Below are 45,825 nucleotides of genomic sequence, written 5' to 3'. Positions count from 1 at the left end.
TCCCCGCAGGCCTCCTCGACCTCCGTGCCGGGACGATCCAGCCGCTCGCCTATGTGCGCGGCCTCGCTGGCGCAGCGATTGCCGCCGGCGCGACCGTCTTCACGGCGAGCCCGGTCGAGCACATCGCGCGCGAGGGCGGCGTCTGGCGGCTCGTCACGCAAAGAGGAAGCGTCCGGGCCAAGTGGGCGGTTCTTTCGACCGACACCTACACCTCGCGCATCCTTCCTGAGCTGCGTGGCGAGCAAGTGGTGCTGCCCTTCTTCCATGTCGCGACTGCGCCGCTGAGCCACAGACTTCGCCACACGATCCTGCCCGAGGGGCACGGCGCGTGGGACACCCGCACCGTGCTGACCGCTTTTCGCACAGACAATGCCGGCCGCCTCATCGTCGGCAGCGGCGGCGCGCTCCGCGGCACCGGAACCGTGATCCATCGCCACTGGGCGCGGCGGCGTATCCGGGCGCTCTTCCCGCAGATCGGTGAGGTCGAGCTGGAGCATGAGTGGTACGGTCGGATCGGCATGACGACCGACCATCTGCCCCGCCTTCATATCCCAGCGGAAAACATGATCGCGCTGACGGGCTTCAACGGACGAGGTATCGCGCCGGGTACGGTGTTCGGCCGCGAGCTCGCCCGCCATATCAGCGGCGAGCTGCCGCTCGATGGGATGTTCCTGCCAGTGTCTCCAGCGCAGAACGCCCCCTTCCGGGCCATCAGAGAGGGATACTATGAGCTCGGCGCGCAGATCGCGCATCTGCCGCCGGCGCGCTGATCCCGTCGCGGGCGCCACTGCCGGATGTTTAGGTAGGTAACGGTGTCATTGTAATTCTAGCCGTCGCCCCCGATCCCGCGCGCGTGCTCCATCGCAGTAGACATTTCGTAATCCTATGCAGATCCTGCGGCTTGGGAGTAGTCGGCACATTCGGCTGGGTGAAGAGTTCGACCATCGCGCCGGTCCTACGGGGCCCTTAATGTCTCTCGGCATTTGCTCGCAGCCGCGCGTTAAGTTTGGCCAAGGCGTTCTCAACCGGATTAGAAGTGGGGACGTAGGGCGGCAGGTACAGCAGGCTCGCGCCTGCGGCCTGAATCGCGTCGCGCACGCCCGCGGCCTTTGAACGGGCAGGGTTGTCCAGACGACTACGTCCACCTCCGACCAAGTCGGGACCAGCACCTGCTCGACATAGCCTATTTGGCCAAAGAAAGTTGGGATCTTTTCGGAGATGCACGAAGCAGCGGGCCACAGCGCGTTCCTGCGAAAGGCTCCACAAGATTGCCGCTTTTCTGCCCTTATCACGCCCGCTTGCAGCCCTCCGCAACAAAATCGTGCTAATTTGCGGGCGCAAGATGGGAGGAATCGTTGCTTTTTGACTATATTATTATAGGTGGCGGCTCATCCGGGTGCGTCATGGCGAACAGGTTGTCGGCCGGTGGCAGTCACGTCCTGCTCATTGAAGCTGGGTCTGACTTTCCCCCCAACGAAATTCCTGATGATATTCTCGATGGGAACCCCACGCGCGCTTACTACAATCAACGATATCAGTGGCCCTCACTTACTGCAGCCGTTGTACGAAATAGCAACAGACGTGTGCACTATGAGCAAGCTCGAGTGATAGGTGGAGGCTCCAGTATCAACGCTCAAGTCGCCAATCGGGGAGCCCCCGCCGATTATGATGAGTGGGCGTCCACCGGGGCAACGGGTTGGGATTGGGAAGGCGTCCTGCCATATTTCCGCCGACTCGAATGCGATCTGGACTTTCGCGATCACTTTCACGGCATTAGCGGGCCGCTGCCGATTAGCCGTGCCGACAAAGGAGAGTGGTCAGGATTCGTGAACGCGGTGTCGACGGCTTTTGAAGATGAAAATATACCCTTCTGGCCAGACTTCAACGGTGAGTTCCGCGATGGCCACTCAGTTGTTCCACTCACAAACCTCAACCGTCGCCGCGTGTCAGCTGCGATGGCTTATTTGCCAGAGAGTGTCCGCGCTCGACCAAATCTTACAATTTTGTCAGAGACTACGGTCGTACAACTGACTCTCTCAGGTCGCCAGATAACCGGCGTCGATACTGAGAGTAAGGCCGGTCGCCAACCCTATAGCGCACCAGCGGTGGTCCTGTGTGCTGGCGCTATTCATTCGCCCGCGATACTGATGCGATCCGGTATTGGCCCGGGCAAAGTCTTATCAGAACTTGGCATTCAAGTCGCCGCCGATGTTGAAGGGGTCGGAAAAAACCTGCAGGAGCACGCTGGGGTCGCCATCTCGGCGTATTTGAGACCAGAGGATCGGATGTTGCCGAACGCGACCGGATATATCCAGATGCATGCTCGATATTCATCCGGTCACGACGGTTGCCCCCCTACCGATATGGCCATCTCAGTTCTGGCGAAATCTGCTTGGCATCCCGTTGGCAAACGCTTAGGGACGCTCAATTTCTGGGTTAATCGGGTCTACTCGACAGGAACTGTTTCGCTCACAAGTTCATCGCATCTCGCTGAGCCAGAAGTGAATTTCGACATGTTGAGCGACCAACGCGATGCTGAGCGATTGAAAAACGCGTTTCGATTCGTTGCAAAACTGATTAATCATAAGGCGTTGGCGAATACGGCGCTCGACCCTTTTCCTTCTACCTGGACTGGACGAGCAAAGCGAATCGGCAAGTACAACCGCTTGAACTACGGTCTAACATCCTTTCTCGCAGCCCTTATGGATAGTTCCTCGTCGCTTCGTCGAAGCCTAATCAGGTTCGCAATCACTGATGGTCGCAGCATCTCAGATCTTCTAAATAATGACGAGCGTCTTGATTGCTTTGTAAGACAAAACGTTTTTGGGAACTTTCATCCCACTTCGACTTGCAGGATGGGATCTGCTCATGATCCGAACAGTGTGACGGATCCGACAGGCCGTGTTCATGGACTATCGGGTTTGAGAGTCGCCGATGCGTCGGTGATGCCATTCTGCCCGCGAGCAAATACGAACATCCCAACGATTATGGTTGCCGAGAAAATCTCAGACGCCATACTTCGTGAACGCGGGCAGCAATGAAGGTGGCGCAAGTAATTCTGCAAGTTCATCCGGCCGCAAGGCACATCGGTCACTTCATCTCACTATACGCTGGTCCGGAACCTTGCGGCATGCATCCAAGAACACGAGCCGACCTTCGATCATCTAGAGGTCCATCACCCATGTGAAACGCGAGGAGTTTGCCTCATCTCGAAGCGAGATGGGGTCAATACACACAATGCATTTGACTGTAGAGGTTCAACCTTGGAAGCTTTCCGGCGGTAGAACACGCGACGCGGGACCGCGCATCTAGGATGCCCCGAGCGCGGCTGCGCAGATATGGTTCAAGCTGGCAGACCCAAGGCGCGGGTTTGCTCATTTTGGTGCAGGAGGCAAGAATGCGCAGCGTCGATGATTTCCGGTATATTCACGATGAGGCTATCGCTTGGCGCCGTCACCTCCACCAGAATCCGGAACTCGGATACAACGTGCACAACACCGCCCGCTTCGTCGCCGAAAAGCTTGCTTCCTTTGGGATTAACCATATCGAGACGGGCATAGCCGAGACTGGTGTCGTCGCGGTGATCCAAGGCGCCGGCGGGGACGGATCAACGATTGGCCTGCGCGCGGATATGGACGCCCTGCCGATCGTCGAGGCTACCGGCAAGCCCTGGACTTCCCAGATCGAAGGGAAGATGCATGCCTGTGGTCATGACGGCCACACCGCCATGCTGCTGGGTGCCGCTAAGCATCTCTCCGCCACTCGGAACTTCAAGGGTTCGGTGGCGCTCATTTTCCAGCCCGCCGAGGAAGACGGGCAGGGCGCCGGACGAATGGTGCAAGAAGGGTTGATGGACAGGTTCAATATCTCCCAAGTCTTCGGAATGCACAACATGCCAGGCATTGAGGTTGGCAAGTTCGGTATTCGTGACGGATCGATTATGGCGGCCCTCGATGAGTTTGACATCACTGTCACCGGCCGCGGCGGACACGCTGCAACGCCTCATTTTACCATAGATCCGGTGGTGGTCGGAGCACAGATCATCACGGCGCTCCAGACCTTGGTTTCACGAAACCTCGATCCGACGGAAGCGCTGGTTGTGTCAGTGCCGAAATTCACCGGAAGTGAATCCTACCACATCATACCTGACTCCGTGACGCTGGGCGGAACGGTTAGGAGCCTATCGCCAGCATTGCGCGATTTTGCGGAAAAACAAATCAAGGTCTGCGCTGAAAATATCGCGGCAGCTTTCGGGGCTAAGGTGGAATATCGGCACCGGCGTCTCGAGCCGCTGACGTTCAACCATTCAGAAGCGACCGAATTGGCCGCCGCAGCCGCGCGGGGTCTTGTCGGGCGAGAGGCAGTCAACGAACAGGTCAAGCCGGTGATGGTCTCGGAGGACTTTTCTTATATGTTGCAGGCGCGACCTGGCGCGTTCCTATTCCTTGGCAACGGACCTACCGCGGGCCTGCATAATCCGACCTACGACTTCGACGACAATGCAATCCCTTATGGGATCGGCTACTGGGTCAACTTGGTGGAAGGCGGCTTGGCCTGCTAGCGCAGGTGAGGATATGCTTTTTCTCCAGCTTGCGCACGAACCGCTCCACGCCGCCGGCGTCGCCTCGATCTCGCCGAAATAGCGGCCTCGCCATTGCGGTCGTGCTCGGCAATCGCAATCGCGTGCTTGGGCTTTCGAAACATCGACACCGACGTAAAAAACATTATCTTCTGTTTTGGCCCGTCCTTCGTTTGCCTGGGGATAGGCTCGGCACTCCCCGAGCAACGCCCGTTTACTTCTAAGGCTGCAAAGAATAGGGCGGACCGCCGCTCAGACCACGGTCATAACGTCTAGGCTGTTCCCTCCATCCACGTACTTGGCCGAGCACGGCCGGCGTGCGACCCGAAACCGGATCATGGCAAGCGTACGGCGTATACTCTGGGACACCGAGCGTCGCACAAGCCTGGATGGGCTTGGCGGCCTTTACTGCGCTAAAATCCAATACGGTTGCACGAAATGCCGATGCGATTGCGAAACAAGCCCATGAGCTGCCGTTCGCCCACGTTATGCCAGCCAGAGCACAAATACCGTTGCCCTCATAGCTGAGGGCATTGACTACTTTTGGCGAGAACGTGCGCCGTGTCTATTTCGGACTGTTGGGATCCGATGCCAACGAGGCCAGCATTAAGCTGCCCTGTAGCAACAACGTCATAGCGGGGCGCGTATGTGGGCATCTTATCCCACAATCGATCCGCGACCTGATGCAGCGCGTGCCGGAACCAGAGGCGCAGCTCGTCGTCCAAGATCGCGCAGTCTAGTTTTCAGGCCTTGAGGAGTTCTTTCGCCACCAACTCCTCCACAGCACGCCACTCGCCCTTCACGCGGCTGCGTCCGGCGTCATAGAATGGCCGCAGAGAAGCTATGGCGGAATAGCGCTCCCCAGCGATCTCGATTTCAAATGACCCTCCGGACAGCCAATCAGCCGTCACCCCGGCTTCTGCCCTGAGGTATCCCATGCCGATGCCACAGCCGACAGTGTGGCCAAATCCAGCCGATCGCAGGTATCCGACAAGGCTGCCGTTACGCCAGACAGGCTCGGTCCCGAACATCAACGATTTGGCATCTGGGGCAGCGAGCTGGACCAGCCGCCGGCGCAAGGGTTTGCCGCGCTGGGCCTCGAGTGCAGCGCGTCCGATGAAATCCTCGCGCTTATCCCAGGCAACCGTGAACCCCAGTCCCGATTCCAACGGGGTGTCCTCATCACCCACATCTGCACCCCAGTCACGGTAGCCCGCTTCCAGGCGCAGCGTGTTAAGAGCGACATATCCGGCGTGGCCTAGGCCGAGATCGGCACCGGCGGCCACCAGGGCGTCGTAGACCCCTAGTGTTTGTTCGGTCGGGATGTGAAGTTCCCAGCCCAACTCGCCGACAAAGGTCATCCGGAATGCGAGCGCGAGGCTATACCCGACTTCGATTTCACGAGCCGTTGCGAAGGGAAATGCCTCGTTAGAAAAATCCGCAGGACTGACGCGCTCCAGTAACTCACGCGATCGCGGACCCATCACGGAGAGGGTCGTATATCCGGATGAAACGTCGGCAACCGAGACGTGGCCGGCTCCCTTGGCATGCAAGCGCAGCCAAGCGAGATCACGGGTGCGTTGGACGGCCGCTGTCACGACAAGAAATTCCTCGTCACTGATGCGCGCTATGGTAACGTCGGACTCCATACCGCCTCGCTCGTTCAGCCACGGCGTATAGACAACACGGCCGACGGCTACGTTCACGTCGTTCGTGGACAAGCACTGTAGCAGCGCAAGGGCATCCGAACCCTGCACCAGAAGGTGCGCGAAGGAGGTTTGGTCGAACAGAGTGACGCCGGAGCGGGTGGCCGTATGCTCCGCGCCACTTCTCTCGAACCATTCGTCCTGGCCGAACGTTGCATGGCTTTCTTTCGGCGATCCAGGCGCACCAAACCATTGAACGCGTTCCCACCCTGCGCTTTCACCGAAATTCGCGCCGACGGCGGATAGGCGGTCGTGCAGGGGGGACACGCGGACGTTGCGTGCCGTCCTCGGCGACTTATGCGGCAAATGAAGCGACCAGAGGTTGCCGACCGTCTCCACCGTGCGGTCGTACAGATACCGCCTATTCCGCTGGAAGGGCATTGACCGCCGGACGTCCATCTCCCAGCAGTCTCCCGCTGGCAAGCCTGTCGACATCCACTCTGCCATGACCTTGCCTGCACCACCCGAGGACTCGATGCCGCAGGAATTGAATCCAGAGGCGACATACAGACCTTGAATTTCAGGTGATGGCCCGAGGTGGAACCGGTTATCAGGCGTGAAGCTCTCAGGGCCATTGAAATTCAGCTGAAGGCCGACATTTGCCAGGACAGGCATGCGCTCGATGGCCGCAGAGAGATACGGTTCGATGTGGTCGAAGTCTTCGGGCAACGAATCGAAGCTGAAATCCTGGGGGATGCCGTTCATGCCCCAAGGTTTGCCATTGGCCTCGAAGAAACCTACGAGCAATTTCCCGGCGTCTGCCTTTGCATAGACGCGCGCGTCCATATCGCGGATCGTCGGTAGGTCATGGGGTAGGTCGGGAATTGCCTCGGTGACAACATAGAAATGCTCGGCAGCCTGCAATGGCACCGACCAGTTGAGTTCAGCAGCTATATTCCGCGTCCATAGGCCGGTGCAGATGACCGCCCGTTCAGCTCGGACGGTTCCTTGACTGGTTTCCACGCCGACGAAGCGGCCCTTCTCGACGAGGATGCGTGTGACTGGGGTCCGCTCAAGGATCGTTGCTCCACCCTGGCGCGCCCCAACTGCGAAGGCACGGGCCGTATCGATAGCGTTGGTCATCCCGTCGGAAGCGATCCATGCAGCCCCAAGGACATCGCTGACATCGAGCAATGGGACGCGGCGCTGAGCTTCCGCAGCGCTTATCATCTCCACGTCCAAGCCAAACGAGCGGCCCATCGAAGACCCGCGCTTAAGCTCTTCAAGCCGGTCCTGGGTCGCGGCAACAGTGATGGAGCCGGTTTGCCGAAAACCAGTTGCCTGACCGGTCAGATTTTCGAGGTCCGTGAACAGATCCGCAGAGTATTGAGCGAGCTTGGCCATGGTTTCATTGGCGCGGAGTTGTGTCACGAGGCCTGCAGCATGCCAGGTCGTGCCACATGTCAGTTGGTCACGCTCCAGAAGCAGAACGTCGCGGTGGCCGAGACGTGTTAGGTGATAGGCTATCGAGAGGCCGATAATGCCGCCTCCGATGACAACGTATTCGACATGCGATGGTACTTTGCTGGCCATTTGAAACCTGTTGTAGCTTGGAGCGAAAGCGCCGGCTAAGGCGGGTTGGTTGTGGCCAATAAATTATTATCAGAGATGCCCTGATTTCCGCCGATCTGAATGCCAGGACAGCAGTATTTCTGCGCCATCAGGTCGCCCAATGCAGCATTACTCCAGCAGAAGGGACTACGGTGAATGTGGCGATACTGCAAAGGCCGCCGGCCGACGCAGCCAGATGATCGTAACGGTGACCCTGGAGCGGGAACGCGCCGAGATCGGCACCCGACATTGCGACCGGGTTACACAAGGGCCGAGGCGAAGGTTGTGCTCTACATCACCGGGCGGAGCCTGGAGAATCACAAACAATTCACGCGCAAGTTCTATTTAGAACGCGGAGAAAAGAGCCTGAAGACTATGGTGGTCGTCGATCGTATCCAAGGGAATGTTCGGTGTAACTGTTAACCACCCGGAAAAATCTTTATTGGACATACACGTCAAAGTGCAGCACCGGACGATACCGCTGGATTGGCTTTGAGCTGAGCCTGGAACCCTAAGTCATTGCCGATTTCGTGTGCAGCCTGGCGAATCCGTGCGCAGATTTTGTCGTGAACATTGGATCTCCGGGCGACTTCGATTTCCGACACCGAATTCTGCCTTCAGTGGATCAGGCCGTGCGAAAGGAGATCGAGAGCCTGCAGGATCATCTTGTCTGCATTGATCTCGCGCGCATCTCCGCTTTGCGCATAGATCGGGACAGCCCGCGACGGCAGGCGAGTTTGAAAAGAATAGTAGGCGACCTCGGCCATTTTCTTTCGCGCGGAATGCGCGGCGGCTGGACGCCCAAGCCCAAGACGAATTCCTATCAGCACCATCGTGATTCAGATGGGTCCAGTAGGTCAGGCGTTATCGTCCCCCTTACACCGGATCCAGCAGCATTTTTCAACGCGCAATTTCTTGATGCAGGCGCCGGCATCTCGAAGCGAGATGGTGCCAATATAAACACTGCATTTGACTGTGAATGCCTCGGGACAAATGCTCGCTGAGCTCCCGCAACACAAGCAAAACCACGGACGTGCGGATGCCATAGTGAGAATGGGCATCAAGATTTCCGGGCGTCGGCCCACCAGCGGTTGCCCCGGGGGCTGCACGAGAATGGGCGAACTCAAGAGCGCACATGCTCAATTTCCAGAAGGATCATATGCATGAGCTACCAAAGACCTTTTCTGCGCGAGGAGTTCGACCGACGCGTCCAGGATACGAAGAAGCGGATGGAAAAGGCTGGTCTTGATCTCCTCGTCTGCCAGGATCCAGCCAATATGTACTGGCTTACCGGCTACGACAGTTGGTCCTTCTACACGCCGCAGGCAGTGCTAGTCCATGTCAACGAGGATATACCTTTCTGGTTCGGGCGCCCGATCGACGCAAAGTCAGCTACTGTTACAACAAACCTGCCGGCCGAGAACATCGTCGGATTCTCGGAGGCTTTGGTTCACCATCCGGAAAATCATCCTTTCGATGATTTGTGCGGGCTCATCAATTCCAAGGGCTGGGGTTCCGACCGCATCGGCGTCGAGCTCGACACTCACTACTACACCGCGCGGGCCCATCAGCACCTCGTTAGAGGCCTGCCCAATGCGAAGATCTCGGACAGTCGGGAGCTTGTAAACTGGGCGAGGCTCGTCAAGTCAGAAGCCGAGCTTGTCTATATGCGAGAAGCGGGCCGCATCATCAGCAGAACAATGCGGGAGGCGATTGCGAAGCTCAAGCCGGGGGTACGCGACTATGAGGTCGTAGGGGACATCTACCGCAATCAGATTTTGGGTGAGGGCAAGTTCGGCGACTACACTGGTCTGTGTCCCCTAATCCAGATTGGTGAGGGGACGAGCACTTGCCACCTCACATGGACGGGCCAGGCGATCCCCGAGTCAGCCCTAGTGGTGATGGAGCTTGGCGCGGCACGCCGCCACTACAACGCGCCGCTCACCCGCACGATTCACGTCGGGCAGCCGCCACAAGAGATTTCGCGTCTGGCATCCGTGATCGTTGAAGGCGGCGATCTCGCACTCGAAGCGGCCAAGCCGGGCGTGGCCGTCGAAGAGGTGGCCGCCGTGTTCCAACGTATACTGAAACGGAATGGCTACAGCAAAGACAGCCGCGTCGGCTACTCAATCGGTGTTGGTTACCCGCCGGACTGGGGCGAACGCACAATCAGCATCCGCGCGGGTGAAACAACGCTATTGCAGGAAGGAATGTGCTTCCACTTCCAGTCCGGAGTGTGGCTCGACGATTTCGGCGCAGCGATCTCAGAACCGTTCGTGGTCACAGCGAAAGGTGGCCAGCGCTTCTGCGATGTAGAGCGCCGCTTGGTCGTCATCGACTGATGATTTGCGCCCATCGACCTTGCGTAAAAACGCCTTGGCGGCCCAGAGCGTGCCGCAATCGCCCAACACCGGTTTGTATACTCAACCAAATAGGAGATCAGCTTCTGCAAAAAAACGCTTCTACAAAGCTGGAATGCCCATCCCGGGCGTTGCTAGATAATTCAAAGAAACAAGAAGGGAACGAAAAATGAAGATTAGACTTTTATACATTGCGGCCAGCTTGGGCCTTGCCGTCGCGGCTGCCACGGTACAGGTCAACGCAGGAGAATTGACCGACCGTATCGCCAACGGCAAGTCGATCCGCATCGGGTTCGCAAACGAAGAGCCGTTCGCCTTTCCGGACAGCAATGGTCGCCCAGTAGGATTCGTAAACGCGATTACTCTCGGCGTGCTTAAGCAGATGGGCTACGAAAATGTAGAGACCGTCGTGACAGATTGGGGCGGACTTATACCGGGACTGCAGTCTGGACGGTTTGATATGGCTACGGGGGGGCTCTACATCCTTAAATCAAGGTGCCAAAGCGTTACATTCTCCGAGCCTTTGGCGAAAGTAACGGACGCGCTTATCGTCAAAGCTGGCAATCCTAAAGGGCTGCACAATTATGGAGATATTGCGGCCAAGGGCGCGACTATGGTGACTGGCATAGGATATAGCAATATAGAGCAAGCTAAAAAGGCAGGAGTTCCGGAATCTCAGATCATGCAAGTGCCGGGACAGACAGAAATCCTTGCAGCGGTCGAGGCGGGACGAGCAGATGCCGGGGCATCAGGATACCTCTTGTCTCGGTCTGTGGCTGGTAAATCGGGTGGAAAACTTGAGGTGACAGACCCGGATGCAATGCCGGAATCAACTCAAAACTGGGTGAGCATAGCCTTCCGGGAGTCGGACAAGGACTTTGTGGAGAAGTTCAACGAGGCTCAGAAAAAATACATTGGCACTCCCGAGATGATGAAGGCTGTCGAGCCTTATGGCTACGACGCAAAGCTGCTACCAAATGACAAGAGTGCGGAGTGGGTTTGCGCCAACCGCTGACCGCGCACGCATGGCCGGGAAGCTTGCCTCCCGGCCATGTCTGACGCAGGATGGCGAATGTCGATCTTCGAGTTTCTTCAAAGCTATGGCCAGGCGCTCTTACAGGGGACCTTGGTCACATGCGCGCAATTCTTGCTTGCTACGCTGGTCGCTGTAGCTGCCGCTGGGGCTGCAGGCATCGGCAAACTGTCGAGCAACTGGCTTATCCGGAGTATAAGCGTTGTTTATATAGAGATCTTCCGCGGAACGTCGCTGCTGGTGCAGCTATATTGGATTTTCTTCGTGTTGCCGTTGTTTGGTATAACGCTTCCGAACTTCACCGCCGGCTACATATCCGTCGGCCTCAATATCGGTGCCTATGGCGCCGAGATTGTGCGCGGCGCCATAGAGTCAGTTCCGCGCGGACAATGGGAAGCGGGAACCGCGCTGTCGATGCCGCAGGGCGTGAGGATGCGCAGGATCATATTGCCGCAAGCGCTGGCGATCATGCTTCCGCCTTGGGGTAATCTCCTGATCGAGCTTCTCAAGGCAACCGCCCTGGTGTCCCTCATCTCGGTCGCCGATCTCATGTTCCAGACACGGCAGATCAACGCCTCGACCTATCTGTCGGCACAGGCGTTTGGAACAGCTTTGATTATCTACTACGTCCTCGCCAGGTTCCTCATAACCCCGACGATGCGCTGGGCGGAACGCTTGGTTGCCCGGAGGCTTGGAAGGGCATGACATTCAACTGGCGCTGGGACTTTACGTGGGAGATCCTGCCACAGTTGCTGTGGGCTACCCTCAACACGTTGATTGCGGCCGGGGTCGGGTATGCAATTGCTCTGGTCGGCGGCCTGCTGCTCGCGCTTGCGCAACGCACAAAGTGGCCCGCACTGACATTTGTCGTCAGGGAGCTGATTGAATTCATCCGGTCCACGCCCTTGGTCCTGCAGATTTTCTTTGTTTTCTATGTCGGACCCCAGTTCGGGGTATTCCTGTCGCCCTGGACATCCGGCATCATTGCGATCGGTCTGCACTATTCGGCCTATCTCTCAGAGGTTTACCGCGCAGGCCTCAATTCCGTGGCTCCCGGCCAATGGGAAGTGTGCCGTGCGCTGAACATGTCCCCCCGCGCGACCTATGTACGCATCATCATCCCGCAGGCGCTTGCGCCTGCGGTGCCTGGCCTCGGCAACTACCTGGTGGGCATCCTCAAGGATACGCCCATGCTGTCGGTAATTGGTGTCATGGAGCTAATGCACACGGCCAACGCGTTAGGGTCCGAGAACTACAGGTATCTGGAACCTTTTACATTAGTTGGCCTGATTTTCCTCTTGATCTCGCTTCCGACGGCCGGACTCGTCAGGATGTTCGAACGACGGCTGCGGCTGAGACTAGGACTGTAAAATGAGCAATACCGACTACCCCATTGAACTGCCGGAGCATGACCGCCCCATGGTCCGGTTCATGAACGTCAGCAAGAGCTACGGAAGGCTCAACGTCATCAGCCACCTCGATTTTGACGTTGCCGAAGGAGAGATGGTTACCATTATAGGGCCGTCCGGGTCCGGGAAGACCACGGTGTTGCGAGCCCTTATGACGCTCGAAACTATCAATGGCGGCGTGATATACGTCGACGGCAAGCCGCTGACACACATGCCCCGCGATGGGGTACTTGTGCCGGCAGACGAGCGATACCAGAGGAAGATTCGTTCCTCGATCGGGATGTGTTTCCAGCACTTCAACCTGTTCCCGCACATGACCGCGATCCAGAACTGCATGGAAGGCCCAGTCCAGGTACTGGGGCTTTCGAGGAAAGAGGCGCTTGAGCGATCCGAAGAGCTCCTGAAAATGGTGGGTATGATCGACAAGCGCGACCAGCATCCTTCCCGTCTATCAGGGGGGCAACAACAGCGCGTGGCCATAGCCCGCGCGTTGGCGATGCGGCCCAAGGTGATGCTTTTCGACGAAGTAACTTCCGCCCTCGACCCCGAAGTCATCGGCGAGGTGACACAGGTCATTCGAAAGCTGGTCGCCGAGCACAACCTAACCATGATCATGGTCACCCATCAGATGGGCTTTGCTCGCGACATCTCTGACCGCGTCTGCTTCTTTTATGGCGGCTCGATAGAGGAGCAGGCGCCCCCGCAGACGTTGTTCAGCAGCCCACAGCGCGACCGCACCAAGCAGTTCCTTTCCGCCGTCAAGGAAGCGGTTTGAAATCGTATTGAGTCTTCGTCCCCAATCCCATGGCCTTGATCCGCTCAGGGCTACGGCCATGGAGCGTTCCTACTTTGCTTTTAAGCACGTCCCGACCGGTCAAGCGAAGAATTGGCGCTAGCCCGCTTTTCTCACCGCGCCCAGGCTCGAGCCGCATCTTGACTGGTGCGGGTCGGCGCTGCTCATCCTGGTTTTGACGACGAGCGCGGCCTGCGCCGCGGAGAGCGGGGCGGTGCTGGGCTCTGCAATTTATCCTGTCGTTTGCGAGAAGGGTTCAGGTCCGGCGGCGTCAGCGGGCCGCGGCGCATATTCGAGCGTGCGCCAGGCTGAACTCCTGTGCGTAGGGACAGGCTGAAGCCATTGCGACCTTGATGCGACGCACCGAGACACGGACCTGCGCGCCGATCTTCAGCAGTTTCAGCCTGATCGTGCCGCAGGTGGCGTTGGCGAGCCTGGTGTGGGCGAGGCCGAGGCGGCGCAAGGCGCAGATCAGGACGTAGGCAAACGAGGCGAACCAGAGCCGCAGCTGATTGGCGCGCATGGTGTGAGCGCTGGTGCGGTCGGCGTAGAGGTCGAGCTGGCACTCCTTGATCCGGTTCTCCATGTCGCCACGGGCACAGTAGAGATCCTCGTAAAGCCCCCGTGCCGCCCAACGCTTTGGCTTGAGCGAGGTCACGATGAAACGCGGATTGGCGCCCAGCGTCGTCCACTCGGCCTTGGCGACGATCCGCCGTCGGCGTGACCAGCTGTCTTTCGTCGACCACATGAAGTCGCGGAACACGCGCGCGGCCTGGCCGCTTTTCCTGGATGCCAGGCAGGCTTCCTGCAAGGCCGGCGCGATCTTGTTTTCCAGCCGCTCGTTGCGGGCAATCCCGAAGACATAGTCGACGCGGTTGGCCTCGCACCAGGCCATCAGCTCTTCCCGGGCAAAGCCGGAATCGGCGCGCAGGATAATGCGCACCCTGCGCCACTTCCTGCGGATCTGCCGCACGATCCGCTCGGCCTCCTCGACCGCTCCCTTGCTGGCGTCGATGTTGGAACGCCTGAGCTTTGCCGCCAGCAGGTGCCGGCCGCAGAAGATGTAGAGCGGCAGGTAGCAGTAGCAGTTGTAGTAGCCGTGGAAGAACCGGCCTTCCTGGTGGCCGTGCAGCGGGTCATCGGTGGCGTCGAGATCGAGCACGATCTCGCCCGGCGACGTGTCGTGGGCTTCCAGGAACAGGTCGACGAACAGAGCTTCGATCGCCTGCGTGTCGTGGCCGATCTTGTGGTAGCGCGTCGGCTCCCCGACCCGGCTGAGCTCCAGCCGGTTGAGCGTCGACTTGCCGGCAAGCACCGCGCAATCCTCCCGCTTTGGCGTCAGGCTTTCCGACAGAAGGGCCAGCACGGGGTCGTGGCGGAGCGTGTCGTGGTCGTCGACGTCCTCATATCCCAGCGCGATCGCCGCGATGCGTTGTCCCACCAGCGTCTGTACGCTGTGCACCGTGCAGTCCGGATCGCGTCGGTCGATGAAGCAGGCAGCCACCCGGCCGAACAGGCCGACGGTTTTGTCAACGTGGCGCACAAGCAAGGCGCCGGCATCTGAGGTGATCGCTCCGCCGTCGAAACCGGCGACCACTTTGTGGCCGTCGAAGCCTTCAAATTCGAGCTGATCGGAGATACAGTGTGTGTGCATCGGACCCCGTTCCTGAATCTGATAACTCTTTGTTTACAAAAGAAGTTTCTCAGATTCTTGGGGCCGATGCACCCCTTACCTTGAGATATTCAGGCTAGAGGCTTTGGTGGGTCGAGGCGCCGTTCCTCTTGTTGCCGGAAGTCTTGCTGGCCGATGACCCGTCAGTCTGGCAACTAACGCTTTGCGCGACATCCGTCGCGAACGGACCGCTGCTATCCAACTCCGCCCAATTTTCTTGCTGGGGCAATAATTGGTCTTATGACGGTCAGCAGACCTGCGCTTCAGAGCTTGCTACGATGGAGACGCCTTAGGGTGCTTTGACGTTCTAAGTGCATCCGGTTGTGAGACCATCTTGTCGTAAGATGAATCCGATCGGCAAACTGAATTTGACATAGAACCTCCGAGCAGTGACACCTACCGGTGTCCAGTTCTTGCCTAGGTTCGCATTATCAAGACTAACTAAGACGGCAGCTTGAATGACAGCACCCCTTTCCAAGAGCCTGCGCGAACGCATCGTACTTGCGATTGAAGCTGGCGAGGGCTGCCGGTCGGTCGCGGCTCGTTTTGGGATTGCAGTTTCTTCCGCCGTTAAATGGTCGCAACGCTATCGAATGAGCGGTTCTATCGAGCCTCGCAAGATAGGTGGCCACCGAAAGCGCGTTCTGGAACCTCACCGGGATTTCATTCAGGAGCGAATTGACAAGGCACCGCATTTGACTCTGCATCTGTTGAAAGCCGAGCTTGAGGTACATGGTGTGAAGGTCTCACATGATACCGTTTGGCAATTCCTGCGCCGTGAGGGACTAAGCTTCCAAAGGTGGACAAGCTCCGCGCCAACTTCGCGGGGCGACGCCAAAGCCGAGCCCGAGCACACGCCGCATACTTGAGGGGGGGTCATGCCAATTGGGGCCCGACGCAGAGTCATTCTTCTCGATGATGGGTGAGCTTGATAGCGCTCTCAGGCTCCCTTGAACGCTCGACCGACCGCCTCTGTCGTCGTGGCGCTCCCATGAAGAACTCGGCCCATGGTGCATCCCTAATCGGAGGACAAGGATGCCCCATCAAAATCTGGATCACACATCGAGCGTCGGTGCCAGAACCTGGGCGTCGCCCTTCCCAAGCTGATCGAACCCGCCGCTACGCCGGTCGTCGCGCGTGGGCGCGCTGCAAGGAGCTGAACCTACGCCAGAGGCCTGTACTCGCAGCCGCGACGGCTTCGACGGCAATACCGAAGCCGGCCTCGTGCCTCATGCCGCTGAACCGGCTTCTTCGAACACTGATTTGAAGGCCGACGCATCGCTCTCTTTGTTCGACGGTTGCCGAATTGCGATGGAGTTGGCGGCGTTCGATCATCCGGCGTTCCAGCGCGGGATCCATCATTGTTTGACATGGATCTCTCGCGGGAAGCTGGTCAGAGTCTCGCAGCCTTCAGCGGTGACGAGGATGGTTTCGCTCACTTCGATCCCCCAGCCGTCCATCCACATGCCGAGGATCGAATGTAGGACATTGCCCGGCTTCAGGATCGTCTTATCCCCCTGGCGCAGGCTGATCGTGTGCTCGCCCCAATCTGGGGGATAGGCCGCGCCAATCGAATAGCCAATGCGGGATTCCTTCTTCAGACCGTAGCGCTGGATGACCTTGCGCCAGCTCGCCTCGATGTCCTCCGCCAAGACGCCAGGCCTGATGGTCGAAAGAACGGCCTCCATGCCTTCGAGCACGGCTCTGCCGGTGTCGCCGACCTTGGCTGGCATGGCGCCCAACTGAAGCGTCCGCGCCAGACCGGCGGCATAGCGACGAACGACACCGGCCAGCTCGAGCGCGACGGTTTCGTTGTGGCCAAAGCGACGATCGCTCCACATGATATGCGGCGCCGATGCATTTTCGCCGCCCAGTATGGTCGGCGGCAGGGCGGTGATGTCGCCGGCGAAATCCGGCGAGCCAGCTATCTGAGCGGCTTGGATTTTGGCGATTGCGTCGCACTCGCGCACACCTGGCGCTATGACCTCATAGGCCGCGGTGACCGCCGCCTCGGCAAGACGCGACGCTTTGCGTAGGTAGCCGATCTCGGCTTCCGATTTGACGCTGCGGATCCAGTTCACCAGAAGGTCAGCATCGTGGAGGATTGCGTTGGGCAGCCCAGCGGTCAGCCGCGCATGCGCCTTGGCGGAATAGTAGTAGGCTTCAAGCTCGATGCCGATATTGCCGCGCCCCCAGCCCTTCCTGTCGATCCAGGCGGCAATCCAGTCCATCGGATGACGGTCGGTGCGCTGGACATGATCTTCGGGAAAGCCGACGACGTTCTCGGGCTTCATCCAAGCCGTCAGCAGCCCGCCGGCGGCATCCATGGCACGACCGATCCAGACCGGCTCCTCGTCGGCGAGCGGCACCAGGACCATTTGCGGCGTGTAAAACGACCAGCCGTCATAGCCGGTGATGTAGTGCTGGTTGGCGACGTCGTTGATGATCAGAAGATCGAGGTTGCGGCTCGCCATTTCCGCGCGGATAGCGGAAAGCCTGCTCCGGTATTCGTCGGGATGGAATGGCAATGGTATCATGTTGAAAAATCCTATTCTATAGCGCCCTGGTGGACCCTGACCAAGCAGGAGTCGAGCCCGGGTTCGAACCTGACAATCGACAAGAGCTCATCGACGTGAGCCCATCACCAACAACAGCGCCGTACCGTATCTCTACAGAACAACGCTCTGCTAGTGGCAGTTAGGCAATTCTTCGTAACTTAGCCTCCTGTCGATTTTCCTGATCCTATTTTCCTCCGGGGCGCTCGACCGCGTTTTCTTTCTTTGATGAACTGGCAGTCGTGATTGATGTGGCGCGCATCCGTAGGCGTCGCGATACGCTTTTGAGAAGTGCGATGCAGAGATAAAGCCACAAGCCATCGCTATCTCAACGACCGGCAGACGGGAACTGATGAGCAGCAGATGCGCCCGTTCCAAACGAAGATCCAAATAATATCGGCTTGGAGAACACCCCAGTTCCCGCCTAAACAGCCGCTCAATTTGACGTCGGGAAAGGCCGGCTGATCCCACAAGTTCGTCTAGTAGCAATGGCTCCGTGAGGTTTGCCTCCATCTCCTCTATTATCTTAATGACCGCCCGATGGTTTAGTTGCACTCGTGAATGGAGTGGCAAACGTTGTCGGTCACCCGCTGAACGGGTCCTACACGCGATAGCCTTTTCACAAATACGATTGACGACTATCGTCCCATGGTGACGGTCAACCAAATCTAAAAACATGTCGAAGGGAGCGTCCCCCCCGGCGCAGGTGTACAGGTATCCATCCCGCTCAAAGGCGGTTTGAGCGGCGGACACACCCGGATAGCGCTCAGAGAATATAGGAAATTGTTCCCAGTGAACAGCGCAACGACGCCCTTGTGCAACCCCGGCTCGAGCAAGCACTATCGTGCCGCTACATATGCCTACCAGGCAACTGCGGTGGTTTCTGCACTCGCGTAACCAGGCTTCAAGCTGTTTGTGCGAGTTAGGAGCATTATGGCCGCCGACGACGACGACGGCGGGTGTTGAGATTGATCGACGAAATCTTTCACGTTCGAACGACAACGACGATCCGGCCCATACCAACAACCCGCAACTTGAGGCCACGGGCTCCCCGTCGTCCGAAACGATCTGCCAGCTATAAACTTCACGCCCCAACACTTCGTTGGCGAGCCTCAGCGCTTCTACTGCCGACGAGAACGCCTGGAGCGAAAAGGCCGGTAGAAGGTAAAAGCAAAAATTTCGGCAGGTCGACTGTGAGTCTAGCATCCCGGGAGTTCCTTCTCTGCTAGCCTGATCTCTCGTTGCGGCCATGCCAAAATAGGGCGACCGGCTTCGTTCATTGGATTGGCGCTGCCACCGCCTCGGGCAGACAGCTCTAGCATTGCAGGCTCGGGTCGCCCGCCTCAAATGCTAAAACCCTCTCTCGTTAGCTCATCCATAACGAAGCGCACTGCACTTCCTGCGATACCAACGATCTCTTCCACTTCAGCCTTTGTTGCCACCAAAGGAGGAGCGAAGCCCAGAATGTCACCATGTGGCATAGCGCGGACGATCAGGCCACGGTCGCGTGCTGCCTTCGAGATGCGTGCACCGACCTTCAACGACGGGTCGAAACGCTTCTTGTTGTCGCGATCGGCGACAAATTCGATTGCGCCCATAAGACCGACGCCGCGCACTTCGCCGACGATCGGCAACTGCGCGAACTTTTCCTGCAGCTGCGCCTGGAAGAACGCGCCGACGTCACGTGCATTGCCGGGGAGGTCTTCTTTCTCGACAATGTCGAGGACAGCGTTGGCCGCGGCAGCGCCGACGGGATGACCAGAATAGGTGTACCCGTGCGAGAATGCGCCGACCTTGTCTGCCCCATCCTCCAGGACTTTATACACCTTCTCACCGACGATTGCCGCTGAAAGCGGGAAGTAGGCCGACGTCAAACCTTTAGCGACCGTGATGAGGTCTGGTTTGATGCCATAGTGCTGCGAGCCGAACATGGAACCGGTGCGGCCGAACCCTGTGATGACTTCATCGGCAATGAGCAGCACGTCGTGCTTCTTGAGCACGGCTTGAATTGCTTGCCAGTAGCCTTCCGGCGGAGGCGTGATGCCGCCGGTGCCGAGCACCGGCTCGCCGATGAAGCCGCCCACATTTTCTGGCCCCAGCCGCTCGATCAGCTGATCAAGTTCCTCGCCGCGCCGCGCTGAAAATTCGCGTTCGGACTCGCCTGGGTTGGCGCCCCAGAAGTGATGCGGAACACCGGTGTGAACAATCTGCGGAAGTGGCAGGTCCATGTGGTCATGATAGAAGCTCATGCCCGTCATCGAGCCCGACACGACGCTGCAGCCGTGATAGCCGCGTTCACGCGAGATGATCTTCTTCTTGGTCGGCTTGCCGCGGAGATTATTATAATACCAGACGAGCTTGGCCTGCGTCTCGTTGGCGTCCGAGCCGGACATGCCGTAGAACACCTTGCTCATTTTGCCCGGCGCCATCTTCACGAGGCGATCGGAAAGGATTGCGAGCTCGTCCGTCGTGTGGGCAGCGTAGGAATGATAGTAGGCCAGACGGAAAGCCTGGCGGGAAATCGCTTCGGCGACTTCGGTGCGGCCGTAACCGACATTGACGCAATAAAGGCCGGCAAATCCGTCGATCAGCTGGTTGCCATGCGCATCTTGAATGCGGATGCCTTTGCCAGTCTCAACGATGGTCGGCTCACCGAGCTTGCCGGTGGCAAAATCCTTGAGCTGTGTGAAAGGATGCAGGACAGCATTTCTATCCTTTTCGCTGATATCCTTGATGTTGATACTCATGCGTCTGTCCTTTTTTCAGTTTGCGATATTACCGATGCACACGTATTTGGGTTCGAGATATTCGGCGAGACCATGCCTTGAGCCCTCGCGGCCGAGCCCGGATTGTTTCCATCCGCCAAAGGGTATGGGAGCGCCGGTGAATTTCGGGATGTTGACGGCGACCATGCCGTACTCCAACTGATCGGTTAGCCGCATGGCGCGGCTGAGATCTTTTGTGTAAACGTAAGCCGCAAGGCCCATTTCCGAGTTGTTGGCTCGCGCAAGCACTTCCGCCTCCTCATCGAACGGAAGGATTGCCGCCACCGGCCCAAAGGTCTCTTCCTTCGCGACCAGCATGTCGTCCGTGACATCGGCGAGAACAGTCGGGGTAACGAAATTGCCCCCGAGAGGGCTTTCCTGTCCGCCAATAACGATGCGAGCCCCGGAACAAACAGCTTCGGACACCTGCCGTCTGCACTTTTCGGCGACGGATGGTCTGGTCATTGGGCCAATATCGACACCGGGTTCGAATCCGTGCCCGACTTTCAGTTTCCCGGTGGCCTTCGCGAATTCTTCCACGAAGCGCTCATAGTTTCCTCGCTGAACATAGATCCTATTGGCTGCCAGGCAGTCCTGACCGGATGTGGCAAATTTGGCTGCTATGCATCCAGCTACGGCTGTCTCCAAGGGGGCATCATCGAAAATGATAAAAGGAGCATTGCCGCCGAGCTCAAGTGAAGCCTTCTTCACGGTTTTTGCCGACTGCTCGAGCAGGATCCTACCGACCTCGGTCGAGCCCGTGAAGGAGAATGCCCGCACATCGCTATGATCCAATAGCCGTTTTGCGAGTGGGGCAGCCTCTCCCGTGATCACCTGAAACACGCCAGCGGGGACTCCTGCCTCCTCGGCAAGGCGGGCAAGCGCCAGAGCGGACAAGGGCGTTTCCGGAGCTGGCTTCACAATCATCGTGCAGCCCGTAGCCAAGGCGGCTCCTGCTTTTCTGGTGATCATCGCCGACGGAAAGTTCCAAGGCGTGATAGCGACCGTCACTCCGACCGGCTGCATCTGCACGGAGAGCCTGCTGCCCGCAAGATGGCTCGGGATGGTCTCGCCATATGCTCGCTCACCCTCTGCCGCAAACCAGTCAAGAAAGCTAGCGGCATATAAAATCTCACCGTGCGCCTCGGTCAACGGTTTGCCTTGTTCAGCGGTCATGATGGTGGAAAGGTCTTCCGCATTCTCGCGCATACCCGCGGCCCATCTCCGCAGACATGCGCCCCGTTCCCAAGGAAGAACATTGCGCCAACGTTCAAAGGCAGTCCTCGCGAAGCTGACCGCGTCATCTACATCAGACACCTCACAGGCAGCCACCTGAGCCAAGTCCTGGCCAGTAGCAGGATCAACCACCAAGATCGTTTCAGCCTTAGAGAGCCAAGCTCCATTCACATAGGCGGACGTTTGGAAGAGGTCCTGCCTTTTGAGCTCCTTCAACGCGGCAGTTGCTGTACCTTTCATCACTAACCTCACCATCGACAGTTCATTTCCGGCAAAATAGCCGCGCAACCGCGGCGATTGGCAGCGCGATCGAGGGCCATCAAGACGTTCTCCTGCGAATAAGGGCATGCGACTGAATTTTTTCGCCGTTTGATCGCTGTCGTCTTATGGGCAAGGTTCAGCAAGCAAAGATGACATCGTCACCTGTGGCCATCCACGATCACACTCAGCCCGCGAGAGGCGGCGAACGGTAAGTTGCAGTCGGCCACGTTAAGCGGACCTCTTGCGGGGCTGTCACTTCGGCTTCGCAGTATACCTCATGATTGTAGTGGGCCTCGAAAGATGCGTAAGTGTGATTGCAAGATCGGTTACCTGGTGGGGGAGATCTTATGCTTAGCTCGTCACTGCGGTTTACGAAAACAGATTCGAGCAAATCCCAAAAGCCACACTAAATCACAAAATCTTCTTAGCTAAGATATTTCTACTGCGCTCCCAATGGGTGGCAACCGCTTCCTAGGCGACGAAAGAAACGGGGGAAGAGGATTTGCTGCGCGAGCGGCGGCAAAAATGCAGATCTTGTGCGGCATCACGGGCCGGGCAGCACAACCCCGGCGGCCAAGGCGTGCTAGCTTGTGAAGAACACAAAAGGAATTGCAAAAGCAACAGCCCGATGCTGGGAGCCCACGATGAGCCACACGATCAACCACCTGAAGAAACTACGGCTGCAGCGCAGCGAGTTGGCCGTTCCCGGCTCCAGCCCGGAGATGATCGACAAGGCGGCCAACAGCGCCGCCGACTTCGTCTTCCTCGACGTCGAGGACGCGGTCGCCCCGCCAGACAAGGAGCGCGCTCGCAAGAACATCATCCAGGCGCTCAACGACATCGACTGGCGCGCCAAGGGCAAGACCGTATCGGTGCGCATCAACGGGCTGGATACCCATTACATGTACCGCGACGTGGTCGACGTCATGGAACAGGCCGGCGACCGGCTGGACACCATACTGGTGCCGAAGGTCGGCATGCCGGCCGACCTCTATATGGTCGAGGCCATGGTCAACCAGATCGAGATGGCCAAGGGTTTCAAGACCCGCGTCGGCCTCGAAGCGCTGATCGAGACCGCGCTCGGCATGGCCAATGTCGAGGCGATCGCCGCGACGCCCGGCCGGTTGGAAGCGATGCATTTCGGCGTCGCCGACTATGCCGCGAGCTGCAAGGCACGCACCGTCAACATTGGCGGCCTCAACCCCGACTATCCCGGCGACCAGTGGCATTTTGCGCTATCGCGGATGACCGTCGCCTGCCGCGCCTACGGCCTGCGCGCCATCGACGGGCCGTTCGGCGATTTCTCCGATCCGGAGGGTTATATCGCCGGTGCCAAGCGCGCCGCGGCCCTCGGCATCGAAGGCAAATGGGCGATCCACCCTTCGCAGATCGCACTCGCCAACGACGTCTTCTCGCCACCTGAAAAGGAGGTCGCGCGGGCCAGGCGCATCCTTGAGGTGCTCAAGGAAGCCGAGGCTCAGGGAAAGGGCGCCGCGGCGCTCGACGGCAAGATGATCGACGCGGCGTCGGAACGCATGGCGCGCAACGTGCTGGCGGTTAACGAGGCGATCGAGCGCGCCGGCCAGGCGTAATATGCCGGCGCAGTAGAGATACCGGGAGGACATGATGGACATCCACGAATACCAGGCCAAGGAACTGCTCGCCCGTCACGGCGTGCATGTGCCGCGCGGCGGTCTGGCCTACAGTCCGGAGCAGGCGACATACCGTGCCAGCGAGATCGGCGGCAGCAAATGGGTGGTCAAGGCGCAGATCCATTCCGGTGCGCGCGGCAAGGCCGGCGGTATCCGCATCTGCTCGTCCGATCAGGAAGTGTCCGATGCGGCCGAGGCGATGCTCGGAAGGAAGCTGGTGACGCAACAGACGGGGCCGCGCGGCAAGCTGGTGTCGCGGCTCTATGTCGAAGAGACCGTCGACATTGGCCAGGAAATCTATCTCGCCTTTGTTCTCGACCGTAAAGCCGAGCGGGTGATGATCGTCGCGTCTGCGGCCGGCGGCATGGAGATCGAAGAGATCGCCGAAAAGCAGCCGGATTCAATCATTCGCGCGACTGTCGACCCTGGCGCGGGGATGCAGCACTATCAGGCGCGCGAGATCGCCTTCGGGCTTGGTCTCGAAAACAACCTGATTGGCAAGGCAACCGAAACGCTACTTGGTTGCTACCGCGTGTTTCGCGACTACGACGCTTCGATGCTGGAGATCAACCCGCTGGTCGTCACGCGTGACGGCAATCTGATGGCACTGGATGCCAAGATGTCGTTCGATGAGAACGCGCTGTTTCGTCGTCCCCAAATATCCGAATTGCGCGACAAGTCGCAGGAGGATCCGCGCGAAACCTTTGCCAGCGACCGTGGCCTCTCCTATGTCGGCCTCGACGGTGACATCGGCTGCATCATCAACGGCGCCGGCCTCGCCATGGCGACGATGGACATGATCAAGATCGCCGGCGGCGAGCCGGCGAACTTTCTCGACATCGGCGGCGGCGCCTCACCGGAGCGGGTGGCGAAATCGTTCCGCGCCGTCCTTGGTGACAAGAATGTCAAGACCATCCTCGTCAACATCTTCGCCGGCATCAATCGCTGCGATTGGGTCGCCGAGGGTGTTGTCAAGGCGATCCGCGAAGTCGGCGTCAACGTCCCGTTGGTGGTGCGGTTGGCCGGCACCAAGGTCGAGGAAGGGCGCCGCATCCTGGCCGATTCCGGCGAGGCGGTGATCGTCGCCGAAACACTGGCCGAAGCCGCTGACAAAGCCGTCGCCGCTTGGCGATCCGCCACGATGAAAAAAGCAGGCTGAGGGGCGAAAGAATGGCAATTCTGCTTAACCGTGGCACCCGCACAATCGTGCAGGGATTTACCGGCAAGATCGGCAGTTTTCACGCCGAAGACATGAAGCGTTACGGCACTAATGTGGTCGGCGGCGTCACACCCGGCAAGGGCGGCCAGACACATCTCGGCCTGCCGGTGTTCAACACCGTCAAGGGCGCGGTGCGCGAAACCGGAGCCGATGCGAGCATCGTCTTCGTGCCGCCGCCCTTCGCCGCCGATTCGATCATGGAAGCAGCGGATGCCGGCATAAAGCTCTGCATCTGCATCACTGACGGCATCCCCTCGCAGGATATGATGCAGGTCAAGCGCTACATGCGCCGCTACCGCTTCGAGGACCGCATGCGGCTGATCGGGCCGAACTGCGCCGGCGTCATCACGCCCGGACAGGCGCTGATGGGCATCATGCCCGGCAGCATCTATCTTCCCGGCCGCGTCGGCATCGTCGGCCGCTCCGGCACGCTGGGTTATGAGGCGGCCTCGCAGATGCAGGCGCTGGGCATCGGTGTGTCGACCAGCGTCGGCATCGGCGGTGATCCGATCAACGGCTCGTCCTTCAAGGACGTCCTGGAACTGTTCGAGCAGGACGACGAGACCGACGCCGTGGTGATGATCGGCGAGATCGGCGGGCCGCAGGAGGCCGAGTCTGCCGAATGGGCCAAGCACAACATGACGAAGCCGTTGATTGCCTACATCGCAGGGCTTTCCGCGCCGAAAGGCCGCCGCATGGGCCACGCCGGCGCCATCATCTCGGCCTTCGGCGAGTCGGCGCAGGAAAAGGTCGAGATCCTGAAGGAAGCCGGCGTCATCATCGTGCCGACGCCGGCTTCGTTCGGCGAGATCGTGGCCGGCGTGATGGCGGATCGGACGAAGGCAGCATAGAGCAACATACCGGTCAATTTGAGGACCAGGTAAAGGAACCGCATCGGCGCTATTGAGATTAGCGCAACTCTCGGCGGCGGTTCAGTCAAATTGATGTCGCGGCTCCCGCGTCTTGCGACGAGCCAAGTTGCCGGGCGTATTTAGCGATAAACAGTCTCAAGAGAGACTCCAAAACAGCCTTCGCGGTGGGGGGCTCAGCACGCCATGCAGCTACTTGGCATCCCAACCGAGCTATGGGGTGGCGTTAGCTCGGTGTTGAGCTGCTAAATCCGGGATCGTGTCCGCCGCCAAAACTCTACAGGGGCCGTCGGCGCATGGCCGTTTTGCCTAGGCGGCTTCACCGCGTCCTTCAATAGTCAGACTGGACATTTGCGTCGCCGCCGCGCGCGCCGCTCTTCCATGGATTGACAACCAAGCTACCGGTCACCTTACGTCCACCGCTGTCCGAGCCCCTTTGGCGCGAATAAGAAGAGGCGGTCCACACCAGACATGAGCTGAGTCTCTCACGTGGGAAGCGAAGCTGCGCACAAAGCCCAAATAACGCAGGTTTTCTGCGGCCGGACGACGAGGTCCGCGTGAAGCAGGCCTCTGAAGCATGCTAGGTTGGGAACCAGTACGGATTGGGCATGGAAAAGAATGCTTGGTCCGGTGAGCCAACCTAGGTGCAGAGGACGACTACGAGATGGACTTTGAGAAACCCTTTCAGCCGGCGGAGTACCGCCGCCGTGTCCAAGACGTCAAGACACGGATGGAGGAAGCAGGACTGGACCTGCTAATCTGCCAAGATCCCGCGAACATGTGTTGGCTGACCGGGTACGACGCCTGGTCCTTCTATACGCCTCAGGTGGTGCTATTGCACCTGAAATCGGACTCGCCGGTATGGATCGGACGGCTGGTTGACGTTAACGGCGCTCGTGCCACGACGAACCTGGCTGCTGAGGATATCATCAACTTCTCCGATGACCGGCTCCATCACGTGGAACTGCATCCCTATGACGAAGTCAGCGAAATCATTAAATCACGCGGATGGGGATCTGATCGCATTGGGGTTGAGCTTGATGCGCATTTCTACACCGCTCGAGCGCATCAGCACCTCGTCGCGGGTCTTCCAAACGCCAAGTTCTCCGACAGCAGAGGACTCGTCAATTGGGCGAGACTCGTCAAATCTGACGCTGAACTCGTCTATATGAGGGAAGCGGGTCGGATTGTCAGCCACACCATGCGCCGGGCGATAGATAATCTGAAGCCAGGAGTTCCTGAATACGAAATCGTCGCTCAGATTTATGCCGATCAGACAAGAGGCGTTGATGGGAAATATGGTGATTATACAAGTCTCTGCCCGTTGATACAGGTGGACGAAAAGACGAACGCTCCACACCTTACATGGTCGGACAAGCCCCTGCCCAAGTCAGGATTGGTTCTCTTGGAAATTGGAGCGGCCAGGCGCCATTATCATGCGCCTCTGACGCGTACGGTCTACATGGGAAAGCCACCCAAGGAGGCCCAGCACCTCGCCAATGCCATCATCGAAGGTGGCGACGCTGTCCTGGAAATGGCCAAGCCGGGTGTAGTCGTCGATGAACTGAATACCGTTTGGCTGAGCGTCCTGAACCGCCACGGATACGTGAAAAAGGGCCGTTCCGGCTACTCAATCGGCATGAATTTTCCGCCGGACTGGGGCGAACGTACTGTGAGCATTCGCGCCGGCGAAAAGACTGTGCTCCAGGCTGGCATGTGCTTCCATTTCCAATCAGGAGTGAGGCCTCCTGCCTTCGGAGCCGCAATCTCGGAGTCGTTTGTTGTTACCGAAAAGGGTGGCGAGCGGCTAGCCGACGTCGCACGAGAGTTGATAGTCGTAGACTAGCTGGAAGCTTTTAGGATTCTCCACTCAGCCGGATTGGGAAGGGGGGCGAAGTGCTTCGCTTCCCAATCCGCTAACTTTTCATCTTACTCGGAAGAGCGCTTAGTTTAGAGTAGATAGCCCCCACAGCCGGGGGCCCGGAATCCCGGAATAGCACAGCGTCTTCGTTGGTCAGTGACCAGCTACTCCGTGCCAGCCGCGCTCACCAGTAAGTGCTCTAGGGCGGCAGGTTCCAAGACCCAGAATGATTTGTCTGCGCAGAGCTGGGCCGAACAAAGGCATGCGTTTGTCGCAGGGGACAGTTGTGTGCAACGCGGCTGCGTGTGTACCTCACTAAGCCTCCACTCGAAGTCAGGCGCTGCATCTTCCTCCGCACGGCGGCCAAGGTCTCCACTCCATTTGCGCGGGGCCTTCATCTCTGAGCTTCACCCAGGAGGACTTGGTCGTCGCGCGGATCTGGCATGCGGCCCGCTTATCAGCGCCAGTGCCGGCAGGCCAATCATGGCTCATCCTGGCCTTAGCAAACTTCTTCATCGCCCTGTTTGAGCAGGAGCAGCGCACCGGCGAGACGGACTATGGCATCGTCGTTGGAGAAGAAGCCGACGACCATTGTCTTCCGTTCGATCTAGTCGTTGAGCCCTTGAGCCGATCGCTTGGATTGGTACTATGGAGCTTCGCGCGGCGCTGCCGTGATGGCGACGAGATGGGGACTTCGCCGGGATCTGGTCAGCAGCGGCCGCTGCTGGTCGTTCCCGCCAACTCCCGCACGACGGCGGTCAGCGGCTTTAACAGTGAAGTAGGAGCCCCCGCAGCTTGGGATGCGCAAGCTCGAGGGTGCAGACGCGCGTCTCACAGTCGCGCTCGGGGCAGAGCGCCACGGGTTCTTTTCGCCGGGGGCGGACGGTCGGGGCGGCGCCCGCCTTCAGCTTCCTCGGCCCCTCGGCGGCGAAAGGCGACCATGTCGCGAAGGATGTCGACGTTGGGATCTTCTCTCCGAGCGTGCCCAGGTTCATCATCTTTTCAGCTGTCGGTGGTTTCCTCGAGCAGTTTGTGTCGGCAACCTACATGATGCAGCTGCAATCCGCTCGCTAATCACAGTGCTATCGAGGGCGCAGTCGCGAAGGCCGCGGCTGTCGCCTGAGCTCGTGCAGGCGCGCGACCCGTCCCATTCTCAGCCGTGTGTCAAGGGCCGCTATCTGAGAGATGGCGCAGTTTACATGTGCGCGCTCGGACACGGTTTGCAAGTGTTCGCAATCGGACCAACCCTAACTTCGTCAGAGCCGCCCGTTCGCCCGCGCAATAATTCAGCGCCGAGCTCAAGAATACGCAGAACAACACCGCTTTTGCGGCCCAATTAGCGCGATGTACGCGAGCCTTGCCGCTTAGTCTGCTGGAAAGTGACTGACTCATTGATCATAGGGCCGGTAATGCGCGGAAGCGGCCCGCATAAGCTCGAGATGGCCCGAACTCGTCGAAACACCTTGCCGCTGCCAGTTCCGAGTGAAACCAAACAAGGACACACATGATTACGAATCCGCCTTTCCGTCCTCGTGAAACACCGACGCGCCGCCACGAGATCCTCATAGTTGGTGGAGGGATCGCGGGAGCAAGTGTTGCCTTTCACCTTGCAAGGAACGGTAAGAAGGACGTCGCACTCTTGGAGCGCAACAGTCTTACGTCCGGCACAACTTGGCACGCTGCGGGTTTGATCATGCAGACGCGTGGGACCCACGCACTGACGGAGATCGCAAAATATAATGCTGAACTTTACTCCGCGCTCGAGGCCGAGACTGGCCAAGCTACCGGCTTCAAGCGAAATGGCACGCTTGGGGTCGCCAGAACCAAGGACCGCCTATACGAAACTGCACGCAACGCCTCGATTGCCAAAAGTTTTGGCCTTGAGGCCAACATGATCTCGCCGAGCGAGGCGAAAAAGCTCTATCCGGCTCTCAACGCCTCAATCATCGAAGGCGCAGTCTTTATCCCTGGTGACGGCCAAACCAATCCTGTCGACACATGCATGGCGTTAGCCCTTGGCGCCAAAAAGAACGGCGTAAAAATTTTCGAAAACGCAGAAGTCACAGACCTCTGGCGCACAGCAGACGGGCACTACCAAGTTCGGACCAATGAGGGAGTTGTTGAAGCTGAAATTCTCGTACTTGCGTGTGGGCTTTGGACCCGAGAACTTGCGTCGAAATTAGGTGCGCGAATTCCGATATACGCGGCAGAGCACTTTTATGTAGTGACCGAAGCGATGGATTTTGTGACGCCCACCTTGCCAGTCCTACGCGACACCGACGGGCATGTGTATCTGAAAGAAGATACAGGAAAGCTCCTGGTTGGTGCCTTCGAGCCTTGGGGAAAACCTTTGCCGATGGGAAAGCTTCCGAAGGAAACTGCGTATATCGAGCTTCCTGAAGACTGGGATCACTTTGAGCTACCGATGACCAAAGCGATAGAGATTGTTCCTGACCTTGCGAACTGCGGCATTGCCAAGTTTTTCAATGGTCCTGAAAGTTTCACCCCGGACCTTCTGTTCATGATTGGTGAAGTTCCTGGATTGAAAAATCTTTTCGTTTCGACGGGTTATAATTCAGAGGGCATTGAATACGGCGCGGGAGCAGGACGAGCTCTGGCAGAGTGGATCATTGCCGGTGAGCCTCAGATGGATATCAGCTTCGTGGATGTCGCCCGGTTCCATCCCTTCCAGATCAATAAACGATATTTGCACGATCGCACAGCCGAAGTGTTGGGTCTTCACTATAAGATGCACTGGCCGGCTTACCAGTCTGAGACGTCCCGAGGTGTCCGCAAAAGCGCTCTTCACGATCGGTGGGCGAGGCTTGGAGCTAGCTTTGGCGAAGGAATGGGATGGGAGCGTCCCATGTGGTTCGCGGGGGAGGGGGAATCGACTAAAAACGTCTATTCCTACGACGAGCCGAGTTGGTTCAAATATACCAGTCAGGAGTGCAAGGCTGCCCGTAACAATGCCATCTTGTTGGACCAAAGCTCTTTCGGCAAGCACTTGGTTCAGGGTCGCGATGCCTGCCGTTTCCTTCAGTGGCTTTGCGCCGGCAACGTGGATGTACCTGTGGGAAAGCTGGTATACACCCACATGCTCAATGGAAAGGGCGGGATAGAGACAGATATCACTGTAAACCGCTTGTCGCAGACAGAGTTCCTAATCATCTCGTCAGCGACCGTCCATCCCCGGGATAAGGCCTGGATCACAAAACACATTACTGACGAATGGAATGTCACGGTCACTGATCTCACGTCTGGGTACGCGGTCCTCTCATTGCAAGGCCCGCGATCGCGCGAGATCCTATCGCAGGTAACCGACACAGATCTGGCGAATCCGGCGTTCCCGTTCGCCACCAGTCAGGAAATCGATATCGGTTATGCTCGCGTAATAGCCAACAGGCTAACTTATGTCGGAGAACTTGGTTGGGAGCTTCATATTCCAACCGAGATGGCACAGCACGTGTTTGATGTTGTCTGGGAGGCCGGCCAGGCGTATGGCCTCAAGGCTGCAGGGTACCACGCGCTTGAACATCTGCGGTCCGAGCGCGCCTACCGAGAATACCAGCTCGATCTAACGCCAGTTGATACGTTGCTTGAAGCGGGGTTGGGATTTACGGTGGACTGGAATAAAGAAGGCGGATTTATAGGAAAAGAGGCGCTAACGTCTCAGAAAAATGCCGGGCCGCTTAAAAAACGACTAGTATCATTCAAGCTTCGCGATCCGAAGCCAGTCCTCTTTCATGAAGAGCTTATCCGCTGCGACGGGAGGATCGTCGGATATATTTCGTCCGGCGTGAAGAGCTTTACGATCGGAACGTCAATCGGAATGGGATATGTAAACCACCCCGCTGGTGTCACGAAGGACTTGATCGAAAACAGTCGATGGGAAATCGAGATCGCCGGCAAACTCTACGAATGCGACGCGTCGCTCCGGGCGTTTTTCGATCCAAACGGGGATCGGGCTAAGCAATAGGTCGTGCGCCACAATAGAGGCGGAGCGAGCTGGTTCTCTTCTGTCCCCCGGACGGATCCGCTCCGCAACTCCTTCGAAGCCCGGAGGCCCACTTTCCTTGTGGCCTATTGGACTGCTCGGCCGCGGAGGCGGCCCCTATGACGAGGCTTCGATGAGCTCCGAGTTGGAGGCTTCCAATTAACATGCGCCTCCGAGCCAACTGCGCCAGCGCATGACTGAGGTAATCGTGTGAAGAAGGCTCCACAAATAGAACGCATTGAGAAAGATCCGCTTGGCCCTGTGAGCATCCCGGTCGATGCCTATTATGGCCCGCAGACGGCCCGGGGCATCGCTAACTTCCCGATTTCGGGTATCCGGATCAGCCATTTTCCCAACTTCATCAAATCGCTTGCCTACGTGAAAATGGCAGCGGCACGCGCCAACGCGGCGCTTGGCGATCTGGACAAGCAAAAGGCCGATGTCATCTGCCAAGTCTGTGCAGAAATCGCGGCGGGCAGACATCTTGCCGAGTTCCCGCTCGATGTGTTTCAGGGCGGCGCCGGTACCTCGACCAACATGAACATCAACGAGGTCGTCGCCAACCGCGGCCTGGAGATCATGGGACTGCCACGCGGACAATACGACCAACTGCATCCCAACAACGACGTCAACTTCGCTCAATCGACAAACGATGTTTATCCGACAGCCATCCGTCTTGCGATCCTACTTTCGCGGGGGGCGCTGCAGCGAGCTTTGGAGCGGCTCGCGGGCGAGTTGGAGGCCAAGGCGGAGAACTTTTCGGACGTGATCAAGCTTGGCCGAACGCAGTTGCAGGACGCTGTTCCGATGACGCTGGGCCAAGAGTTTCAGGCTTTCGCGACGACACTACGCGAAGATGTAGCCCGTCTCGGTGAGATTTCCGCCTTCTTCCATGAAATCAACCTCGGTGGCACCGCGATTGGCACCGGCATCAATACGAATCCCGACTATCAGGCGGCAGCTGTCGCGGAGTTGCGCGCGATTTCCGGCCTGCCCGTCGTCCCGGCCGGAAATCTGATCGAAGCCTGCTGGGATACCGGCGCCTTCGTGCTCTTCTCGGGAATGCTGAAGCGGACGGCCACGAAACTCTCGAAGATATGCAGCGATCTGCGGCTGCTTTCCAGCGGCCCGCGTGGGGGGCTGAACGAAATCAATTTGCCAGCGCTTCAGCCCGGCTCCTCGATCATGCCCGGAAAGGTCAATCCTGTAGTGCCGGAGGTGGTCAATCAGGTCGCCTTCCAGATCATCGGTTACGATCTCACGATCACACTCGCCTCCGAAGCGGGACAGCTGCAGCTGAACGTCATGGAGCCGGTGATCGCCTACAACATACTGCACTCGCTTGAGCTTCTGACCAATGCCGTCGATGTTCTGCGCACGAGGTGCGTCGTGGGCATTACCGCCAATGCCGAGACTTGCCGCAGACATCTCGAAGCCAGCACCGCCGTGGCAACAGCACTGACGCCCGCGATTGGGTATGATCGGGCGGCGGAGCTTGCAAAGCTAGTCTTGTCCTCCGGTAAAACGATCCGCGAAGTCCTGGCCGAGCAGCCGGACCTTTCGGAGGAGCTCATCGCACAGGCGGCCGATCCGCACCTTTTGACCCGCCCCACGCGATCGCGACCGGCTTCACAACAGCGGGCCGAAGATTGATCGACTGATCTGCGTAGCGGCGCTGCTGCTCGACTGCTCGGACACCGAGGCTGCACCAGTCGGCGAGCCGTGTTCGAACATACACGGACCAGGGATCGCTCAGAGGTGGTGCGGTCTTCGGGCTTAAGAAGGATCGAAGGGCTCTTACGCAGTAAGCCCGCAGACGGGTTCCGGCCGAGTTCAACGTTACCAGGCTAGGTTTGCCCTTTGGCTGACCGCCCTTCACCTTCGGAGCAGGCAGTGCATCGGGGTTCACACCGACCACGAAGCCGCTCCAACTGGCTAGGCAGATTCACTGTCCGCCTGCGGCGAAAGCCGACAGAGCCCGGACGTTGTCAGCGTTCTTTGGTCGAGCAAGCGGGTCGGATATTCGGCAGTGAAGCAGGCGTCGCAAAATTGAGGCTTTTTGTTCTCGCGGGCCGTTTCGCCGAGAGCTCGATAAAGCCCGTCGATCGACAGGAAGTCGAGCGAATCGACACGGATAAATTTGGCCATTTCCTCGATCGACATATGCGAGGCCAAAAGTTTCGCCGTCTCGGGCGTGTCGACGCCGTAGAAGCATGAGGAGCGGGTCGGCGGCGAGGCGACGCGCATATGCACTTCCTTCGCGCCGGCATCGCGCAGCAACTGCACGATCTTCTGGCTGGTTGTGCCTCGCACTACGGAATCGTCGACCAGCACGATGCGCTTATCCTCGATGATCCGGCGGTTGGCATTGTGCTTCAGCTTGACGCCCATGTGGCGGATGGAATCGGTCGGCTGGATGAAGGTGCGGCCAACATAGTGGTTGCGGACGATGCCGAGCTCAAAGGGCAGGCCGGCAGCTTGGGCGAAGCCGATCGCGGCCGGCGTGCCGCCGTCGGGCACAGGCACTACGATGTCGGCATCGACCGGTTTCTCGAAGGCGAGCTCGGCGCCAATGTTCTTTCGCACTTCATAGACGTTGCGGCCCTCGACGGACGAATCCGGACGAGAGAAATAGACATACTCGAAAATGCAGAACCGCGGTTTCTTCGTTTCGAACGGGAACAGGCTCTCCACTCCCTCAGCGGTGACGATGACCATCTCGCCAGGCTTCAGGTCTCGAACAAAGCGCGCACCGATGATGTCGAGCGCGCAGGTCTCTGAGGCCAGCATCCAGGCGCCGTTAAGTTCGCCCAGTACCAGCGGCCGGATCCCGAGCGCGTCGCGGCAGCCAATCATTTTTGTGGACGACAGCGCTACCAGTGAGAACGCGCCCTCCAGTTGGCGAACCGCATCTATGAAGCGCGAATTGACGTCCTTCCCGCTGCTGGTTGCGATGAGATGCAGGATCGTTTCGGTGTCCGAGGTCGACGAGAAGATCGAACCCTGCTTCTGCAGCGTACGCTGCAGCGTCATTGCGTTGGTGATGTTGCCGTTGTGGGCGATGGCAAAGCCGCCGTCGGCCAACTCGGCGAAGAAGGGTTGTACGTTGCTCAGCCCGGGTCCGCCCGCGGTGGCGTAGCGGGTGTGGCCGATGGCGCGCGTGCCCTTCAGCCGGTCGAGGATCGGCTTCTTGGTAAAGGTGTCGCCGATCAGGCCGACATGACGTTCGACGTGGAACTGCGTGCCGTCATAGGAGACAATGCCCGCCGCCTCCTGGCCCCGGTGCTGCAGGGCATGCAGGCCGAGGATGACGACAGTGGCCGCATCCCAAGGGCCAAAGATTCCGAATATGCCGCATTCATCATTAAAATGATCGTCGGCCTCCGCGGAGAAGAGTTTATCTGCCTCAAGCATCGGTCACGATCACTATCGGGAAAATAAGGTAGCCGGTCGTCTTCGCCTGAATCCGACCATGAGGCCGCAGATGTTGCCTGCGAAGCACCCCGCAGCCGACAGATCCGTTCCAATGCGCCAGACTCTTGCCGCGTCGGAGCTCAGTCATGATCATACAGAATCGTCGAGATCATATATAAGTGGCTTGAGGGCTTGAAAGCTTGATCGTAAGGGACGTAGTCCCGCGAAGCCGAAGTCATCGCGGGACCTATTCTTGCGTGATTATGCCAGTGGTCGCTAGTAGGTTAGCATGATCTTTTGGTAGATGTCGACCGCTTTGGCCAACTGATCAATCTCCACGTACTCGTTGGCAGTATGAGCCTGATCAATACTCCCAGGTCCAAGAACAACGCAGGGAATACCTCCCAACGAGAGCTGACTCGCATCCGTCCCATATGGAACTCCGCGGTGCTGGCCCGTTCCCGCAACTTCTGCACACGCCTTTGCCGCCACTGCGGCGATTTTTGTGGCTTCCGCACTCGGGGGAGCTGGATCTTCGAGAGCGGGTAGCAGTGAGCGCACCTTGATCTTATCGGGACCTTGGCGCAGGCCTTCCAGGATGTTTTCTACCTCCTGTAGCGCGTCCGACGGTTGCTCTCCCGGTATGAGCCGCCGGTCAATCCACACGCGGCAGGAGGGCGGAACCGTCGCCAATTCCGTACCCCCTTCGATGAGTGTAATCGTGAGAGTCGGGGGGCCAACCAGCGGGTGCACGCGTTTGGACAGAGTTTCATTAATCTTGTCGAGTGCCAAGATAACCTTGGCCATTCCTGTGATCGCGTTCACCCCAAGATGGGGCTTGGAACTGTGAGCGGGTACACCCTCCACTTCAACTTGCCAGCGGACCGAGCCCTTATGTGCAACGACAAGCTCCAGGTCAGTCGGCTCCCCAACCACTGCGGCCTCGTAGGACACACCTGATTGAGCGATTCTTCGCGCTCCTTTCTTCCGGTACTCTTCATCGACGCTTGCACCCAAGACAATCGTACATCGTGGCTTACGTTCCCCTAGGGTGCTAAGAGCCATGAGCATCGCCGCGAGCGGGCCCTTATCGTCACAACTTCCTCGCCCATAAATCCGACCGTCCCTCTCGTCTGGCGAAAAGGGGTCTGCCTCCCAATTGTCAACCGGCACCGTGTCCATATGCGATATGAACAGGACACGCCTATCGGGCTCCTGCCCAGGAACCCAGGTGAAGAAGTTGGCACGGCCGTCGGTTACTTCCTGATACTCAAAGGGCAGATTTCGCTCTCGGCAAAAGGCCTCGAGGAACTCAGCGACCTTCTGTTCACCGCTCCCCTTTGCCGACGCTGAAGGGTTGATGCTCTCAATTTTTATGAGTTGTTTGAGAAGCTCTACCGTTTGTGTGTTGATGGACGACATGAATACTCCTATCCCTCCTTGAGAATGCAAGCGTGCGGCTATGCCAGCCAGTTCTTTGCCAGGCCGACAACTCGGTCAGCCTCGTCTGCTGTGTTGTATAAATGTAGCGAGAAGCGCAGCATTCCCCGGCGAGCCGAGACGATCACCTGGTTTTTCAACAAATGCTCGTGAAGCGACTGAATGCGGCTATCGGCTTCGCGCGAACCAGGTGCTGGATCCCCAAGAGCAACGATACTTCCGGTATGATCGCCTGGTGCTCCGCCGCAGACGGGCAGTCCGAGATCTAGGAGGCCCGATGCCAGTCGGCTTGCAACCGACGTAACACTTTGTTCAATGGCCGGCGTGCCGATTTCCATCAGCTGTCCGATGGACGCGTAGACCGCTATCACACCGGGAAAATTGTAATGGCCAATTTCAAAACGGGGCGCGCCGGCGCGCAATGTTACCGAATCGAATATTGGAGCCGACTCTGGCGCGTCGCCCAAATCGACACTGAAGCGGGCGAGGTAGGCAGGGCTTAGGCGATCGGCCCATTCCCGGCGGCAATACAGAAACCCCAACCCATAGAGGCCCATTAACCCCTTGTAAGATGATGCCACCAAACCGTCGACGCCAAGCTGAGTGACATCGGTGTGTAGTATACCAACTGATTGGGAGGCATCGGCCAAAAGAAAGGTACCCAGGCGCTTGCAAGCCGCGGCTATCGGCTCCATCACTGTCTTGAAGCCCGGGACCATTGTAACGGTCGAAACCGTGACGATACGGGTACGAGAATCGGTCTGATCGATAATAGCATCGCACGGGATTGCACCGTTTTCAGTTTCTACCACCCGCAGCTCAATTCCGTGCTTGTCCCTGAGTTGCAGCCAAGGGAGGATATTGTTTGCGTGCTCCAACTGGCGGCACAGGACAACATTGTCTCCCGGCTTCCAAACAATCGCGTTTCCGATTATATTAATGCCTTCTGATGCATTCTTCGTAACGGCGATTTCGTCTTTTTCGGCCCCCACGAATTCAGCGAATCTCGAACGTGTTCGCTCGACAAGCTGCATCATTCCTTCTTCGTCATTCAGGCCATTCAGCCGATTATCAAGATGCTGATCCATAGACCTGCGGGTGGTTGTGGATATGAGCCCCTGATTTGCAACATCCATGTAAATGGCGTTTTTGGTGGCTGGAAATTCCTGCCGGAGGACGTCCAAAGGAAGAAAATGGCTTGTCATGCTCGTCATCAGATCCGTGGTTCGTGGGTAAAGAGCGCAAAGCCTACTCAGGGCGCCCATTTCTGTAGTTGTGAGCAACGAAAATGCCTTGATTGAGAAGCCATCGAGCTACCTTGCGGGCGATCATACCATTCGGCCGAACTTATAAGGACAAGAGGTTCACCACCGGGAGGCAAATGCCTTTCGCTGATCGGATCATTTTATGGCTTGATCCTTGTGGAACTCAGGCTAATATCGTGTGAGCCAAGCAGTTTTTCTGCGCAATTCTCTCCTTTTTTGCAGTGATCGTGAAATGGACCTCGATCGAGTTGATCGCAAGCTTCTCAACGCAGTGCAGCGCGACAATCGCCTGACGACGGCTGAATTGGGCGAACTTGCGGGCCTTTCTGCGACCGCTTGTCAGCGGCGACTGAAGCGACTGCGTGATGAGGGTGTGATCGAGGCTGACGTTGCCATAGTCTCGCCACAAGCGGTGGGTCGTCCCATGCTCATGCTGGCGTCTATCAGTCTCGAGCGCGAGCGGGTAGATATCATCGATCGGTTCAAGCAGGCGGTCCGGCGTACGCCTGAGATCATGAGTGCGTACTATGTAACGGGTGAAGCCGATTTCGTTCTCTTGATCTCTGTCCAGGACATGGCCGAGTATGAGGCATTTACCCGCCGATTTTTTCATGAGTCTGATATCAAAGCTGTCAAGACGATGGTCGTAATGGATCGGATCAAGGCGTCATTGGCTCTGCCTATCGAAGAATAACGGCAGTATGCGCCCGCATCGAGTTTTGCGCTGGCACTTTGCGGTCTCAAGCGCATCAACCTGATAACCATCGCGGTTCGTCCGGTAGTATACGATTTAGGGCGGCGGTGCGTCTTATCTCGACGCCCTGGATCAGATTGACAGCAAAGCTTATCTGTCGGGTGGCAGCATCGATCACTTCGCTTTTGCGCCGGGATCAGTGCCCCACCTGCGAACATCGTCCGGGGCGTTGCCCCTGCTATCGGATGTCTCCGCTGCCGATCAGTCGCTGGCACTGCCTGCTTGAGAACTTCAGCAGCGTGACGTTGGCCGGGGTCCACCACCACGTTTTCGCGGCTGTGAGATGTCCATATCGATCCTCTGGAGACCGCGGGTACGCCGGGAGTAGGTTTTTATGCGGCCGTGTAACGCAAGTGTGAGGTGGAGTCGCAGTGCCGCATCCACTGGGCTCCCGATAGTTGCACGTATTCTAAACCCGGTAACGGCTAGGTTGTGTGGACTCTTGGGATTCCCAAGGCTGAGCAAATCAGATTGAACTAAACCGCTGCCGCGGTAGCTGATGCGCGGGTCTGGCCTGAGGAGGCCCCTGTCTGAGAAGATTTGGTGTCGAGCCAACCTTCCAGACAGGAGAACCCCAGATGGCCCAGATAAGCTGCGTCAGCGGATGATTGAAGATCTGACGATCCGCAATTTGTCACCGGAGACCCAGCGATCCTACGTGCATCACGTGGCGAAGTTCAGTCGATTTTTTGGACGATCACCCGATCAACTGGGATACGAAGAGGTGCGCGCCTATCAGGCCCACTTGGTGCGCCGAAGGGTCTGGTGGGGCGCGTTGAACCAGACCGTTTGCGCCTTGCGTTTCTTCTACGGCGTGACGCTGGGTCGATCTGACCTGCCTGAGCGGATCGCTTACGCCCGGACGCCGCGCAAGTTGCCGGTCGTGCTGAGCGCCGATGAGGTGGTCGGTTTTCTGCAGGCCGTGAAGGGGACGAGGAACCGGGTCGCTCTGATGACCACCTATGCGGTGGGCTTACGCGCCACGGAGGCGGCGCGTTTGCAGGTGACGGACATCGATAGCAGCCGGATGGTCATTCGCATCGAGCAGGGCAAGGGCGGCAAGGACCGCTATGTGATGCTGTCGCCGCAGCTGCTGGAGATTTTGCGAGTCTATTGGCGGTTGACCAAGCCGGGGCGATGGCTGTTTCCCCGGCGCGTTGGCCGCGGCCCGATCCACCCACAGACCTTGGGGATCGCCTGTCGAGCAGCCTGCGAGTTCCTGGGCGTTGAGAAGCGGGTGACGGTGCACACCCTTCGCCACAGCTTCGCCATTTGGAAGCCGGCACGGACATAAGGATCATTCAGGTGCTGCTGGGCCATCGCAGCCTGGCGACGACGACACTATACGCCCAGGTCTCAACGGCTGTGATCGGCCGGACCGCCAGTCCTTTTGACCAACTCCACATGGAGATCACGCCGTCCGGCTGAGCCGCGCGCCATGCGCCCGGATCTGGAAGTGGCGGATGTATTCCACCGTCACGGGGTTGATTATCGCCGCGACCATGCCGGCCATCTCGGGCGTGTTGAGCGCCGGGTCATGGCCGCGGTGGAGGCGTGCCGGACCGCGGCCCTGGGCGGTCACGCCGAACACTGCCCGACTGCGGCCTCGTGCGGCAAGCCTATAACTCCTGCCTTATGGGCAGATCGAGTAATGGGGAGTCGGCGACGACTTGATCACGCTCTTGCGACAGTCGCCGCCAGCCCGGCTCACCATTACGAGGTGCGCTTGAGGAGTGCTATCAGCCTGTCGGACGGCTGGAAGGCTCCCCGTCGCAGATGCGGCGGAATGATCGCCTCCATCGCATCGAGCTTTTCAGTCGGGTCGCCACGCGTGTAGACCTCGGGCGTCGTCAGCGTGGCATGGCCCAGCCATAGCGACACTTTCCGGATGTCATGCGTCGCCTGCAGAACGATCATTGCGCAGGTGTGCCTGAGGACGTGAGGCGAAACGCGCTTCTTGGCGAGACCGGGCTGCTTGCGAGCCGCGGTCGCGGCGTGCTGCTTAAGCAGATAAGCGAAGCCCCATCGGCTCAGCGGCTCTCCCCGGGCGTTGACGAACACCTCGGGCACGGCGGGCTGGCCGCGAATGGCAAGCCATGCGCGCAGTGCTGTGGCTGTGCTCTTCCATAACGGCAGTGTTCGTTCCCTCCGCCCCTTGCCGAGAACGCGGATGCTCATCGACGGCAAGTCGATGTCCTCGATCTTCAGGCCGGTCAGCTCGGATACGCGCAGCCCCGCACAGACAGCCAGGTGCAGCATGGCGCGGTCGCGGATGCCCTCCCACGTCGTGGGATCGGGCGCGTCGAGCACGGCTTGTAACTCCTCCCGCAGTAGATAGGGAACCAAGCGCGCATCCGTCTTCTTGAACGGGATCGCCAGGACGCGGCGGATCTGATCCAGTGCTGCCGGTTGCCGGTACTCGAGGAAGCGGAAGAACGACTTGATCGCCGCCAGTCGCACGTTGCGCGTCACAGCCGCGTTCTTTCGGTTGTCCTCGAGATGCTCGAGGAAGGCGCTCACCAAGCCAGCGTCGATCTGCTCCAACGTTAGCAGGGAGGGTTTGACCTTGAGCTTTTCGGCGGCGAACACGAACAGCAACTGGAAGCTCAGGGCGTAGGAGTCCTGCGTGTGCCGACTGACGCCTCGCTGGCGGGAGAGCGTCTCGCGCAGGAACGCTTCAATGAGAGGAGCGATCGGCGTCATGACTGCCGTCCCTCCGACAGGAACTCTTCGCCGGCCGCAGCGACGTCGCGCATGAGCTCAGCGGTAGCTTCGAGATACCAGTAGGTCGCATAGATGTTGACGTGGCCCATGTAGGTGGCCAGCGCCGCCATATGCGCCCCGCATCGGCTTCGGCCGGCCGGGCTGCCCTGCAGCGCACGCACGGCGAACGTATGCCGCAGATCGTGCAGCCGAGGACGGCGCGTCGTCCTCGATCGGATGCCAGCTATGCCCACCAGCCTGTCGAAGAGCTCTTTAACCGCGATGTAGCGGAGTGCCCGACCACGCTTGTCGATGAACACCGGATCATCGTGCGAGCGCGGCCGTCGATGCGCCAGATAGCGTTCCAGGCCTGCTGCTGCCGTGTCGTGCAGTGGCACCAGGCGCGTCTTGCGGAACTTGGTCTCGCGGATCAGCAGGCCGTCGCCGGTCACGTCGGCAACCGTGAGCCTCAGAGCTTCTGAGATCCGCAACCCGGTGGCCGAGAGCAGCGCGATCAAGGCTGCAAAGGTGAGCGGGCGCAAGCTGCCCTTGGGCCGAAGCCGCAGCGCAGCCTCGATCAGGCGATTGATCTCGTCTGCCGAGTAGATGTGCGGTGTGCGGCGCCTCTTGCGAGCACCGAAGTGATTGGCGGGCGGCAGCTCATGCCCGGCGTCCTCGACTTGGGTGTGGCGCACGAAGCGGCAGATGGCTCTGAGTCGTGCATCGCGTTGCGCCACGGATGGCCCGAGCGCGGCCCATTCGATCGCCGCTTGCGTCTCAACGTGCGTTTGCGCGCGCTCGGCCGCGAAGGCGGCAAAGCTCTTCAGCAGGTACTCCGCATTCGACATCGCGAAGCCCGTGGCGCGGCGCAGGGCGAGATAGGTCTCGATCGCGTCCAGCATCACAGCGCCTCCGGCCAGGGCTGAGCGACCTGCTTCAAGAGCGCGACATCGGCCTTGGCGTAGTAGGCCGTCGTGTCGATGCCTCGGTGGCGGAGGACCAGACCGATCTTCTCGAGCGGAACGCCGCAGCGCAGCATCTCGGTCGCCGCGGTGTGCCGCAGGACGTGCGCCCCCTTTACCGACGTCACGATGCCGGCGCGCTTCATGACGCGCTTCATCACCGACGAGATTCCATCGCCGTTCCGGAACGGTCGGCAAGGCGCGATCGTGCGCAGGAACACGCGATCGCTACGACAGGCGGACGGACGGCATTCGAGATAGGCGGCGATCGCATCCCCGACGTCTTGCGGGAGCGGCAGGCGGACCTCGTAGCGCGCCTTGCCTGTGACCCGGAGCGAGCCCGCCTGCCACTCGATGTCGGTGAGACGGAGTTGCGCCACGTCGCCGGCCCGCAGTCCGAGGCGGGCCAACAACAGCAAGATCGCGAGATCACGTCGACGCGCACTGGTGTCACCATCACAGGCGGCGATCAACTGATTGACCTGCTCGGCCGACAAATATCGCGGCATGTCGGCAAGCTGCCAATGGGCGTAAGCTGGAACGGCGTTGTCGAGACCCGCCTGACAGCAGCCTTCGACTGCAAGGTATCGCAGGAATGCCCGTAGGCTCGTCGTCATCTTCTCGATCGTGCCGCTGCCGCACTTGCTCGCGTGTTCCATGAAGTAGCCGCGAACATCGGCCGGACTCCAGCCAGTCGGGGCGGATCCGAGCGCTATCACTATGCCGGCAGCGTCGCGAGCGTAGAGCCTGATGGTGGCATCGGATGCCCCGCGATGCTTGCGCAGCCAGGCCTTGAAGTCGGTGACCAACTTGGGCTCGGCGGGCGCCGTTACCACGGCCGCGGATCGGCAGACGCCGACCTCGATAAGGTGCCGTCGAAAGAGCCGGGCACCGTAGATGGTGTGGTGGTTCCGCCGGCCGCCTCTGACGCGCGGACACCTGCAGCTGCGCAGGTGCTCGCTGAAGGCCGCCAGATCGATGTCTCCCAGGCTCACGCCGCGCTCGATCATGATGTGGCCGGCATGGGCTGCCGCCCGCAAATAGCGCACGGCCGTGTCTGGGCTGTAGCCTTGCCGTTCGAGTGATGCTGCGAAGCCGTCGAGGTATGGCCCGCTTGGCCCGCTCCGCAGATGCCCCAGAATCTTCGATGCCGAGAAGTAGGTCTCCAACATGTTCGTCCCCGTTTGTGACCGGCCATCAGTGGCCAAGTCGATGGGGCCGCGAGCACACCCAGTTATGGAGACAAGAAGCGCCGAGATTCACAGAAAATGTCAGCGACGCCACGCCGACTCCCCATTACTGGATCTGCCCATAAGACAGGTAATGGGCGATGCCCATTAGCTGCCGCAACCGCCACTGCCCTAAATGCCAAGGCCTAGCCCGCGCCCAGTGGCTGGCCGAGCGGCAGGCTGAGTTGCTGCCGGTCCCATACTTCCACGTGGTCTTCACCGTTCCCGCCCAGATCGCTGAGATCGCCTTCCAGAACAAGGCGGCGGTCTATGCGATCCTGTTCAAGGCCGCATCTGAAGCCTTGAGGGTGGCGGCGGCTGATCCCAGGCATCTGGGCGCCGAGATCGGCATGGTCGCCGTGCTTCATACTTGGGGTCAAAATCTCCTGTCGATGCCGGCTCAATACTCCCAGAAGTGCCGTTTGAATCTTCCCCAGTTTAGCGCTGTCGCCGGTCTTCCGGAGCGCGCTCCGGGAGACCGGCGGCGCGTGATCGTTGATGCTTCTCCTGATGGTCGGGAGAGGGATTTCGGTGATCAAGATCGGGGAGATGATGATGATACTGGATTTGCATCGGCAGGGCCTGTCGGTGTCGGCGATCGCCAGGGAGAGCGGGATCGACCGCAAGACGGTGCGCAAATACATTGCGCGCGGGCTCGAGGCTCCGGCCTACGGACCGCGCAAGCCGCGTCAGGCGGTGATCGATCCCTTCACAGCCTATCTTCGCGAACGGGTCACGCGATATCCCGGGCTCACCGGCAGCCGGCTTTTCCGCGAACTGAAGGACCTCGGCTATGGCGGCGGCTACACGGCCGTTACCGACTTCCTGCGCGACGTCCGTCCTGCCGCGGCGGAGCGTGGATACGAGGTTCGCTTCGAGACCCCGCCCGGCGAGCAAGCGCAGGTCGACTTCGCTCAGTTCAATGTCGTCTTTGCCGATGAGCCGACCACGCCGAGAATCGTCTGGCTATTCTCCATGGTGCTTGGCTTCAGTCGCCTTATCTGGGCACGCTTCGTCGTCCACCAGGATCTGCCGACTGTCTTGCGCTGCCATGCTGGGGCTTTCGAGGCGCTGGGCGGCGCTCCTCGCGAAGTGCTTTACGACCGTATGAAGACGGCTGTGATCGGCGAAGGCGATACCGGGGGACTGTCAGGAATTCTGTGCGCGAGGCCATGATGATGGAAAGGAGAGAATCATCACATGGCTATTGAGAAGGAACTTCTGGACCAACTGCTTGCGGGTCGCGATCCGAATGAGGTTTTCGCCAGAGACGGGCTGCTCGACGATCTGAAGAAGGCGCTTTCGGAGCGGATTCTGAACGCCGAACTGGACGAGCACCTCGATGAGGAGCAGGCCGACGGCAACGCCAATCGCCGCAATGGCCATTCGCGGAAATCGGTGCTGACGGGCACATCGAAGATGACGCTGACGATCCCGCGCGACCGTGCCGGAACCTTCGATCCGAAGCTGATCGCCAAATATCAGCGCCGCTTCCCAGACTTCGACGAGAAGATCATCTCCATGTATGCGCGCGGCATGACGGTGCGCGAGATCCGCGGCCACCTGGAGGAGCTCTACGGCATAGACGTGTCGCCGGACCTGATCTCGGCCGTCACCGACGCTGTCCTGGAGGAAGTGGCAGAGTGGCAGAATCGCCCGCTGGATGTGGTCTATCCGCTCGTCTTCTTCGATGCCATCCGGGTCAAGATCAGGGACGAGGGCTTCGTCAGGAACAAGGCCGTCTACATCGCGCTCGGCATCCTGCCGGATGGCACGAAGGAGATCCTCGGCATCTGGATCGAGCAGACCGAGGGCGCCAAGTTCTGGCTGCGCGTCATGAACGAGTTGAAGAGTCGTGGCGTCGCCGACGTCTTGATCGCCGTCGTCGATGGCCTAAAGGGCTTTCCCGAGGCGATCAACGCCGTCTTCCCCCAAACCGTGGTTCAAACCTGCATCGTGCACCTGATCCGCCATTCCCTGGAGTTCGTGTCGTGGAAGGACCGCAAGCCCGTCGTGCCGGCGCTGCGTGCGATCTACCGGGCCAAGGACGCCGAAGCCGGCATGAAGGCCCTGGAGGAATTCGAGGCCGGCTACTGGGGCCAGCGATATCCCGCGATCACTCAGAGCTGGCGGCGCAACTGGCAGCACGTCGTGCCGTTCTTCGCCTTCCCAGAAAGCGTGCGCCGGATCATCTACTCGACGGATGACATCGACAACCCTGATTTCGACTTTTTCGATTCCTGTTGCGTTTCTTTGTTCGGCTCAGGTGAGCCTGTTTCTTCGTCCCGGCCCACAGGATTTCCCGTGCGAGCGTGTCGAGACGCAGTCAAGGCTGGCTGGTGCGATGGCGCCACGGCCGGCTGCGAGGTTTCCAGGCCACGCCTTGACGGCGTCGAGCACGGCGCCATTCTGGAGCGGACCGAGGGCGTCGGTCGTGCCGCCACATTTCCCTTGTGCTATATTTGTCCGGCACGGACGACCACGTGGCAAAGAGTGGTGCGAGAGGATGAGAGTGCCGCCACGCAGCCGTTATAGTCGTT

At 59.1% G+C, this 45,825-nt stretch carries 27 protein-coding genes and 9 pseudogenes; 21 read left to right on the top strand and 15 right to left on the bottom strand.

Translation table 11 applies throughout. The features are described from left to right. The coding region (locus tag NKJ12_RS29240; RefSeq protein ID WP_352706898.1) for an NAD(P)/FAD-dependent oxidoreductase at positions 1-770 on the top strand (770 nt) is incomplete at its 5' end. A 113-nt stretch (positions 771-883) separates the two neighbouring features. Here NKJ12_RS29240 and NKJ12_RS29235 read toward each other — a convergent pair. Beyond that, a pseudogene (locus NKJ12_RS29235) lies at positions 884-1,142 on the bottom strand (transposase); the annotation flags it as partial. A gap of 213 nt (positions 1,143-1,355) precedes the next feature. On the opposite strand from NKJ12_RS29235, the gene NKJ12_RS29230 reads away from it, so the two are divergent. Together NKJ12_RS29230 and NKJ12_RS29225 are read left to right on the top strand one after the other, a co-directional pair. After that, positions 1,356-3,041, top strand: coding sequence for a GMC family oxidoreductase (locus NKJ12_RS29230; RefSeq protein ID WP_352706896.1), 1,686 nt, complete (start codon positions 1,356-1,358; stop codon positions 3,039-3,041). 356 nt (positions 3,042-3,397) lie between these two features. Further along, complete coding sequence (locus tag NKJ12_RS29225; protein ID WP_352706894.1) at positions 3,398-4,561, top strand: M20 aminoacylase family protein; 1,164 nt, start codon at positions 3,398-3,400, stop codon at positions 4,559-4,561. A 761-nt stretch (positions 4,562-5,322) separates the two neighbouring features. On the opposite strand, the gene NKJ12_RS29220 is transcribed toward NKJ12_RS29225, so the two are convergent. After that, positions 5,323-7,818 (bottom strand): GcvT family protein, encoded by a 2,496-nt coding sequence (locus NKJ12_RS29220; RefSeq protein ID WP_352706892.1) that lies wholly within the window; start codon positions 7,816-7,818, stop codon positions 5,323-5,325. A 635-nt stretch (positions 7,819-8,453) separates the two neighbouring features. Further along, complete coding sequence (locus NKJ12_RS29215; RefSeq protein WP_352706891.1) at positions 8,454-8,603, bottom strand: hypothetical protein; 150 nt, start codon at positions 8,601-8,603, stop codon at positions 8,454-8,456. A 396-nt stretch (positions 8,604-8,999) separates the two neighbouring features. Here NKJ12_RS29215 and NKJ12_RS29210 point away from each other — a divergent pair, with 396 nt between their 5' ends. The 5 genes from NKJ12_RS29210 (at position 9,000) to ehuA (ending at position 13,413) form a co-directional block, all read left to right on the top strand. Then, positions 9,000-10,178: a M24 family metallopeptidase gene (locus NKJ12_RS29210; RefSeq protein WP_352706888.1), complete on the top strand. Its 1,179-nt coding sequence runs from the start codon at positions 9,000-9,002 to the stop codon at positions 10,176-10,178. 187 nt (positions 10,179-10,365) lie between these two features. Then, positions 10,366-11,211, top strand: a complete 846-nt coding sequence (gene ehuB, locus NKJ12_RS29205; RefSeq protein ID WP_352706885.1) for an ectoine/hydroxyectoine ABC transporter substrate-binding protein EhuB — start codon at positions 10,366-10,368, stop codon at positions 11,209-11,211. Between the two features lie 57 nt (positions 11,212-11,268). Next, complete coding sequence (gene ehuC, locus NKJ12_RS29200) at positions 11,269-11,934, top strand: ectoine/hydroxyectoine ABC transporter permease subunit EhuC (RefSeq protein ID WP_352706883.1); 666 nt, start codon at positions 11,269-11,271, stop codon at positions 11,932-11,934. Next, entirely contained in the window at positions 11,931-12,599 is a 669-nt protein-coding gene (gene ehuD / locus NKJ12_RS29195) for an ectoine/hydroxyectoine ABC transporter permease subunit EhuD (RefSeq protein ID WP_352706880.1), read from the top strand. Before ehuC ends, ehuD begins: the two co-directional genes overlap by 4 nt. Position 12,600: 1 nt before the next feature. Then, positions 12,601-13,413, top strand: a complete 813-nt coding sequence (ehuA, locus tag NKJ12_RS29190; protein WP_352706878.1) for an ectoine/hydroxyectoine ABC transporter ATP-binding protein EhuA — start codon at positions 12,601-12,603, stop codon at positions 13,411-13,413. Positions 13,414-13,702: 289 nt separating this feature from the next. Here ehuA and NKJ12_RS29185 read toward each other — a convergent pair whose 3' ends face one another. Next, positions 13,703-15,085, bottom strand: a complete 1,383-nt coding sequence (locus NKJ12_RS29185; RefSeq protein WP_352706876.1) for an IS1380 family transposase — start codon at positions 15,083-15,085, stop codon at positions 13,703-13,705. 476 nt (positions 15,086-15,561) lie between these two features. Here NKJ12_RS29185 and NKJ12_RS29180 point away from each other — a divergent pair. Next, a pseudogene (locus tag NKJ12_RS29180) lies at positions 15,562-15,936 on the top strand (helix-turn-helix domain-containing protein); the annotation flags it as partial. A 525-nt stretch (positions 15,937-16,461) separates the two neighbouring features. Here NKJ12_RS29180 and NKJ12_RS29175 read toward each other — a convergent pair. The 4 genes from NKJ12_RS29175 to NKJ12_RS29160 form a co-directional block, all read right to left on the bottom strand. Continuing rightward, entirely contained in the window at positions 16,462-17,640 is a 1,179-nt protein-coding gene (locus tag NKJ12_RS29175; protein ID WP_352706873.1) for a M24 family metallopeptidase, read from the bottom strand. Between the two features lie 150 nt (positions 17,641-17,790). Beyond that, on the bottom strand, positions 17,791-18,864 hold the full coding sequence (locus NKJ12_RS29170; protein WP_352706871.1) for a GlxA family transcriptional regulator: 1,074 nt from the start codon (positions 18,862-18,864) through the stop codon (positions 17,791-17,793). A 137-nt stretch (positions 18,865-19,001) separates the two neighbouring features. Then, complete coding sequence (locus NKJ12_RS29165) at positions 19,002-20,405, bottom strand: aspartate aminotransferase family protein (RefSeq protein WP_352706869.1); 1,404 nt, start codon at positions 20,403-20,405, stop codon at positions 19,002-19,004. Between the two features lie 15 nt (positions 20,406-20,420). Further along, positions 20,421-21,899 carry an NAD-dependent succinate-semialdehyde dehydrogenase gene (locus NKJ12_RS29160; RefSeq protein WP_352706867.1) on the bottom strand — a complete coding sequence of 493 codons (1,479 nt, stop codon included), beginning with the start codon at positions 21,897-21,899 and terminating at the stop codon, positions 20,421-20,423. Between the two features lie 665 nt (positions 21,900-22,564). Here NKJ12_RS29160 and NKJ12_RS29155 point away from each other — a divergent pair. From NKJ12_RS29155 to NKJ12_RS29140, 4 genes are all read left to right on the top strand, one after another. After that, complete coding sequence (locus NKJ12_RS29155; RefSeq protein WP_352706864.1) at positions 22,565-23,512, top strand: HpcH/HpaI aldolase/citrate lyase family protein; 948 nt, start codon at positions 22,565-22,567, stop codon at positions 23,510-23,512. A gap of 34 nt (positions 23,513-23,546) precedes the next feature. Continuing rightward, complete coding sequence (locus NKJ12_RS29150; RefSeq protein WP_352706862.1) at positions 23,547-24,731, top strand: malate--CoA ligase subunit beta; 1,185 nt, start codon at positions 23,547-23,549, stop codon at positions 24,729-24,731. 11 nt (positions 24,732-24,742) lie between these two features. Further along, entirely contained in the window at positions 24,743-25,642 is a 900-nt protein-coding gene (gene sucD, locus NKJ12_RS29145) for a succinate--CoA ligase subunit alpha (RefSeq protein ID WP_352706860.1), read from the top strand. A gap of 682 nt (positions 25,643-26,324) precedes the next feature. After that, positions 26,325-27,506, top strand: coding sequence for a M24 family metallopeptidase (locus NKJ12_RS29140; RefSeq protein ID WP_352706857.1), 1,182 nt, complete (start codon positions 26,325-26,327; stop codon positions 27,504-27,506). 526 nt (positions 27,507-28,032) lie between these two features. Here NKJ12_RS29140 and NKJ12_RS29135 read toward each other — a convergent pair. Next, positions 28,033-28,193: pseudogene (locus NKJ12_RS29135) on the bottom strand (IS256 family transposase); the annotation flags it as partial. A gap of 832 nt (positions 28,194-29,025) precedes the next feature. Between NKJ12_RS29135 and NKJ12_RS29130 the strand changes: the two are divergent. Both NKJ12_RS29130 and NKJ12_RS29125 read left to right on the top strand, forming a co-directional pair. Further along, a complete protein-coding gene (locus NKJ12_RS29130; protein WP_352706855.1) occupies positions 29,026-31,500 on the top strand; it encodes a GcvT family protein in 2,475 nt (824 codons plus the stop codon). Between the two features lie 228 nt (positions 31,501-31,728). Next, a complete protein-coding gene (locus NKJ12_RS29125; RefSeq protein ID WP_352706853.1) occupies positions 31,729-33,171 on the top strand; it encodes an aspartate ammonia-lyase in 1,443 nt (480 codons plus the stop codon). A 292-nt stretch (positions 33,172-33,463) separates the two neighbouring features. Here the strand turns inward: NKJ12_RS29125 and purF are convergent. From purF to NKJ12_RS29110, 3 genes and pseudogenes are all read right to left on the bottom strand, one after another. Continuing rightward, a pseudogene (gene purF, locus NKJ12_RS29120) lies at positions 33,464-34,932 on the bottom strand (amidophosphoribosyltransferase). A 276-nt stretch (positions 34,933-35,208) separates the two neighbouring features. Then, positions 35,209-36,354, bottom strand: a complete 1,146-nt coding sequence (locus NKJ12_RS29115) for a M20 family metallopeptidase (protein ID WP_352706851.1) — start codon at positions 36,352-36,354, stop codon at positions 35,209-35,211. Between the two features lie 38 nt (positions 36,355-36,392). Continuing rightward, entirely contained in the window at positions 36,393-37,577 is a 1,185-nt protein-coding gene (locus tag NKJ12_RS29110) for an aminotransferase class V-fold PLP-dependent enzyme (RefSeq protein WP_352706849.1), read from the bottom strand. Positions 37,578-37,869: 292 nt separating this feature from the next. On the opposite strand from NKJ12_RS29110, the gene NKJ12_RS29105 reads away from it, so the two are divergent. The 3 genes and pseudogenes from NKJ12_RS29105 to NKJ12_RS29095 all read left to right on the top strand — a co-directional run. Further along, positions 37,870-38,331: an Lrp/AsnC family transcriptional regulator gene (locus NKJ12_RS29105; RefSeq protein ID WP_126057703.1), complete on the top strand. Its 462-nt coding sequence runs from the start codon at positions 37,870-37,872 to the stop codon at positions 38,329-38,331. A 664-nt stretch (positions 38,332-38,995) separates the two neighbouring features. Then, a pseudogene (locus tag NKJ12_RS29100) lies at positions 38,996-39,819 on the top strand (site-specific integrase). A gap of 10 nt (positions 39,820-39,829) precedes the next feature. Beyond that, a pseudogene (locus NKJ12_RS29095) lies at positions 39,830-40,023 on the top strand (transposase zinc-binding domain-containing protein); the annotation flags it as partial. Between the two features lie 81 nt (positions 40,024-40,104). Here the strand turns inward: NKJ12_RS29095 and NKJ12_RS29090 are convergent. Genes NKJ12_RS29090 through NKJ12_RS29080 form a run of 3 tightly spaced genes read right to left on the bottom strand, consistent with a single transcriptional unit; the run spans position 40,105 to position 43,228 of the window. After that, complete coding sequence (locus NKJ12_RS29090) at positions 40,105-41,094, bottom strand: tyrosine-type recombinase/integrase (protein ID WP_352706846.1); 990 nt, start codon at positions 41,092-41,094, stop codon at positions 40,105-40,107. Next, positions 41,091-41,996, bottom strand: coding sequence for a tyrosine-type recombinase/integrase (locus NKJ12_RS29085; protein WP_352706844.1), 906 nt, complete (start codon positions 41,994-41,996; stop codon positions 41,091-41,093). Before NKJ12_RS29085 ends, NKJ12_RS29090 begins: the two co-directional genes overlap by 4 nt. Then, on the bottom strand, positions 41,996-43,228 hold the full coding sequence (locus NKJ12_RS29080; protein ID WP_352706841.1) for a tyrosine-type recombinase/integrase: 1,233 nt from the start codon (positions 43,226-43,228) through the stop codon (positions 41,996-41,998). The genes NKJ12_RS29085 and NKJ12_RS29080 overlap by 1 nt, the downstream gene beginning before the upstream one ends. A 167-nt stretch (positions 43,229-43,395) precedes the next feature. On the opposite strand from NKJ12_RS29080, the pseudogene NKJ12_RS29075 reads away from it, so the two are divergent. The 3 pseudogenes from NKJ12_RS29075 to NKJ12_RS29065 all read left to right on the top strand — a co-directional run. Further along, positions 43,396-43,683 (top strand): annotated as a pseudogene (locus NKJ12_RS29075) (IS91 family transposase); the annotation flags it as partial. A 133-nt stretch (positions 43,684-43,816) separates the two neighbouring features. After that, positions 43,817-44,416, top strand: a pseudogene (gene istA / locus NKJ12_RS29070) (IS21 family transposase); the annotation flags it as partial. Positions 44,417-44,485: 69 nt separating this feature from the next. Continuing rightward, positions 44,486-45,499 (top strand): annotated as a pseudogene (locus NKJ12_RS29065) (IS256 family transposase); the annotation flags it as partial. Positions 45,500-45,825: the final 326 nt, after the last annotated feature.

The organism is Mesorhizobium sp. M0195 (assembly GCF_040322115.1).
GTDB lineage: Bacteria > Pseudomonadota > Alphaproteobacteria > Rhizobiales > Rhizobiaceae > Mesorhizobium.
Note: the sequence above shows the minus strand (reverse complement) of the source record. Positions and strands in the feature narration are given on the sequence as shown.

What these genes read in the sequence shown, in the direction of transcription:
- NKJ12_RS29225 (WP_352706894.1), top strand. Translation starts at nt 3,398, where the DNA reads ATGCGCAGCGTCGATGATTTCCGGTATATTCACGATGAGGCTATCGCT.
- NKJ12_RS29220 (WP_352706892.1), bottom strand. Translation starts at nt 7,818, where the DNA reads ATGGCCAGCAAAGTACCATCGCATGTCGAATACGTTGTCATCGGAGGC.
- NKJ12_RS29215 (WP_352706891.1), bottom strand. Translation starts at nt 8,603, where the DNA reads ATGGCCGAGGTCGCCTACTATTCTTTTCAAACTCGCCTGCCGTCGCGG.
- NKJ12_RS29210 (WP_352706888.1), top strand. Translation starts at nt 9,000, where the DNA reads ATGAGCTACCAAAGACCTTTTCTGCGCGAGGAGTTCGACCGACGCGTC.
- ehuB (WP_352706885.1), top strand. Translation starts at nt 10,366, where the DNA reads ATGAAGATTAGACTTTTATACATTGCGGCCAGCTTGGGCCTTGCCGTC.
- ehuC (WP_352706883.1), top strand. Translation starts at nt 11,269, where the DNA reads ATGTCGATCTTCGAGTTTCTTCAAAGCTATGGCCAGGCGCTCTTACAG.
- ehuD (WP_352706880.1), top strand. Translation starts at nt 11,931, where the DNA reads ATGACATTCAACTGGCGCTGGGACTTTACGTGGGAGATCCTGCCACAG.
- ehuA (WP_352706878.1), top strand. Translation starts at nt 12,601, where the DNA reads ATGAGCAATACCGACTACCCCATTGAACTGCCGGAGCATGACCGCCCC.
- NKJ12_RS29185 (WP_352706876.1), bottom strand. Translation starts at nt 15,085, where the DNA reads ATGCACACACACTGTATCTCCGATCAGCTCGAATTTGAAGGCTTCGAC.
- NKJ12_RS29175 (WP_352706873.1), bottom strand. Translation starts at nt 17,640, where the DNA reads ATGATACCATTGCCATTCCATCCCGACGAATACCGGAGCAGGCTTTCC.
- NKJ12_RS29170 (WP_352706871.1), bottom strand. Translation starts at nt 18,864, where the DNA reads ATGCTAGACTCACAGTCGACCTGCCGAAATTTTTGCTTTTACCTTCTA.
- NKJ12_RS29165 (WP_352706869.1), bottom strand. Translation starts at nt 20,405, where the DNA reads ATGAGTATCAACATCAAGGATATCAGCGAAAAGGATAGAAATGCTGTC.
- NKJ12_RS29160 (WP_352706867.1), bottom strand. Translation starts at nt 21,899, where the DNA reads ATGAAAGGTACAGCAACTGCCGCGTTGAAGGAGCTCAAAAGGCAGGAC.
- NKJ12_RS29155 (WP_352706864.1), top strand. Translation starts at nt 22,565, where the DNA reads ATGAGCCACACGATCAACCACCTGAAGAAACTACGGCTGCAGCGCAGC.
- NKJ12_RS29150 (WP_352706862.1), top strand. Translation starts at nt 23,547, where the DNA reads ATGGACATCCACGAATACCAGGCCAAGGAACTGCTCGCCCGTCACGGC.
- sucD (WP_352706860.1), top strand. Translation starts at nt 24,743, where the DNA reads ATGGCAATTCTGCTTAACCGTGGCACCCGCACAATCGTGCAGGGATTT.
- NKJ12_RS29140 (WP_352706857.1), top strand. Translation starts at nt 26,325, where the DNA reads ATGGACTTTGAGAAACCCTTTCAGCCGGCGGAGTACCGCCGCCGTGTC.
- NKJ12_RS29130 (WP_352706855.1), top strand. Translation starts at nt 29,026, where the DNA reads ATGATTACGAATCCGCCTTTCCGTCCTCGTGAAACACCGACGCGCCGC.
- NKJ12_RS29115 (WP_352706851.1), bottom strand. Translation starts at nt 36,354, where the DNA reads ATGTCGTCCATCAACACACAAACGGTAGAGCTTCTCAAACAACTCATA.
- NKJ12_RS29110 (WP_352706849.1), bottom strand. Translation starts at nt 37,577, where the DNA reads ATGACAAGCCATTTTCTTCCTTTGGACGTCCTCCGGCAGGAATTTCCA.
- NKJ12_RS29105 (WP_126057703.1), top strand. Translation starts at nt 37,870, where the DNA reads ATGGACCTCGATCGAGTTGATCGCAAGCTTCTCAACGCAGTGCAGCGC.
- NKJ12_RS29090 (WP_352706846.1), bottom strand. Translation starts at nt 41,094, where the DNA reads ATGACGCCGATCGCTCCTCTCATTGAAGCGTTCCTGCGCGAGACGCTC.
- NKJ12_RS29085 (WP_352706844.1), bottom strand. Translation starts at nt 41,996, where the DNA reads ATGCTGGACGCGATCGAGACCTATCTCGCCCTGCGCCGCGCCACGGGC.
- NKJ12_RS29080 (WP_352706841.1), bottom strand. Translation starts at nt 43,228, where the DNA reads ATGTTGGAGACCTACTTCTCGGCATCGAAGATTCTGGGGCATCTGCGG.